Consider the following 53,804-nt stretch of genomic DNA (forward strand, 5'->3'; position numbering starts at 1 on the left):
GATTCTTAAAAGAAGCATATGAAGTATGTAAAGAAAATAATGTACTTTATATTGCTGATGAAATCCAAGCAGGTCTAGCTCGTACTGGTAAGATGTTTGCCAACGTCTGGGAGGGTGTTGAACCTGACATGTTGATTCTTGGTAAAGCACTAGGTGGAGGTGTAATGCCAATCTCCTGTGTTGTTGCTAACAAAGACATTTTAGGTGTATTTAACCCAGGATCTCACGGTTCCACATTTGGTGGTAATCCACTAGCATGTGCCGTATCCATCGCATCACTAGAAGTATTAGAAGATGAAAAGTTAGCTGATCGATCCCTGGAACTCGGAAACTATATGATGCAAGAACTTAGAAGTATTGATAATCCAAAGATTAAAGAAGTTCGTGGAAAAGGTTTATTTATCGGTGTTGAACTCACCGAGTCAGCTCGTCCTTATTGTGAAGCATTGAAAGAAAAAGGGTTACTATGTAAAGAAACACATGAAAATGTAATCCGCTTTGCACCACCACTTATTATCAGTAAAGAAGATTTAGATTGGGCTTTAGGCCATATTAAAGAAGTATTAAAGGGTTAATGAAAGGAATGTCGCACCAAGTGTGCGGCATTTTTATTTTGGTTTGATTTTATGCTTGAGGAGACTCGGGGGGCCTGGATTTCTCTTCGGGCAGATGATGACGGTTCTCGGGTGCATCCTCTATCAAATTGGTTACATATTGGTTACATGGTTATAGAGCATGGGCTCATCCTCTCTCATATCAGGCTCAAGGTAATAGGGATTGGGCATATCTTTTCACAGATAAGGCTCATGCTATCAAGTATCGGTTGCATGCCTTACCACTTCAAACCCATACTCCAAACACTCAGGGGTCCATCCTCCCACACACCATCCACTAGTTTATTTTCCACCTGGTTCAGCCCCCAAATTTCCCCCGCCATCCTTTCAACAAATCCACTACCAAACATAAACTAACAAAAAGGAGGGATCTTATGCCAGCAAAAGTAGGAGCTGTAAAAATAAATACCGTATCATCTTCCAGTATTTTTAATATTGGGGATGTGTATTCCATGAATCCACAGAGTAGTGCAAAGACTTATGCTGGTGGAGGATCTTTTAATACTGGGGACGGAAATCGGATTAATCTTAACCAATCACATACGTATGTGTATGACAAAGACTTTATCGATCAACCGACAACCTAATGAGGTGAAAAATCATGAATATTACGGTTCATCAATCCATTCATATTAATCTATTGAAAGTTGGGGTAATATCCAACTCTTCTGTCTTACAAATTGGGAGTACTGGAGCAATACAAGCCCAATCGGATTTATATAATACGGGAGGATATACTGAGCCCGCTGAGGAAGCGGATCCCTCTAGCCAGACACTGCCTATTGTTCCACTTTCTCCGTAGGGCATAAAGCACAAAACTCTGTAGGTTGCATACGATACTATAGGTATTTGCCTAGGTCCAAACTGGCACTATAAATCCATAGTATTCAAGTGAGGTGGAGTCAACCATGTACGAGTGGAACAACTTTATGTATCAACAACAGCAATATCAACTTCAGCAAAGCGAAAAGATGAAAGAGCTAGAAGAAAGAATATCTAACCTTGAAAAACAACTACAAGAAAATAATAGCCTGCGTGTTGATAAAATAGAATATCATTTTGATCAACTTAAAATTGAACGATTAGATGGTACACTTCATATTGGATTATCCCCTAATGATTTAGCAAATATTGATGACTTGGGAATCCCTACAGCCAAACAATCTACAGTAGTCAATCCCGTTACTCGAAAGCTCGTACCACAATTAAATCAATTTATTAATGAGCGCGGCCCCAAAATGATACATGAATTATCAGAGAAACACAATAAGCCTATTAACCATAAATTAGAGGGTGATATCATTCACGATATTTTAGGTCAAATACCAGACCGGATCCAGTTTTACGAAAATGAAGCAAAAGAAAAACACCAAATCACTCATCCTCAGCAATTAGAAAGTTTTATTTCAGACCATATTAAAAAGGAAGTCTATCATTCTTTACAGCGCTTTATTGAAAATACTGAAGATCAAAAAGGGGAATCTGAATGAATATAGAAGTTCATAATTGGGGGTTATGTGTCGGAAACGTTGCAATTGAAACAGTGGCTTCCTCTTCGGTATTTTTAATTGGAGATAACGAGGAAATTAAACTATCTTCCTTTTTCGATACTCCACCTGAATCCTATATTGTTGGTAACCTTGTACCATTAAGCCCTCAGACTTAAGTAGAGGTGACATAATTGAATCATCGTCTAGTTCATCTTCAAATGAGTGCAATAAATTCTATTGCAGGTAGCTCTATCTTTAATATAGGTGATACCGTCCATTTTAACCCTAGATTCAAAGCCATTGCAGTACAACGGGAGTCAAATGTTTGGAATGAAGCTTATGATTATGATTTCGAAGACTTTTCTATATTCAAAAGAGAAGCAAATTGGATTAAGAATACGATACCGATTGAAACCTATTTTGTTCAGCATAAAAGTGATATAAGAGTAAATAATGTATCGATAACTGGGGTTAGTCAAGCTTCTACGGTACAGTTTGGTGGCCTTAAGAAAATAAATACTGAATCACGAATCAAGCATATACGTATTTTGCAGGATTAATAAAATAGGAAAAGCTAGGAAACACAGATTTATACATCCCATCATATTTTATAATAAATTCATTATTAGTAGGTGTACTCTATGCCATCAATTGTCGGACCAATAAAAATAAATAGCGTAGGCGGAGGAGTAGTGAATTTCGGTGATTCATTTTATCTTTCTCCCAAAAGCACATCAAAGACAAGTGCTGGATCCGGCTCTTTCAATACCGGAGACTTTATTAATACTAATACTGGTGTAAGCTCTACCAACCCAATTGATCCAGATGTCAACGATCAAAATCAAACAGCAAACACTTAAAAGAGCGAGAAGCTAGATACCATTAATGTAGCCACATTAAAAATCCGTCTCCAACTTAGAGTAAGGAGACGGATTTATTTACTTTCAATCTTTCGGAACTTTTACTAATAATTGTTTGTTGAAGAAGTAAAGATAGGTTTCCTCGACAGGTGATTTCCATATCGTCTCAAGTGCATGTCGGTATAAAGTTAGTTGGACTTTATATCGGTTGATAAGTTTTTGAATAATGGTATCCGTAACTTCATCTTGTTGAATAAAGTCTGTCTTATAGTCTAGTATTATCCAACCGTTTCCTGAAGGGATTACCGCATCGAATACCCCTTGGACAAGTACTTGTTCATTCGTATCACTTTGCCAATTAGCATATACTTCACTAGCTGGCAGCGTGATACTAAATGGAACCTCTCGATATAGTTTTTCTGCCTGTAGCATTTTCAAGGCGATTTCAGTATCAAAGAACTTCTCAATTGCCTTTACATCAATGGAATCGGCTTCCTGTCTTCGTAAAATTTCACGCTCTACTAAACTCTCTATAAATTCAAGAATTTCATCTCGTTGCATCTTTTGCCGGAATGGAATATGTTGCATCACGGTGTGCATGGCTGTCCCTTTTTCAGCCGCAGAGAGTGTCTTTTCCTTCTGCATGAACAAAGGCTTTTTTACAATTGGCGTTTTAAATGGCTGTACCAGTTGCGTTGCACTATATTCGTCTTTAATTTCACGTTGTCTTTTAATTTCAGTTACACTTTGTTTAGCACGTGAATGTGCTGCCTCATCAAACGGGTATTGATATGAAAGTCGATTGTCAACAAAGGAATCCAGTTCGGCATCTTCTAATTCAACAGGTTGCCAAGCTTGAATCTTTTCCCTAAGTTGCAAATCTTCTTCTAGAGACTCCTCATCCAAATTCGCAAGCTCACTACCATGCAAAATAGTAATATCCCATTCAGAAGGATCTACACGTATTTCTTCAAGAACTACATCCTTTACATCCTCTGAGCGAAGCACTTCGGTATGCTGATGACGCATCAATGCTGGTCCTATCCAGTCTAAATATGATTTAGACTGAATTCTAAAATGAGCTGGCAGTATCCATTCTGAATGTTCCATAATAGAATGCCACTTTTCCTGTTTCTTGACAAAGGAAGCCACATTACCAACCATGACAAGCTTTTCTCGAGCACGAGTTAGTGCTACATATAGCACTCGCATTTCCTCTGCTAAAAGCTCTCTTCGCTTTTCTTCTCGAATAGCATGGAAAAATAACGTTGGATAGGTAATCCTTTTTATTGGATCAATATATTTCGATGCAAAGCCTAAATCCTTGTGCAATAAGTATCTCTGATTTAAATCCATCATGTTAAATTGCTTGTCCACAGCGCCCACAATCACTACAGGAAATTCAAGCCCTTTACTTTTATGAATCGTTATTATTCTAACGACATCTTCCTGTTCACTAAGTGCTCTAGCAGCTCCTAAATCATCCCCTTTTTCCTCCATTCGTTCAATGAAGCGAAGAAAGCGGAATAATCCCCGGAATGACGTAGTTTCATAGCCTCTAGCACGATCATATAAAGCCCGTAAATTTGCCTGGCGTTGTCTCCCTCCTGGCATACCACCAACAAAATCAAAGTAGCCAGTTTCTCGGTATATCTGCCAAATAAGTTCTGAGAGTGCACCTTGTCTTGATGCCAACCGGAATTGTTCTAGCTTTTGGATAAATCGGTCTATTTTGGTTGTTAAATCATCTATATGTTCTTTGCGATATTTTTCTAATGCTTCATAATACGTACCACGCTTATCAGCTAGTCGGACTTTAGCGAGTTCATTTTCATTCAAGCCAACAATCGGTGATTTCAAAACCGAAGCTAGTGGTATATCCTGCCTAGGATTATCAATAACTTTCAGCAGATTTAACATTATCTTTACTTCAATTGCATCAAAATAGCCCGTAGAAAGTTCGGCATATACTGGAATACCTTGCTTCTTTAATTCCTCTACAATGGTCGGTGCCCAGGTCATCGAACGAAGTAAAATGACAATATCCCGATACTGTACATCTCGTAACGTCTCACTTGCTTTATCCACTACTTGAAGTGGAGAATTATCCTCGGTTCCAATCCATTGTTTGATTTTCATTGCATATGCTCTAGCTTCTAATTGTGCATTCTCGAGATCCTGGTAATTTTCCTCATCCGTACTCTCCTCATCCTCAGACTTCTCTTTTTCCTCCGGCATTTCACGATCAATAATAATCAGTTCAGGATTTGGCTCCTGTAATGGTAGAGAATCATACATTTTATTACCGTAGATTAATTCAGCATCCTGATCATAATTAATCTCGCCAAGATTTTCATCGAGAATTTGTCTAAAGATATAGTTAGCACCCACAAGTACGAGCTCGCGGCTTCTGAAATTACTAGCTAAATCGATTCGAGTAGCTGGATTATCACTTAATGCAAAACGCTTGTATTTCTCAATAAAAAGTGATGGTTCGGCATGTCTAAATCGGTAGATACTTTGTTTCACGTCCCCAACCATAAACATATTTCCTGGGCCAACCTGATCACTAATTAGGGTAATGATCGTTTCTTGTACAAGATTCGTGTCCTGATACTCATCAACAAGTAGCTCACTAAATTGCTTTTGTAAATTATTAGCAACAGTTGACGGTCTTGGGTCATCAGTTGTTGAGGTTTCATCCAATAATATTTGTAGACATAAATGCTCTAAATCTGAAAAATCAACTACTGACTTTTCCCTTTTTGCTACAGTAAAGCGATCAATAAACTCTTTTACAATCTCGGTTAATGTTTTAACAACTGGAGCCAATTCCCGCATATCCTCCACATGTGTAGCTAGCTTTCTTTCAAACCAGTTGCTCTTCATTTTAATCCACTTACTCTTATAGCCATCACGTAACTTCTTCGCTTTTTCCCTTTTATCCTTATTTACTTTTGGTCTCTTCGTAGAAAGCGGGACAAACGTACTGCTATTCATAAATGTTTGGATATCATCCCAGCTTCCTAAATGATTAAGTGCATCTTGTAGCATAGCTAAGTCAGCCTCAATGGCTTCTACATAATGAAATGGTCCATCACTTTCCATGGCAATTCTTAGGGCGTGGTTCATTTCTTGTTCAATTCCACTAAATTTATCCTGAACTTCCCTTTTGATAATATCCAACCATGTTAAATCTTCTTCAGACCAATTCTCTGGTATTCGATATACTTCCGCTAGTTCATCTAACCAAACCTTTGGCCATGGATTTTGAACTGCAAAATTATATAAAGCGAGTACTAGCTTTTCTACATCTACATCATTACGGTCACCAGAAAAACGTTCCACTACTTCAAAGAACTCTTCTTGTTCCCCGCCTTCCTTACCATACCAGTCCTCAAATAAATCTTGTAAGACATCCTGTTGCATCAAATCTGCTTCCATATCATTTGCAATGCGAAAGCTTGGATCAATATCTATTAAATAAGCATATTGCTTCACAATATCTAAACAGAACGAATGTAAGGTTGATATAGAAGCACGCTGTAATAAAGATAATTGCTTTTTCAAATGGACAGAAGTAGGATCTTGTTCCAATGCTTTCTCAAGTGCTAATCCAACTCGGTTACGCATCTCCTGGGCGGCTGCGTTCGTAAACGTAACAACAAGAAGGGAGTCAATATCAACTGGATTATCTTTCTTTAATAGTTTTTGAATAATACGTTCTACAAGTACAGCAGTCTTACCCGAACCAGCTGCTGCAGCTACTAGTACATCGTTTCCCTCAGTATAAATAGCCGCTTCTTGTTCTTTTGTCCATTTAACCAATGATATCGTCCTCCTTCTTCGTTATTTTTTCCAACACTTCATCTTCTTTCATTTCTGACAATCTTCTAAAGTTATTGGTTTCAAGTGTAGTATCAAATTGACATACAGACAGAAATGGACAATACGTACAGGCAATCTTTTGTTTTCGTTGATATGGGTTCAAATGGACAGCTCCACTTGTAATATCAATCCCAGCATGGAACATGAGACTATGGATATGTTCTTGTAGTGTTGAAAAGGTTTCTCGACTGGCTATTTTTGACCTAGATGCTAGACTTCCATCCTTTTTCAACTCTGCAGGAATAATTTGACTATGGCCAGTCTCAAAAGATGTATCCATCATCTGAACGATACGTTCATTATTAATGAGGAGACCTTTCATCTTATAGCTTTTAAAAATATCTTCTTCCAGTATTTCATCAGAAACACGAGATTCCTTTGAAATCATAGGATTATGGACATGGAAATATAGTACTCCAGCGGGTGTAGCTTTTTTACCTAACCAATGCTCTGATTGTGATAACACAACATCTAAGTACGTTAGCATTTGTAAGGCAATACCATAATAAACATCGACCATATCTAGACCACGTGCACTGGATTTATAATCAATGATCCGTAAATATAAATCTTCTTGATCTAATGCTTTATCAACCCGGTCAATACGACCACGAAGCTTAATTTCATAGCCATTCGGTAATTGTAAGCTCACCGGATTTAGTTTATCTCCACTAGTACCAAAACCAAGTTCTAATCCAACTGGTGAAAACTTACTCACTCTTGCTTGTTCACTTAAGACAAAAGCAGCCCGAGCAATAACATCCTGTAGTTTCTTTTGAATGTACTTATACCTGTTGGTACTGTGAAGAATTTGGTGTTGTAAAATTGGTGCCAAACTCGAAACAGCACGTTCGGCATATTGATCTGTATCTTTTTTGGTTAAGTGAGCAAAGTCTTTACCTTCTTCTTGTATCCATTCTGTGATTATTTTTAATGCTTCATGAAAGAGATTACCAATATCTGGCGCATCTAATTTATAGGTTTTTCTTTCATTCAGTCCAAGGCTATATTTTGCAAAGTGCTGATATGAACAACTATAGAACGTTTCTAAGCGGGATACACTTGTCGACAATTGTTTTGGATATAGCTGTTCTACCGTCTCTTCCTCCATATTAGAAGGAGTATTTTCGTAGAATAGACTTTGTAAAATATTATAGGTTGTATCATATTTTGGTTGGTTAATCATGTACCAATTTAAAACATGCCACCAGACAGACTTGACCGGATAACCTTTTCTGCTTCGTGCTAGCTGAGCAGTTAAGGCTGACCTTGTTTTTACAGGTGACGTAATAAATCGATCAGCTTCCAATAATTCATCTGGATCTTGCAATAAAATATGTTCTTTACATGCTGGGAACATATCCTCTATCCGTTTGACTAACTGGGAAGGCATTTTTGATTTTCCTTCCTCATCACTTAGCGGGTAACTAATCCACAAATAATCAGCCGCTGATGAAAAAGCTAGATACATATAAAACCAATCATCTAAAAGCTGACGTTTACTCGTATCAGCAAGCTTCATCCCATGCAAGGCTAGAAGCTCACGTTCTGTTTCATTTATCATTCCATCGGCTGGAGGCTTTAATGGCCATACCCCATCATTCACACCGACTAGGAATGAGCATTTAATACCACTAATCCGTGACCGGTCAATAGTCCCAACTATTACATGGTCAATACTTGGTGGTACATGGGAAAACTTAAGTGTTTCTAAGCCCGCATCCAACGTAACCCGATAAGTTGCGAGGCTCATTTCCTCGTCTCCAGCCATTTCCACCATTTCATCAAATAAATGGATAATCGCATTCCACACTTGCTCCTGTTCACGGCCTTTGGAGAGTTGTCCTTTTTCATCAAAGAGATTTCGCATCTCTTCTAGTTTCTCTGGTGCCCTTAACTTCTCTAGAAGCATAAACGTATTCATACAAAGATCCCGAATAGTTGATGCCGCACGAATCTGCTCATCAAATTCTCCAAGAGCTTCAACAATCTGCCTGCGACAATGGTTAATTCTTGTCTGCATTTCCTTTTCTGCATCGGTTTGAGCACCCCGTTCAAACCCACGAAACCGTTGGAATATCCATTCTTCCTTGGACATCCATTGTTTTCTCGAACGAATTCCATACTCAATGCAATAATTCTCCAACTCATCAATCGCATCGTTAGTTAATGGATATGTTGCATCTGAAGGAGGTATAAATCCTGTTTTCAACATTCGAAAAACTGCGTCGTAACGCCAATTTCCATCAACAACCTCCAAGGCTGAACGAATAAACTCAATAAGAGAATGGTTCAGCATCGATCTTTTCTCATCAATAAAGACTGGGATATTATAATCCTCAAAAATAGTTCCTATAATATCTTGATACGTTTCAGTCTGACGAATTAATACTGCAATATCGCGATACCGGTAATTTTCTTCCCGGACTAAACGTAAAATCTCTTGGGCTACACCCTCTATTTCGGCGCGGGGATGAACAGCTTCTGCAATTTGTATTGGAGCAATTCCATTAAAACGTGGTGCCGGTCGAACATCAAAATTCCTTTCAAGATGAGCGAAATAGGGTTTATCATGAAATATACCATCAATTGGGTCTAGCACAATATTGCTTTCTACTTCGATTGCATTAGCCTCAGCAATTTGTCTAAGAACTTGATAGGTCTCCTTTGTTTGGTGAAACAGGTCCATATCTGTGAGTTCAGTATTGTCAGCATCATCTACAGTTATCGTTACTGTAACTCGTTCACATTTCTTTAGTAGAGTCTCTACCACAACCAATTCTTTAGGAGTAAATCGGTGAAAACCATCAAAATAGATTTCCGCTCCTTCTAAAGATTCTGCCTCCGTAATTTTTTCAGCAAGAAGACTTAATTGATCTTCACTATCAATATATTGGCCGGCTAGTGCTTGTCCCAATTTATCATAGATGTAGTGTAAATCATTTAATTTATTAATTAGGGCCAGTTCTCCTGGTTCCTTATGTGCATATTGGTTGATTTGGTATTTCTGCATTAATAGTGTTTCTGGTGTAACTTCATATCGTTTAAATTCGGTAATAATTTTTTCCAATTGACTTAAAAAGCCTTGTTTTTCCACGGCTTTCTGGAATACATGCCATTCTCCTTCTTTTTCCTCAATAATCTTCCGGAGCATCATCTGAATTCCAACCGAACTAATGAATTGTTTTGTAGCTCCACCAGTTTCTTGCAAGATGAGCCAAGCCAAACGAGAAAAGCTTGTCACTTGCGTACGAATACTCCCTTGAAATGCCTCATCTCGAAATAATGCATATTCTTGTTCAAAGGTCATTTGGTCTGGAACAATATAAAAAATGGGTGGTCCTTGCGGGTTCCTAATCGAGTTTTCTTTTATTTCTTCAAATGCTACAGTACTTTTTTCCGTACCTGCTCTACCTAAAATAAATCGGAGTCCCATCGTATAACCTCCTAATTTTCACTATAAGACTCTCTCCCATTCGAAAGCCTCATAAAAATAGTCTAATAAAAAAACTTCTGACTAATACTTGCACAAGACAGAAGTTTTGACTTGATTATTTAACTTCTTCCGAATCGGATACTTTTTTGTTTGACTTCTGATGAAGTTTATTTTCAATAAATTTACCCACTATCCAAAAGAGAACGATACAAACCCCTACCACTATTGTTCTGGTAGGATTCTGTGCGAATGACACAATACTAGATCCAACATATGAGATTGAAAATATCATGACTGACTTTCCAAGTAAAACAGCTAAAATAAATTGATACATATTTATTTTAGATAATCCCGCAACAACATTAATGACAGCTGATGGTGAAAACGGGAAACACATGAGTAAGAACAATGGCCCGAATCCATGCTTTTCCAACCAACTAGTTACCTTTTTTACTTGTTTATTTTTTCGTACCGCAACAAATATTCGTTTATCTCCTAGGTTTCTTACAATCAAGAAAACTAATATGGCCCCTAAACTTGAACCTGCCCAGGATAATAAAAATCCCTCAAGCAAACCATATGCCGCCGCATTAGCCATAACAAAAACAACTAATGGTAAGAAAGGGAGAAATGCTTCGATAAACGGTAACAAAATCCCCGGTAACGGACCTAATTTTTCATAATCCTGTAATAAATCCATAATGTATTGATCTAATTCATCATTTTGAAGTGCAGTTTTCCAATCTGTTATGATACTATGTACAATCATTTACGAAAATCTCCCCATCCAAGGCCTATATATACTTTCATTTTAATGGAATTTTCCCATTATGAAAAGTTTAAACCAAAGTTAAGATTAAACTTACACTACCTATAAGCATAGTATAGCCTCTACCCTTTCCATTTTTTCCATTATTTATTTAAAATTTATTAGTGTATTTTTTATTAACTTTGGCGTATAATAAGAACAAATGTTCTTAACCGGAGGGGTAACTAATGCGCTATCTCACAGATGAAGAATTAGGTATTGCTTCTCGCTTCCTTTTTCTTTCCATGGCTATTGTCGTGATTCAGCAAGATATTCAAAACATCCAAAAAGGCGCTTTTAAGATCAAAGAACCATATATACAACTCTTAGAAAAAATGAATGCAAATGCACTAGCAGAACGTAGACAATTACGAACAAAAATGGAAAATAAAAAGCTCCGTGTGATGCTAATCAATAAAAATGATTCTTTTTCTTCCTATCTTTTTTACTGTAAAGGAAAGGAAGAAAAGCGAAATTACTTTAACCCTGCTATTCGAAAAAAAGTGGAAGAAATAGTCCAGGAAATTATGTGGAAGGCTCTTTCCCAGGATCAGGATCAGGCTTATGTTTTTGCGAATGCTTAATTCGATTGTCTAATTGGTACCGGAACTGGGCTGTACGATGTATTTGATTCATAACAGACCCATAAGATGCTTCAAGAATAATCTTCGTTCCATTCTTGAAGACAATCTCCGTTGATTTTTCTGATACGAGATTTACATGGTCAATATGGGAATGTGCAATCCAGGAGCATCTTGCATTGGTGGGTGATGTCGTAGGGAAGAAATACATGCCACTAGATGGGTCAACAGAAATTGGTGCTTTATGTGTGATCCCACTAATATTGCGAGTGCCTTCTTGCCTGCCTTTTAAACTTGAGCCGAAGAACCTACACGCATAATCCATAAGCTTGCTAGGTGAATAACTAACCGTATAGCTGGCTTCTCGTTCAAGAATACGTGTATGAATTTTTCCAGTCTTATCTTCCTTTGGGATAATAGCTAGTGTTAATGGGGTAATTTCGTGAAGTGGTGAATACAACTCTTCATTAATCAATTTAAATTTCATCCTTTCAATAAATTTGAAAGGGTAGGGCTATATGTATTAATCTAGCAAATATATCGCCAAATTAATACATATAATCGGCTTTTTTCAACAAAACCGAAATATTAACCTTTATTACTCTTCACTTCCTGTATTATTAGAAATATTTCCTTCTGATAATGGTTTTTCTGTATTTTCTAATGCAGGATGTCCTTTTTTTGGAAGTTCAAAGTTCGGATTTAAGATTGTAAAAGTATTTAATTCCGGATTTTCTTTACTTTTGACCAATGGAATCTCCTCCTTTATTATAGTATGGAGTTTTTCCATTTTTTTCATACTATAAAAAAACAGTCCACTATATGTGAACTGTTTCAATTCTCCTATACACATTCAAAATGCCTCTAATACAACAAATTAACAAAATCTTCTTTTGTGATTCTACCAAGATAATGTGCTACATTCACATCTTCAAGGGCATTTTCAATTGCTTGTTTTTCGTGTCGAACTCCGATTAGTTTTTCTTCTAAGTCTTTAATCTCCCCAAGACCAAAGAAGTCACCATAAATCTTACAGTTTTCAATAATACCTTTTTTGACATCAAAGCGAACATCTAGTAACCCTGTTGGGAATTTATGCGATGCTTGTACGTTAAATGCTGGAGATTTACCATAATTCCATTCCCATTTTTGATAGCGCTCTTCAGAGATCTTATGGATGTTTTTCCAGTCTTCTTCTGTTAACTCATAACGAGGAACATCCTTCACATCATCTACATTAAAGACATGTTTTAAGATACGTTCTTTAAAATCTTCCATCGTAATTTTTTCTTCAAGGAATTCAGAGATATTTGCTACACGACTGCGAATGGACTTAATACCTTTCGATTCGATTTTCTCTTTCTTAACCTTTAGTGCTTTAACAACATTATCAATTTCAGAATCAAGCATTAAGGTACCATGACTAAACATGCGACCCTTTGTAGAGAACATTGCATTTCCGGATATTTTACGTCCTTTTACAACAACGTCATTTCTACCTTGAAGTTCAGCAGGAACACCTAAATCATTCAATACAGCAATAACTGGCTCTAAGAATTTTGCAAAGTTGTGGAAGCTTTCCCCATCATCTTTTGTAATAAAGCTGAAGTTCAAATTTTGCTCGTCATGATACACTGCTCCGCCACCTGAAAGACGACGTACCACTTTGATATTATTTTCTTCTACATAATCTGTATTAATCTCTTCAATTGTATTTTGGTTTCTACCGATAATAATGGAAGGCTTGTTGATATAAAAGAGTAAGTATGTATCCTTCTCACCGAAATTTTGTAAGATATATTCTTCTATTGCTAAGTTAATCATTGGATCTGTAATGCCATGGTTGTCAATAAACTTCATCGTTTGCTCCTCCTTGAATATTTAGTAAGTTAGCTCTATTTATTAGTTTATAGGAATTTAATTACCTAGGCAAAGAATATTGTTCTTCTCTCAGTAAAAAAACAGTACTCGATTAGACAAATTCCTAGGTGATCATATCTACGATTAATTGAAAATCGGTTACTTTCTTCCCCGCCAAGTTTGCCCTTCCTGAGCAAGATGGATTTTGCCATTAAAAATAGTACTTGCCTGGGTGACTAAATCTTGTGTATTACCATACTGAGGCAAGTGGCTGAGTAATAGCTCTTTTACATTTGCCTCCTTAGCAATCGTTGCTCCATCGATACTAGTCATATGTCCTGCCTTTGACCCATCCTGTTCGGCATAAAAATTGCAATCGGTTATAAGTAAATCTGCCTCTTTACTAAACTTAATCCACTCCTCTTGGAAACTCGTATCTGCAGTATAAACAAGTACATTCTCTCCATCTGTAATACGCATACCATAACAAGGTACTGGATGCTTAGTTCGCAAAAAAGTTATGGAAAATGGTCCAATTTCTAGCACTCCGTCAGAATCATAGGGTACCCCTTCCGTATATTCATGGGTTAATCTTTCAAACCCTTCTCTATCTTCTGTATGAGCATAGATAGGCACAATATCCTTCCTTCCGACAACATAGGATTGAACCAATAATGCGTACTGCAGCACTCCAATATCAGCGACATGATCATGATGGTAATGGGAAAGTATTAATGCATCAATATCTAACACATTTTTATACTTTTGTAATCTAGATAACGCTCCACTCCCCGCATCAATCATCAATGTAAAATCATCTTTTTCTAGTAAATAGCATGAAGTAGCACTTTCAGGAGCAGGAAAACCACCCCAATACCCAATAACAGTAAGTTTCATAATTATCACCTCAAAATTCAAATTTGTTGTAACACAGTATTGACCATATGCATACTGTTATAATACAATATAATTACCAAGTAAAAGGAGGAACCATCCAATGATGATGAATGTGCTTGAGTTTTTCCAAAACCTTCCTAAGAGAAAATGTCAGAATTGTGGTCAAGACATTAAGGAACAAGCAGATTGTTACATTAATATCTGTGAAGAATGTGATCATCCTGCAAGATAAGTATTCCTCCCAATTGTAAGCTTTACTATAACAGGAAACAACTTCGGCGCAGCTATGAACTATAGCTGTATTTTTTTGTTTTAATGGGATTGTATAGCATGAGCTTTTGAGACTGCGGCAGGTAACTGGTAGATGATTGACTTGCATGTGACCGGTTATACAAACCTTGTTACCTTTCCCACCTGGCTTGTGACCGATTAACTGATCCTTGTTACCTTTCCCACCTGGCTTGTGACCGATTAACTGATCCTTGTTACCTTTCCAACCTGGTATGTGACCGATTAACTGATCCTTGTTACCTTTCCCACCTGGCATGCGACCGATTAACTGATCCTTGTTACCTTCCCCACCTGGCATGCGACCGATTAACTGAACCTTGTTACCTCCCCCACCTGGTATGTGACCGGTTAAACAAACCTTATTACCTTTCCCACCTGGCTTGTGACCGATTAAACGCAACTTGTTCCCCTTCCAACCACGCCTACAACAAGATCCTAGCATTTACTTCCACATAAAAAATAATTGATTGCTTATATTTAACCTCCCAAATAATCAAATAAATTCCACTAAAAAAATATTCAAAATCATATCCATCTTTCAAAATTTATATTATAATATTTAGACTACCGAAATAATTTTTGGGAAAGGGGAATTTTAAATGACAACAACAAAAGCTAAAAGACTAACCCGTTCTGAGGTACCAGAGGAACAAAAATGGGATTTAACTGATTTATTTCCTACATTTGAGGATTGGGAAAATGAACTAATAGCTGTGCAAGAAGATATTACAGAGATAACCCAGTACAAAGGTAAGTTAGGTAATGATGCAAAGACATTATTAAACTGTCTTACAACACTAGAAAACTATCGTGAGCGTTTAGTTCGTGTATTTACATATGCTAGTCTTAAGTCTAGTGCTGATGGAAGTGACCCAGATAACCAACGTGATTCTGCCAGAGTTTCTTCTGCAGGGGCAAGTATTGGGGCAAAGTTATCCTTTGTTCAATCCGAACTATTAGCATTACCAGAAGGAAAAATTGAACAATTCCTAGATGAAGAGAATGCACTGCAGTCTTATAAAAAAGTGCTAGATGATATTTTAGAAGAAAAGCCTCACACCCTTTCACCGGAAATTGAGGAAACATTGGCAGCACTTAGTGAAGTACATGGTGCACCTTATATGATTTATTCTCGTAGTAAAGCTTCCGATATGGTCTTTGACTCCATTACAGACGAGGATGGAAATGAGCTACCAATGTCTGCAGCATTATACGAAGACCGCTTTGAGCTAGAAACTGATACGAAACTTCGCCGTGATGCTTATGATTCATTTACAAAGACATTAAACCAATATAAAAATACATTTGCTGCCAACTATGCGACAGAAGTGAGTCGCCAAGTAACAATGGCTCGCCTACGTAACTATGACTCTGTTACAGACATGCTACTAGCTCCTCAACAGGTAACAAAAGAAATGTATGAAAATCAACTGAATGTTATCCAAGAAGAACTAGCACCTATTATGCGTCGTTACGCTAAACTTAAGAAAGAAAAGCTTGGTCTGGACGAAATGCGTTACTGTGATTTAAAAGCACCACTTGATCCAGAATTTAATCCAAAGACTACTTACGAAGAAGCAAAAGCTGTGATTCTTGATTCCCTTAAAGTAATGGGGCCAGAATACACAGAAATCATGGAAAAAGGTTTAAATGAGAGATGGGTTGACCTAGCTGATAATGTTGGGAAAGCAACAGGAGCATTCTGTTCCAGTCCATATGGTGTTCATCCTTATATTCTCATTACTTGGACAGACACCATGCGAGGTGCTTTTGTATTAGCACATGAACTCGGTCACGCAGGTCATTTCTATCTAGCAGGTAAAAATCAATCCTTATTGAACACAAGACCATCAACCTACTTTGTTGAAGCTCCTTCAACAATAAATGAGTTACTATTAGCGAATCATTTAATGAGCAAAACCGACGATAAGCGCATGAAGCGTTGGATCATCACTCAACTATTAGGTACGTATTATCATAACTTTGTCACTCACTTACTGGAGGGTGAATACCAACGTCGTGTGTACGAGTTAGCAGAAGCTGGCACTCCATTAACGGCATCTGTATTAACTCAGCAAAAACAAGAAGCCCTTGAAAACTTCTGGGGTGATGCGGTTACATTTGACCAGGGTGCAGGACTTACTTGGATGCGTCAACCCCACTATTATATGGGATTATATCCTTATACGTATTCTGCAGGATTAACCGTATCAACCGCAGTGGCGAAACGCATTCAAGAAGAAGGAAAACCTGTTGTTGATAGTTGGTTAGATGTTCTTAGAGCTGGTGGAACATTAAAACCACTTGACTTGATTAAACAAGCTGGTGTAGATATGTCTAAGCCAGATGCCATTCGTGAAGCTGTTGCTTTTGTTGGCTCATTAGTAGATGAATTGGAAAAGAGTTATAAGTAGAAACTTATAAAACAATGAATCGCCTCAGAAGTCTTTATTGACTCTAGGCGATTTTTTGTTTTGGATAGATGAACTGTGAAGTATTCTTTTGGGATTGGTTCTATTAGACAAAAGTGAGAGGAAAAGCAGTGAATTTGTCTTTTAGAGAAGTTTTATTAGACAGAACTTATGAATAAGGAGTTATTCTGTCCTTTAGACACGTTCTATTAGACAAACTTTCTGAATAAGTTACCATTCTGTCCTTTAGACACGTTCTATTAGACAGACTTCCTGGATAAGTTACTATTCTGTCCTTTAGACACGTTCTATTAGACAAATTAAATGAAAATACAATAAGTCTGTCTATTATATTTCCTACAGTGTACCTCAAAAACTTCTCATAAATAAAAACAACGACATTTGCAATTTAACAAATGCCGTTCAGGTAAGGATTACTTATTCTGAAGATATTCTATAACTTGATGCACTGCCTGCTCCCCTTGCTCAATACAATCTGGGATACCTACACCCTCAAATGAACTACCTGCAAAATATACACCTGGAAGTTGTTCATTAGCCTCTTTACGTAGCTTCTGAATTCTTTCTATGTGGCCAACAGTATATTGTGGCATCACATTTTTCCACCTGGAAATTATACTAAACTCAGGTTTTGCGGTAATGTTCATTGTTTTGTTTAAATCTTTTAACACAATATCTACCAATTCATCATCTGGTAAATCTACAATTTCTTGATCACTAGGTCTGCCAACATAACAGCGAATTAATGCTTTACCTTCTGGTGTAGAAGATGGCCATTTTTTATGTGTCCATGTACATGCAGTAATCCTAAAATCACTGTTGCGAGATACAACAAATCCAGTACCATCAATATCCTGTTTTATTGCAGATTGGTCAAATGCTAGGGCAACATTCGCTACTGAACTTGATGGAACATCTGCTAATACATTGAGAAAATCAAACTGTCCAAACATCTTTGGTAATGTTTGATGTGAAGTTGTAGCAATAACTGCTGATGCTTTTACTACATCTCCATTACCCAACACTACTTGGTAACCTGTTTCATTTTTCTCTACATGTTCAACTGTAGTATTTAGAATAATCGAATCCTGGTCAAGCTTTTCTGTTAATTTATCAACCATTACTTCTAACCCATCTTTAAACGAGAAAAAGACCCCTGTTGCTTTCCCTTTCGTTTTGGGTGGTTTAGGCATTGTCTCTTGTAACCCTTTGATCAAACTACCGTATTTTTGTTCCAATTGATAGAAATTAGGGAATGTCGCCATTAGACTCATTTCATCAATATCACCAGAATAGATACCGGATAATAAAGGTTCAATTTCGTTGTCAACTAGCTCATCACCGAAACGGCGTCGCATAAAAGAACCTAATGATTGGTCAACCATTTCTTCCCCTTTACCCATTTCCAAATCCAGTAATGCACGTTCTTTACCAGAGGAGGAAACAAGTTCAGAATCTAGAAAAGGGTCAATCTCCATTGGTATTCCCATAAACGCCCCTTTAGGCATCTTATGAAGCTTCCCTTGAACTAAAATATAGGACTGACCTGTACCATTCCGAACCATCTGATCTTTTAATCCTAATTCTTCTACCAGTTTTACTCCTGGTTTCTTTCTAGCAATGATTGAATCAGGACCACGCTCAATAATGAATCCATCACGTTTATAGGTGTTTATTTTACCACCTAATCGATTACTCGCTTCTACAAGTTTAATTTGGTATGGTAAATTATTTTCTTTGATGTTTTTTTGTAAATAATAGGCAGCGGATAACCCTGTTATCCCGCCGCCTACTATAATAATTGTTTGTTTTTCCATTACGCATCACGCTTTGCTCTATTTTGTACAACCTTAGCCAATGTTTCGATGAATAAAGGATGTGTGTTTGGCATTGGAGGTCTATAGTAGCTAACTCCTAATTCATCACATACCACTTTACATTCGTAGTCATTATCATAAAGAACCTCTAAATGGTCTGCAATAAAGCCGACTGGTGCATATACAAATGCACGATAGCCTTTCTCTTCATATACAGAACGAGTTAAATCTTGTACATCTGGTCCTAACCATGGATCTGGAGTGTTTCCTTCACTTTGCCAACCAAGCTCATAGTTTGTGATACCAGCTTTTTCAGCTATTAGACGTGCAGTTTCAGCTAATTGGTCTGGATATGGGTCACCATTTTGTAGAATTTTTTCAGGTAAACTATGTGCCGAAACGATAAGAACTGCATTTTCACGTTCTTCTGGAGTCATTTTGTCGTATTCTGCATTAATATGGTCTGCCCAATATTGGATAAATCCTGGTGCCTCATACCAGCTTTCTACTGCTTTAATGTTAATACCGTGTTTAGCTGCTTCTTCCCCAGCACGTGTATTATAAGATTTCACACTAAATGTTGAATAATGAGGTGCTAGCACTAGGGAAACAGCTTCTTTAATATCATCTTTCCCCATTTCCGCAACAGCATCTTCAATAAATGGAGTGATATGTTTTAGACCAATATACGCTTTATACTCATATTCATCTTGCATTTCATTTAATTTTGATTCAATAGCTTTAGCTTGTTCTTCGGTGATACGAGCTAATGGAGAAATACCCCCGATTGCCTTATAACGGTCTTTTAGATCCTGGAGTTGTTCATCAGAAGGCTTTCTTCCATGACGAATATGTGTGTAATACGGTTCAATGTCTTCCTCTTTATATGGTGTACCGTATGCCATAATGAGTAGTCCTAATTTCTTTCTTTCCATGTTCCTACACCTCTTCATGTAAGTTTTATATCAAGTTAACGTTTAGAATAAGTATGAATTAATTCAGTAAGTTTCTTCAGAGTTTCTGGTTTTACATCTGGTGTTACCCCGTGTCCTAAGTTGAATACATGTCTGCCATCTTCTTTCGATTGGTCGAGAATAGCTTTCGTTCTAGTTTCAATTATTTCCCAATCAGAAAGTAAAAGTGCTGGGTCTAAATTACCTTGTAATACCTTAGTCACTCCTAAATCTCTTGCCTCTTTAATAGAAGTTCTCCAGTCAAGACCAATAACATCAACTGGCAAGTCATTCCACTCTAATAATAAATGACTAGCACCAACACCAAACATAGTAAGGGGCACACCTTCGTTTTTTAATTCGCTGAAGATACGGTTCATAACCGGTTTAATATATGTTCTATAATCAGATGCATTTAGAGCTCCAACCCAAGAATCAAAGATCTGGATCGCCTTAACACCTGCTTTAATTTGTGATTTCACATACGTAATAGTCATATCTGCTAATTTTTCCATTAAAGCAAACCATGCTTCCGAGTTTGCATACATAAATGCTTTCGTTTTTCCATATGTCTTAGATGGTCCACCTTCTATCATATAACTTGCTAGTGTAAATGGAGCACCACTAAAACCGATTAATGGAACAGATAATTGTTCTTCTGTTAACAATTTAATTGTATCTAACACATAGGGAACATCAACTTCTGGATTTATTGTTCCCAACTTTTCAACATCCTCAATACTCTTAATGGGATTATCAATAACCGGGCCAATTCCTGATTTAATTTCAACATCAACACCAATTGCTGGAAGTGGTGACATGATGTCTTTGTATAGTATTGCTGCATCGACATTATACTGTTCTACAGGAAGTCTTGTAACATAGGCACAAACTTCTGGACGATGAGTAATGTCAAATAAAGAATACTTTTCTTTTAGTTTTCTGTATTCAGGTTGCGACCTACCCGCCTGTCTCATAAACCATGCAGGTGTATAGTCAACCGCTTCACCTTTGTACGCACGAATGATCGTATCATTAAAATTCATGTTCTCACCCTTTTTGGATTATCTGTCAAACTATATCCATACCTTTTTATGTACTGTATTATGACAAGTACTTTTATAAACTTTCCTATTCTACTATACCTATTTCGACTTGTGATGTATAGAAAGAAGCTATTTTGTCATTAATTTGTCTAATTTACTTTACACAAAATAGACACTATTATCTTTTAATTATTACCTGGGAAATATTTTGTCGAAAAAAGTCAGTTTCGAATGAAAATAAGTAGGAGGTTGGTTATAATTCTAATTAGTTTACGATACAATGGATACTATAAACATCTCATCTATCATACGATGATTATTATACGACTAAATCAAGCAAACTTAAAGTAATAGCTATTATTTATTAATAATAATTATTGATATTCTGCTCGTAATTTAGAAAGGAGATACCTGATGAATGCATATATGACAAATGGAACCATTGATTTTCTAATGAAGTTATCCGATAAGTACCCCGCTATTACATTTCACTTTATGAGCGGCCCTTCTAATGATGTCGCCTATTATGAAGGTACTAATCAAAAGGTTTTCCAATCTGGTAGAGACTATGAAGTTCTTATTCAGGCTGGAGAAATACAAGAGGAAGGTTATGTTGTCATGAACAATATACCTGTAACAGATGAAGGCAGACCAATATTTGAAGATAACTTTAAAAAAAGAAAAGGAGACGTAGATGGTCAAACGGGATTCCAAGCATTTCGATTATTAAAGCCTTTAAAAGGTAATACATATGTTGTCTTTACCCAATGGGATTCGGTAAATAGCTATGAACAATGGAAAACCTCCGAATCGTTCCAAAAAGCACACACCGGAACAAAACCACCAGCATACTTTGCAGATAGACCGTTTGTCAATACATATAACATGATTGAATCAGAATAACTTAACCAAACAAATAGGTCCCCAAATTGTATTTCCAAGACAATTGGGGACCTATTATTTATTAATTTAGAACATACTCCTCAAAGAATGCAGCATATACATCCTCTTCTTGCTGTCCTTCTAAGCGAGCAACTTCTTTACCATCCTCATAATATACAAGAGTTGGTGTTGATTGGATAGCAAATTGTTGAACATCATATGCAAATTCTAGTAGGTTCAACTTTTTCATATCAACATCCATTTCCTCTGCTAATGGTACTAGGTATGGTGTAGTTGCCTTACAAAATGAACAAGTTGGGCTATAGTAATATACTGTTACCCCTTCTCCACCTTCTACTTGATTAATTAGTTCATCTGGTAAAATTTGATTACCATAGTTGGGATCACTTAATTGATCAATGGTTGCTTGATTAAGATCGTCTGTACCATATGGATTATTTTCCAATGCTTTATCATTCTTATAACTAATAACAAAGAATAAGGCACCGAATAACACTACAATGGCTGCAACGATTGCTATCATTTTCTTTTGCATTTTTATTTCCCCCTAGTTTGTTTTAATAGTACTAGATGTGTTACAAAGATTAAAATAAATGCTGTACCCGCCATAATTGGAATGGTAATAAAACCAAAGAAATTCACATATTCCACATTACAAGGTACAAGTCCACATGCACCGCCCGCTTCCTTTAAAGCAGGTAATTTTTGTATAAAATAATGATATGTAGACAAACACATACCTATACCACTTAAAAACAAACCTGGTAAGGCAGTGGATAAATCCCTTTTGAATAATGCTGTACCATAAATAATGACTAATGGGTACATGAGAATTCGTTGAAACCAACATAATTCACATGGCTCATACCCCATAACTTCTGAGAAAAACAAACTACCTGCTGTAGCTACAACAGCCACTCCCCATATTCCAAGCAGAAAATTCTCTTTTTTCTTCGAATCATCCATTCAGGTATCTCCTCAATTTGATTTTAATTTCCCTAGTATTATACTAGGGATTGATTCAAAAAACAAAAAAGAGGGCTTCACCCTCTTGAATTTAACAAATTATTTTTATGAACATATACAGCAGCCTGTGTCCTATCATGAACATCTAATTTAGCTAGAATATTACTTACATGAGTTTTAACTGTTTTAATACCAATATATAGTTTCTCACTAATTTCCTGGTTGGTCATTCCATTTCCAATACATAACAAGACTTCCATTTCTCGTTCTGTTAATTCATCATGAAGTTTTCGCTTTTCTCCACGGAAACTAGTCATCATTTTGCTGGCTACTTTTGGTTCAATCACATTCTCACCGTTTGCTGCTTTTTTTATAGCAGACACAATTTCATCAGCTGAGGAGGTTTTTAAAATATAGCTAAATGCTCCTGCCTCTAATGCTGGAAATACTTGTTGATCATCATAATAGCTTGTTAGAATGATAATCTTACATGATGGGTATTCCTGCATAACCTGTTTGGTTGCATCGATACCTGTTCCATTGTCCATCATTAAATCCATCAATACAACGTCTGGCTTTTCTTTTAAAATAAGTTTTGCTCCGTCATTCCCACTATTTGCTTGACCAATGACATTAATCTCGGGGTCAGTCTGTAAATAAGCAATGATACCTTTTCTTACAATTTCATGGTCATCTACCACTATAACTCGAATCATCTCTATTCCTCCCCTTCCAATCTCTTTTAACAAGGTATTCGAATATCAATATAAGTGCCTTCATCGATATTGGATCTAATCGTAAACGTACCACCTAGTTCTTCGCTACGTTCCTTCATTGTTTTTAAGCCATACGACGTCTTTTTCTCATTATCAACGGAAAAGTCAAAGCCTTTTCCATTGTCTGCAATATGTATGAAGAGCTCTTTACCACGTTTTATAATTTCTATCTTTACCTCAGATGCATTTGCATGACGAAGTATATTAGATAAAGATTCTTGTATAATTCGAAAGACATGCTCTTCTGTCGCTTCTGACAAGGCCAACTTCTCATCTATTTCTAACTGAAAGTTAATCTGTGATTTTTGCCTTAACTCATCTACTAGTTTCATAATTCCCTTTGGTAATGGATCTCCAGATAAATGGACAGGTCTTAGATGTAGTAGTAGTGCACGCATCTCAGCTTGAGCATGATGTGCCGCACTTGCCACTTCTTCCATCTGTTCTTTTGCTAAAACCGCATTATGATCAATTTGCCTAACAGCTGCTTCAGACATCATAGACAATGCAAATAGCTGCTGACTCACTGCGTCATGTAGGTCCCTTGCAATACGTTGCCTTTCTTCAATTACAGCTGACTTATGTGCTGACTTTGCAAGCTCCGCCTTCTCATCCGCTAACCGTTGCAATGACTTCACTTGATTTTGAAGTTTTTCACCAAGTTCATTTAATTCATTCCCTATTCTGGAGAGCTCGTCTCCTTCATTAAAGTATATTCTAGATTGATAGTTTCCATTTGCAAATTGTGTAATAAGAACAGACAAATAATCCATGCGTTGTTTAATATCTCCACTTGAACGAAAACCCACATATACCGAAATAAAGAATGCAATCACTGCGTATAACCCAATAAATAAAAAGATACTATTGGACGTAAGCCATGTTGGAGATACTAAAACATAGATAGATAATAATATTGCTAGAATTGTAATAAAGGTTAGAAAAAGTCCATTAAAGTGCGAGATGATATAACTGTACCGAATACTGGAAAACCGCTTTTTCATTGTACTCTCTCCTCTATTAAACATAATCTATACGGATGGAACCAGCCTTTAATTTCAAGTTAAAATTAATCTTTCTAGTCGCAGTATCATAGTTTGGAGTCACATAGCTTAGCGAACGATTAATCCCGTCTACAGTCTGCCCAACAACATCGATATCTCCCGCTTTGACAGATGCATAGACCTGAAATTCAAGGTTCTCTGGTACAAGAATATGAACATCGCCTGCGAGTGAACTAATCGTAATTGGAATCTCTTTTTCTGGTATATAAGCTTTGGAGAAGTCATAGTAAAAATCTCCCGCAAGCGTCTTGACCGTTGTTGGCTCGACCTTCCAATTTGGCTTGTTAAACTCATGATTTCCGACCGTAAAAAAAGAGCTATTCTCATCTTTCTCAATCGTGGTTCCACCTTTATGGATAATAACTTTAGGCTTTGAAGATTTCCCTATAAACAGAAATCCAAAATAAACAATTAATAGTGGCCATAGTTTAAAAACATCTCTAAAAGCAAACTCAATGACATCAAACCGGTCTAATAGTAAAAGGGATCCAAAGATGAAGAAGAAGGACCCCCAGACCCAGCTTCCCCCTCGATGTCTCATACGATCAATCATCCATTTCAATCCAAATAGAACAAAAACGGAAGGATAAATATAACTCCATGCATTCTTACTATTAAATTCCAGAATACCAATATTTTCTAACACTAATACGACACCAAACATGATTAATACAGCTGCAATTAGGAATCGGAAAAATCCACTTTTCATTTGTCTCTCTCCCCTATGATAATTTGAATTCTAGTATTTTTTTATTTCTTAGGTTGTAGATTGCAATAAGGGTTACTATCGCTCCACTTACAACAATAATCCATTGGATACTAACGCCAACTGCAATAAGTGATGACGTTGCAACATAGGAAATCGGCGTAAGTCCAGTTGATACAGTCATAAACATACTCATCATTCGACCTAGCATTCGTTTATCTGTTGTTTGCTGAAGCATGGTAATTAATGGGATGTTAACGATTTGTGTTAACACAGCCATAAGGGCAACTAACCCTGCCATCATCCAAATGTTAGACGACATCCCCATCGTACCAAATGCTATTCCTAAGCCTATTAGCCCACTAATAACAGCTTTACCAGGCTTCTTTAGTTTCAAGCTAGCAAGTAGGATTGCCCCTACCAAAGCACCAATTCCCATAGATGTTTGAATGGTTGCAAGACTCACTGCACTACCAGCAAAAACATCTTTAACGATAACCGGCATCCCTATTGCTATCGGGCCCGAGAAGAACAAGTTTAAGAACAATGCCATGATTACAACCGTAATAACTAGTTCATTTTTACGTGCATACAGGAATCCTTCCTTTAGATCTGCTAAAGGTGTGTGACTTTCTGGTTCTTCTTGCTTATCTTCCTTCATTCGAATAAATAATACCGCTAGAGAAGCTAAAAGTAATAGGACACATGCAACAGAGAATACACCGGTGAATCCTAGTAGGGCAATTAACGTACCACCAAGTGCAGGTCCAAGAATAGGACTTATCTGAGCTGTCATTTGTATAAATGAATTTCCTCTTTGTAACTGATCTTTTTCCAATAATGTTGGAATTAAAGATTGCATGGCAGGATAACTAAAGGCATCTGAAATACCAAACAGTCCAGATAAAACTAACAAATGCCATACCGCAACTGAATCCGTAAGAATTAGTATAATTAACACGCCAATTAACGTAGCTCGAGTAAAATCAGACCAAAATAAAACTGTCCGTTTATTTACCCTATCTGCGATTAATCCACCTACAATTAATAAAATCAGTCTAGGTATTGCTGCTACAAAAAACAACATCCCAAAATAAAATCGATTATCCGTTATCGTAAGCATCAGCCACTCTGCACCAATAATATAAACAAAGTAGCCTGGTGATGAAAATAAAGCACTAATTAATAAAAGAACAAAGTTACGATTATGAAAAATTGGTACCTTTACATTATGCTCCGCTACAGCATCCATATAAAATGCTCCCTTCTTCTCTTCTGTTACTTATATCTTAGTCATTTTTGAAGAAAGGGAAAACCATCTCTAGAATGCTTTTGTCTCCGCCTTAAGACCGAGTTCTCAACCTTTTAATCCATTCATATAAGTAAATTAGTAAGAGCAAACATACAAATCCAAAAACAAACCCAGCAAAAATATCCGTTAAATAATGAACATTGATCACATATCTACTTATACCAATAAGAAACACAAGCAGTGCAAAGAATATTTGTATACCTAATACAGCTGCCGTAGATCTAATCTTTTTAGCTAGGAAATACGCAATCAGTCCATAGCACACGATTGGAACCATTGCGTGTCCTGAAGGGAAACTCTCCCCCACTGCATTTGCCTCTTCTAATATAGAAGGACGATCTCTATCTACTAGAAGCTTAATTAGTTTATTAGCTTGATGGGTTGCAAAAATTCCTAAACCAAATACGATTCCAGGTAACCAGTCTCGAAATAAGATAATGAGTATGATGGTTACGACTGCGGTAAATGGGTACATAAAAGATTCTGAACCTAAATTAGTTACTACTCGAAAGAAAGAATAAATATATGTATCTGGGAAGGTATCAACTAAATCCCTGGTCCACTTGTCCACATAAGGGATTTCCCCGCGAACTATCTTAAATATCCAAGTACCAATTACACCTGACATAACAATAAAAAATGAAATAAAAACAATTTGACGCCTTTTCAAATGGTGATACCTCCTGATATTCATTTTCATATTGACTTAATCATAGCTTATCTAATAGTAATTTAAAATTATTTTTCTACAAAAAGATGCTATAATAGTAGAAAAATTTAGGAATGGGGGAATAATCTTGTTACAAGAAATTCATCAAGCCATTGACGCCTTATACCCGGAAACCGTGGAAATCCGTCGCTACTTACATCAACACCCAGAATTATCTTTCAAAGAATACAAAACTGCAGAATACATAGCTGATTTTTATGAGGGATTAGGTATACCATATGAAAAAGGTGTTGGAGGAAATGGTGTTGTTGCTACGTTAAAAGGTGGTAAACCTGGAAAAACCGTTGCTTTACGTGCAGACTTTGATGCCCTGCCAATTCAAGATGCTAAGGATGTCCCATATAAATCAAAAGTGGACGGTGTAATGCATGCCTGTGGACATGATGGCCATACCGCAACACTTCTTACTTTAGCAAAAGTAATGAAATCTTATCAGAAAGAATTATCAGGTACTATCGTGTTCCTTCATCAGCATGCAGAAGAATATGCACCAGGTGGGGCAAAGCCAATGATTGAAGCCGGTGCAATCCGTAATGTTGATGCTGTATTTGGTACTCATCTATGGGCGACAACACCTGTTGGAACGGTTCAGACTTCCAAAAATGTCATGATGGCAGGAGCAGACAGATTCGAATTAATTATCCAAGGTCAAGGTGGACACGGTGCCTATCCACATGAAACAAAAGATTCGATTGTCATCGGATCTCAAATCGTAACTCAGTTACAACAAATTGTAAGTAGAAGACTTGACCCACTAGAAACAGCAGTAATTACTGTTGGTATGTTCGAAGCCGGCAATGCATTTAATATAATTGCTGACACAGCTAAATTAGTAGGTACAGTTCGTTACTTGAATACAGAAATACAAGAACAAGTAATTGAAGAAATGGAAAAGATTATTAAAGGTGTTTGTATTGCGAATGAATGTACATATTCATTTAATTATAAAAAAGGTTATCCACCAGTAGTTAATCATCCCACTGAAGCAGAACTTATAATGGAGGTAAGCAAGAAACTACCTGAAGTTGAAACAGTCGAGGAAATCATACCAGTAATGGGCGGTGAAGATTTTGCATATTATCTTCAAGAAAGACCAGGTGCATTTTTCTTCACGGGGGCTGAAAAAGAAGGCAATCACTACCCACATCATCACCCTCATTTTGATTTTGACGAAAGAGCAATGCCAATAGCAGCAAAAACATTAATTAGTGCATACTTTGCTTATCAGAAAAGCTAACCTTTAACCAAAGACTATCGTTTAATACGGTAGTCTTTTTGACGTCTATTTTTTAACTAGGCTGTAACTAAAAGGTTGTTGTTATTCCAGTTGGTTTAATCTAGCAAATAGTTGATAGAAACTGTGCGGTAACTACTGCAATTTTATCCCATAATTAATAAGCATAGTTTTACGATACCGCTCCGGCAGAATACTCCGCTTTTACTGTCAGCACAGGGGCGACATCTGCTCGAAAAGACCGTCGTAGTGTCTACCTTGCCGCGGGCCCGGCCTCAGCCTCCTCGAGGAAAGTTCTCCTCTCTAGGGGTCTTCGGACACGCGCTATTCCCGCAGGACAATGGTTTTCGATGGGGCGAGTAATCGCAGTCCAAGGAAGGCTTCGGCAGCATATACATCGCACGAAGAAAATTGTTCTTTATTTTCGAGGAGTCTCCCTATTCTGCCTACGCTGGTTTTGGATTTCTGATCAGAGTTAGTAGACTAAATTACGTTTTTGATTTTATGTAATATTTTTCCATTCTATACGAGCGTAGGGAATACACGGAGACTCCTGCGGGAGGATAGGCTTCGGTGAGACCCCGCAGTGCGATAGCGCGAGGAGGCTCACCAGCCGCCCGCGGAAAGCGGAGTGTATTTCCGTAGCGGGTATGATGCGCTATACAAAATACTTAGTTACCGCGCAGTTTCTTATAAATAGCAACAAACTTTTCGAAACCAGCCTTCAAATAAACTGAATCTTTTATCAAACTTATTTCGTAAGAATTACTATAAAGATAAAAGGGGGAAGATTCATGGTTAAACACTATGAAGCAAAACATTTCTTTATGGCTATCGGGATATGTGTGCTTATTGTAACACCAGTGTTATTAGTGTTTATGCCTGCTTTTATAGCTAATAGCATATACCTCACACCTGGAACATGGATAGTCATCGTTCCAGCAAAAAGCTACATTATCTACGCTGTTGGTAGTTTTGTAATTGGTGCATCGTCACTCTTACTTTACTTTGGAAAATTAAGAAAAACTGTTGTTATTATAGGTATTATTCTATTCATTTCTGGTATTATCTTATTATTATTAGGAGCAAGACCACATATAGCTATTGGTGATAAAGGAATTGCCTACAATAATTCCTTATCAGCCCATATCAATCAATATTCCTGGCAGGATGTAGAGGAGATTAATTATTATGATATAGATCGAAGTGAAGGCTTTGACCAATATGAAATATTCTTTACAGATGGCAACAAGGTTCTTCTTAGTGAGAATGGTTTTCTCATGCGCTACCACAAAGCACTCTTTGACAAATTTAGCGAAGAGAATATTACCATTCATTGGAAATAATTATCGGTACTCACTTATAATAAAATGAGGAGTCATGGATACTAGACCATGACTCCTTAGTTTTAAGCCAATTTCTGTTTTACGTACCCATTGGTAAAGAGATAGGTAAAAAGCATTCCGCCTAACAATGTTATGATAAACCCTAAATATGCCTCCGTTACTAAGAACACCGCTGCGTATAATATAGTTTGAACAATTGCTAATTGTACTAACCATTTCAGAAGAGCTTTTTTTCTATTTTCATCTTCAACAGGATACAAATCTAACCACATTATCGTCCTATGATGTTGGTACAAAGTCATCATTTGGAATAAACTCATATACACAAAAAGAATGGCAAAGAGTATTTTCACCCAAACATTAGGTATAAAGTAAATAAATAATCCACCTAATACAATCAATCGAATATACATAGATAAATAATCTCCACCACGTAGGAAGGTTATCCGGAGTAAGTAATCATACGTATATTTTCTTTCGAATGGAATACGTTTCTCTACAAGGGATACTAACCAGTGTCGTGGTTTAATACGATTCTTCAAATGAGGTACATCCGTAAATAAATTCGCGAAACGATAAAAAGATTGCATACGATGCTGATCCTTTTCAAGGAGTAATTCCCAAGCAAGTCCAGCTTGTTTCCGTGATAAGCTTAAGTCATATAAAAAAATAACAACAAATAATATAGTTGTGATTCCAGCTAAAAGCATTTCCCCACGGATAATAAAATAAAACACGGCTATGTTTAAAAAGACTCTTGCCAATTGATCAATCATTCGTATGTTCTTTTCTCGTATCCTTAATATCCACCAATTTGCAATTAAGTTCCAAAGCTTAAATATCAGAACGACAGCAATGGTTAATAAGTATGTATTACCAGGACGTTCTGGATAAGAAGCAAAGTAAAGCGGTCCGAACGCCGCCACAATAATGGCTACCAAATAAAGTTGAATAACAAAACTGTAAATAAGTGCATTCCGAAAATATGCACCCATTTTGTGTTCAGCAGGAATTAAAAATACTAAATCTGGTTCTTTTAATAAGGTGCGGACAGGACTATAACTAACGACAAGCCCTAAAACTATCCCCATAATCCACGCGGTTGGAAAATTTTCAGGAAGCATAGTTAGCCATTGTTGATAATAATAAGCAAGTGCTGCAATAAAAAACAACATAGCAAACGCAATATGACCATTGAATATATACTTTAAGTATCTACTCATATCCTTTAAATGCGTACTGAAACGCTTCATAAAAAGGTCATGTGAATTAAACATGGCTATCTTCCTTTGTCAATTGAACATATAGATCATCCAGAGTCGCACGTGGCATATCAAATTGCTCTCGTAACTCTTCTAATGTCCCAAGTGCTCTAACTTCCCCATCATGTAAAATAACAAATCGATCACAATAACGTTCAGCTGTCGCCAAAATATGAGTAGACATTAATATCCCTGAACCTTGTTGTTTCATATCGTCCATTAATTGCAAGTATGACTGAATTCCTAGTGGGTCTAATCCTACAAATGGCTCGTCCACTATATAAAGTGGTGGTTCAATTAAGAATGCACACATAATCATGACTTTCTGACGCATTCCTTTAGAGAAATGGACAGGAAACCATTTTAATTTCTTTTCTAACCGAAATTCTTTTAATAATACTTCAAGTCTTTTCTCAAAAACATCCTCTGGTATATTATAGGCCATTGCCGTTAATCGAAGATGCTCATATAGTGTTAATTCATCATATAAAATTGGCATTTCAGGAATATATGCCATTTGATTTCTATATTCTGATGGATTGTCTCTAAACGTTTTTCCATTTACCGAGATGGACCCCTTTTTCGGTTGCATCAATCCAATCACATGCTTAATGGTTGTACTTTTACCAGCACCATTAAGTCCAATCAGTCCAACAATCTCTTTAGCGTTCACATCAAATGAAACACCATGGAGAACATTTTTATGGGTATAGCCCCCAACCAGATCTTCAATGTGTAATAACGGCTTCACATGCTTTCCCCCTAGTCTTTTCACTTGGTTAAAATTTTATCATTTAACAGTACAAATTCCAAAGGAAACTCTCATACCTTTTTCGACAAAGTATTTATAAACAAAATAATGATGGATGAGCCGGATTAGCGATTAGTGTATTTAACTATAATTTTTTTTAGTTTTTTTTCAAAGAAGTGTATAGAATTTATGAAATCGCTCAAAATACTAGTGTAGGGTCGAGGTAGCAACAACGTACCAATTTGTTAAACACAAATGAGGTGTTAGTGTTGGAAAATGATGATGCTTCACTAAAAAATGTGTTAAAAAAACAAATGGGGTGTTGACGAAAGATAATCTAATGAAATAAAACCCTTTTGTTAGAAGACATCTCAACGCCAAGGGATACTAACAAAAAGGTTTTGTAAACCAGTTAAATTGCATTAAGCAAGATAACGGTAATTACAAGTCCCCACATTAGTTTATTGACCTCGGCTCTATAACAGGCTCGTCCATTTGGACGATGCCTGTTTTTTTTGTGCTTGGATTTTAGAGGACGATTATTAGAGTCACATGGTTGAGTTGCTTGGGTGTAAGGTATATGGGTACGGACACACGGTTCCTGCTTTTGGGCTCATGTTATAAAACATCAGGGGCATGGTTCCTGCTTTCGGGCTCATGCTATGAAATATCGGGTACATGCTCCGTACCTTCAGGCTCATGCTTTAATATATCGGGCACATAGTCAGTACTTTCGGGCTCATGCTTTAATATATTGGGCACATGAGCCGTACTTTCAGGCTCATGCTTTAATATATCGGGCACATGCTCCGTACTTTCAGGCTCATGCTTTTAAATATCGGGCACATGCTCCATACTTTCAGGCCCATGCTATAAAATATCGGGCACATGGTTCTTACTTTTGGGTTAATGTTATAAAACATCAGGGGCATGGTCCCAACTTACATGCACATGCTCACCACCTACAAACTCCCCTTCCTCCTGCCTAACTTAGCATAAAGCTTTACATCCCCTAGCCCAACTATATACAATAGAGGAAAAAGTTAGGAGCTGTGGTTATGGCACATGAAGATTGTATTTTTTGTAAAATAATTGCTGGAGACATTCCGTCCGCTAAAGTTTATGAAGATGATCAAGTGTATGCCTTCCTAGATATTAGTCAAGTGACGAAAGGACATACATTGGTTATTCCTAAAACGCATGTTAAGAATATCTATGAAACGCCTAGCGAGGTAGCTAGCGAATTATTTGCTCGTGTTCCCCGTATTGCAAATGCTATTAAAGCAGCATATAAACCTGTTGGAATGAACTTACTTAATAACAATGAGGCGCCTGCAGATCAATCTGTCTTCCATATACATATTCATCTGATTCCACGTTACGGAGAAGGCGATGGATATTCTTCTAATTGGAACGTACATACAGAAGATTACACACCAGAAGATTTACAAACAATGGCAGCTGAAATAAATAGTGAAATTAAGTAGTCCAAAAAAACTAATAATTTCCAAATAAGTTCTTTTTATTTCAGATTATCTTTGTTATACTTAAAATAAGTTTCTGCAACTGACAATGAGTGTACAGTTGAGGAACTAAAAATTAGAGCTTAGTAAAGCTTAGCCGAGGAGAGGTACAAATGAATACAAGAATTTTAGTCATTTTATCACTATTAATGGGGATTGGTGCAGTACTGCACTTCATCATGCCACCGATTTATGGTGTAACACCAGATATGATGTTGGCCATGATGTTTATAGGAATAATGTTATTTCCTAAACTAAAGTATGTAGGTGTGTTGGCAATTGCAACTGGAATATTATCAGCACTTACTTCAAATGCACCAGGTGGACAGATTGCTAACTTTATCGAGAAACCAATTACTGCCTTAATCTTTTTTGCACTCTTTTTACTAGTTAAAGACAGAGTGAATATAAAGATAGGCGTACCTGTTTTAACTGCTATCGGTACGATGATTAGTGGATCGATTTTTCTAACTCTTGCATTATACGTTGTTGGTTTAATGGATGGGGTTTTCTTATTATTCTTTACAACAGCTGTTTTACCAGCTGCTGGATTGAATACGGTGTTAATGATTATCATTTACCCGGTAGTTCAACAAATCCTAAAACGATCCAAACCAATTGCAGTCTAATGAGTATTTATTTAATCCTCTGGCATTGTTTGTCAGAGGATTTTTTTACAGAATGAAAAAACTTAAAAAGTATTTTTAATGATAAAGAAATTTGTTTGTCCATGTGGCTAATCTGTGTAAGAAATAACAATATACATAATAAAATAGAGAAAACTAGGAAAAATGATAGTAAGTGGGAAAGGAGCGGGATTAATATGGCAAATGGTAAATCATTCGCTTTAGGAATTTTAATTGGAGGTGTTGTTGGAGCCACCGCAACTTTACTAAGCACTCCAACATCCGGAAAAGAATTAAGAACTAAAGTTAAAGATCAAAGTCTTGAATGGAAAGAATTACTGGAAAATCTAAAAATAGACGGGCTACGACTAAAAGATCAAATTGCAGCTACTTCAAAAGAGGGTGTTTCCTTAATTAAGGACTTGACCTTGGAGATGAAAAGTTCCATTTCAGAGTGGAAAGAATCTGTAGAACCCCATCAAAAGAATATCCATCAATATCTAGAACAAATTGAGTCTAGTTTAAAAGATCTCGAAGAAAAAGTAAATGAGAATAAAAAAGTTGAAGCTTAATTTCAGAACCAGCACTTTTTTAGGTGTTGGTTTTTAATTGGTAAAAGAACATTATTGTAACTATATTTTTATTACAGGAAAGAAGCTTTCTCGAGATCTGAGAAAGCTTCTTTAATATAAAAGTATTATTCTTTTGGTTCTAAGTCTTCAATAGATTCAATATCCATATATTCCGGAACAACTAAGCCGATTTTTGCGCCTGTTAGGTTTGCACCAAGGTCTACAAAATCTTCTTGATAGCTTTCATAGAAATCTTTATGGGTAATTGGCATCCATGGTGCTAACGAAGCATCACCATCACCATTAGCAATGGATTCGAAAACTACAGCAACATCTACTGGTGTTACTTTTACTTCAAAGCCTTTTTGCTCCAATGCATATTTCATAACATTTGCTGAAGCACGTTCAGAATCCCAAGGTGTAGAAACAAGTTCTATTTCGACACCATCTACATCGTTAACGCCTGCTAACCATTCGTCAACTTTGTCTTGATTATCATCTACCCACTGTTTCGCCACTGCAGCAATGTCGTCACCGGTTTCTTTTGATTCGTACATGATCCATTCCATGTCTTCTACTTCCCAATTAAATTGGTCTAATGCTTTATAAGCCTCTGGCTTCTCTTCTTCAAGACCTTTACGAGCTATTGTTTTAATTTCTTCTACTCCACCATAGATTCCTTTTGGATCTTCTAAATATTTCATATCAGGATACTTAGCAAATGTCCAATGCGGGTTCCAACCAGTAATGATGATAGGTTCTTCATTATCCATTGCTTTATCAAGTTCTGCAGCCATTGCTGCAGTAGAAGATAGTTCGACATTCCACCCGCTTAATGAATCATATTCTTCAATTGCCTTTTCCGTCGTAACACTAATACCTGCACCTGGCTCAATACCAGTAATGGTGTAATCTACAACCTCGCTATAACTTTTCTCTTCACTTGAATCATTTGACGAAGTATCATCACCACATCCAGCTAAGACAAGTGCACTAACTAAACCTAACCCTACTAATAATTTCTTCATTAAATAACAAAACTCCCTTATTCCATTAATATTGACCTAATATTCAAATAAATTACCCAATAAATAAAAGCAGACTGACTTCTGTCTGCTTTTATTTACTTTTATTATTTTGCTTCTAAATCTTCAATAGAATCAATTTCCATATAAGCTGGTACAACTAGGCCAATTTTAGCACCTTCAAGATTTGCACCTAGGTCAACTAATTGATCTTTGTACTCTTCGTATAAATCACCGTGAGTACCAGGTAACCACGCTGCTACCATTCCATCTGCTTCACCACTAGCAATTGCTTGCCACATAACTCCATTATCAAGAGGTGTAACAGTCACATTAAAACCAAGATCCTCTAATACTTTAGCAACAACGTTAGTAGATGCTACTTCCGTGTCCCATTCCACATATACTAATTCTATTTCTTTGCCATCAACTTCTTCGGCACCTTCAGTCCATTCGGCAACTTTTTCTGCATTATCTTCAACCCATGCAGCTGCAACTTCAGCAGGCTCCCCACCATTTGCAATTTCTAACATAACTGTGTTCATGTCATCTTCAGTCCAGAAGAATTGATCTAGAACTGTATATGCGTTAGGCATGTCTTCTTCTAATCCTTGACGTACCATTGTACCAATAATCTCTGCATCACCGAAAGTTCCTTTTGGATCTTCTAAATATTTCAAGTCATATTTAGCGAATTTCCAGTGTGGAGACCAACCTGTTACGACAATAGGTTCTTCATTTTCGATAGCTTCACCTAATGCAGTTGCCATTGCACCACTTGATGATGCTGCAACTTCCCAGCCATCAAGACCATATTCCTCTACTGCACGTTCTGAAGCCTGAAATACTCCAGCTCCAGCTTCGATACCAGTAATCGTATAATTTAATTCTTCACTATAATTTACTTCACCGTTATCTGATGATTCTCCGTTAGATGTATCTTTATCATCCGATCCACATCCTGCTGCAATTAATGTTAGCGAAAGTCCTAATGCTACACCAAGACCTTTTAATTTACCTTTTAACAAATTATTTCTCCCCTTTTTTTGTAATATCTATATGGAACTTCTCATCTAAGAAAAGGTACCAACTTCATTATTGGAGCGATTAGCCCCGTTATACTCTTATTGCTCTTTAGAATTAGCACTTTGTGTAAAGCGATCAATTATGATTGCAAGAATAACAATTCCAATACCAGCAACAAAACCTGTTCCTACTTGAGCACGTTGTAAGGAAGATAATACTTCTCTTCCAAGTCCAGGTGCTCCAATCATGGATGCAATAACAACCATTGATAAAGCTAACATGACAGTTTGGTTAATTCCTGCCATAATCGTTGCTTTTGCCATAGGTAATTCTACTTTTAGTAATTTTTGAGTACCAGTACTTCCAAATGCTTCAGATGCTTCAACAAGTTCTTTGGAAACTTGACGAATACCTAGGTTTGTAAAACGTACTGTAGGTGGAGTTGCAAAAATTAATGATGCAAATATACCTGGTACCATTCCAATCCCAAAAAACGCTACTGCCGGAATTAGATATACGAATGCAGGCATTGTCTGCATAAAGTCTAAAATCGGCTTTATAATTGCTTCAGCGGTTTTACTTTTAGCCATCAGAATACCTATTGGAACACCAATAATGACAGATAATAAACTAGCTATTAAAACTAAAGTAAATGTACTAATTAGATGTTCCCAATACCCCTGATTATCAATTAACCATAAACCTACAACAGAGAACGCTGCTAAACCAAATTTTTTCCCACTTATAAAGAATGCAATTAATGCAACAATAATCATAACAACAACAGGTGGTACTAACATTAGTGTTTCTGATGCGAAATCCATGAAATTACCAAAATGCTCTTTTATAGGATCGAATAAGAAAGCAAATATATCCGTTATTTGATCGGTAACCCATTCCGTACCTTCCGCAATTGGAATACCTTCCGTAAACCATTCTTTAAGCATGTTCTAAGTTCACCTCACTATCTCCTGCAAGTGCAGCAATGACAGCACCACGTACAATAATCCCTACTAATCTTTCATTTTCGACTACTGCAACTGGAACTGGTGAACCATTGATTACATTAAATATTTCTTGCATGGATGTTTCTTTGTTTACCTGCTTAATGTCAGTTTGTAATATCTCTTTTAGGTCGCGGACCTCTTTCTTTCTAGCCTCAGAAGCATCATCAGCAGTAACATATCCTTTTAAATTACGTTTACTGTCTACCACTAAAATACTTGAAATACCAGCTTCTTTCATACGCTCTAATGCAACACGTGGGCCATGTTTTTCTATATTGATAGTTTCAGGACGTTTCATGATATGTCCTGCAGTTAGAACCTTCGAACGATCAACATCCTCAACAAAGCGTTCTACATAGTCATTGGCTGGATTCATTAATATTTCCTCAGGTGTACCAATTTGCACAATCGAACCGTCTTTCATTAGGGCAATTCGGTCACCAAGACGTAATGCTTCATCCAAGTCATGTGTGATAAAGATAATTGTTTTTTTCATTGTGGATTGCAGATCAATTAACTCATCCTGCATATCCTTACGAATAAGCGGGTCTAAAGCTGAAAATGCTTCATCCATTAAAAGAACCTCCGGATCATTAGCTAACGCCCTCGCTAGTCCAACACGTTGCTGCATACCACCTGATAATTGTTCAGGTTTTTGTTCTGCGTATCCTTCTAAGCCCACTAATTTTAGTGCTTCATGTGCTTTTTTGGTTCTTTTTTCTGGATCTACTTTCTGAATCTCCAAACCATACTCAACATTTTTTAATACGGTTCTATTTGGGAAAAGCGCAAAACGTTGGAACACCATACCGAGCTTTTCACGACGAACTTGACGAAGATCTTTTTTGTCCATTTTTGCTAAATCCTGTCCATCAATAAGGATGGAACCTTGTGTTGGTTCGATTAATCTGTTAATCAATCGTACCAGTGTGGATTTACCACTACCAGACAATCCCATAATTACGAAGATTTCACCTGGTTCAACTGTAAAAGATGCTCTATTTACACCAACCGTACTTCCCGTTTTCTTTAATATTTCTTCTTTGGATAAACCTTGACCCAAATGGTCTAATGCTTGTTTTGGATTCTTACCGAAAACCTTTGTTAGGTTTTTCGCTTCAATAATTGGCAAAGCCTTCACCTCTTTCGACATACATTTATCATTGTATGCATTAAAATATAGAATAATAGATTATAAAAACGAACCGTGCCGCAACGCTTACTCATAATACTATACACCTTTTTATATGAACTGGACAAACTTTATATTCCTTTATTTTCGATTATATTTTTCATACAGTTTAAACTGTACGAATAAAATATTGGTTTTCCTTTTAAATACTCCATATTACTCCAAAATACCTACCAACTATCCATTTCTCAATCTTGGTTGACTATTGTAACCTTATAGTAGAGCAAGTTTAGGAGGTTTGCATGTTGAATAACAGCAACGAAAAGATAAAGAACGGTATTTTACTAGAGTTTGCTAAAACCGTAGAATTATTTGATTTATCTCCCATTGAAGCAAGAGTCTTTGCTTATTTATATGTCGAGGGAACACCATTAACATTAGATGATATGAGTGAAGCATTAGGGAAGAGTAAAACTTCAATGAGTACGAGCGTACGGAGCCTAGTTGATTTAAATCTAGTAAAAAGAGTTTGGAAAAAAGGTGTACGAAAAGATTTATTCCAAGTAAATAATCATCTATTCAGACAGTTTTTAAGCTTTTATATGAAGAAATGGATTGATGCTACAGAGGTCAGGAAAGATGCACTGATTGAATTGAAGAACGAATTTGATCATATACAGAATGCTGAGAAAGATGACGAGCTTCAGGACAAACTCAATAATTTACTGGAATTTCATGAGAGATTATTTCACTTCTTTAAAGAAGTATCAGAAATAAAAAAAGATGGCTAGTAGGTACATTAACCCCTACAAGCCATCTTTTTTTATTAACCGAATAAATTCCCCTAACAAATCAGGATAATAACCTTCTTTATGTAAAGCAAAGATAGTTTCTGTTGGATTTAGCTTCTCATTTAGCATGCCTGCAAATTTCACCAAGTGAGATGAATAGTCAAGTAATCCTTCTTCCTTTTGCTGTCTGTATTCTCGATCCATTCCTTCTAACAAGGTAAATAATTCGTTATATTCGTCTTCCGTTAACTTATGTACCATTACAAGCTTGGTAAAAGGGTATTTTTTGATGTCGATAATCTTAGATAATAACTGTAATTGAAATGTTGCTAAATTGTTATCCCAAGGCATGTTCAAGCATCCTCCTGACCCCAAACGATTAATAATTATCTGAATACAATTTAATATTAGCAGAATTTGAAACTATATTTTTTTCGTAAAAGGTATTGCATTTTTCCTGGCTAAATACTAGAATCAACTAGGATTTCGAAAAAGGTAACTGATTTTGTACTGAATAATATACTATTTGATATTCCATGTAATACAATTAAACAATATAACTGATTTAATAAAAAAACTAAAAATGCAAAGGAGGGTTAATAAGATGAACTGCTGGAAATCTGTTAACTTAAATAAACAATACGGAATAAAATGGATTAATTTAATATCTATCTTTTTAGCATTATTATCATTTATTATTTTAAATGTACCGTTTTCCATATTGCATCAAACAAATCAATTGAATGAATCAGGAATCATCCTATTTTTGGTGGCACTCATTTTATTACCCACCCTTCATTCTTTTATGCATATTTTACCATTATTACTATTAAAAAGACGAATTAATTTAATAATAGTTAGAAAAAAAGCTTTACCTGTCTTTACATTCTATACTAATTCTCATATTAGCAAGAACAGTTTTATCTTTTCTGCATTAGCACCAACATTACTAATTACGATACCTGGAATAATTGCAACACTTCTATTCCCGAGTATCTATATATACTCTCTACTACTAACATCATTAAATATTGGGATATCCTTTCTAGATTTTTTAACTATCCGCATTTCCTTCAAAGCACCTAAGCATGCATTTGTAGAAAACGGTGATGAAGGCTTCGATATCCTATTAAAGGCAAACTAAGAAGGGGTGTCCAACATACCCCTTCTTTTTTATACTACCCATATAATGAATTTTTTGTTACAGTATTTTATAGATGACTAGTTTACAAGATTTACTTAATGCATGTTAGATAACCCAAAAGCATAATTATCTTTGTTAGAGTATATTTAGGTTTCCTGAGGAGGTTGTAAGATATGATAATTATTTTTTTATTCTATGCATTCATCATTTTATTCATTTTCAATACATTAGCTGATAAATTCTGTACAAAACTAGAGATGAATGCGGCTAAACAAGCAAGGGTTTTTCGTGTGATCAACATAATGATGCTTATCTTACTCGTTTCCTCTTATATAAAAGTATTAAATGTAATGATATAAGTCTAAATTAAAATGTGTAAATTCTAAGTAATTCTGCTTTTAACTATTATTTTACTGTAAAACTGTGGTATATTAATCAATAGCCAAGAAGTAACAATAAGATTAGGAGTGTGGCTTATATGAAAAAACTAACAATCGCAGCAACCATTACTGCTGGCGCTTTACTACTTTCTGCATGTACTGCTGATAAAGATGAATCAAAAGCTGATTCAGAAGTAGTTGTAGAAACAAAAGTAGGAGACGTTACAAAAGAGGATTTCTACGCTGAAATGAAAGACTATATTGGAGAAAGTGCACTTTACAATATGGTTGTTATTAAAGTATTAGAAGATAAATATGAGGTTTCAGATGAAGAAGTGGATAAAGCTGTTCAAGAAGCAAAAGATCAGCAAGGTGAAATGTTCTCCATGTGGTTAATGCAACAAGGTTATCCTAATGAGGATGCATTCCGTGAGCAAACATACCAAAGACTACTTCAAGAAAAACTTGTTTTCGAAGATATTGATGTTCCAGATGAAGATGTTGAAAAGAAATTCAATGAAATGAAGGAAAATCAAGAACTACAAATTCGTGCAAGCCACATCTTAGTTGAAGATGAGTCATTAGCTAATGACTTAAAGAAACAACTTGATGAAGGTGCAGACTTTGCTGAGTTAGCGAAAGAACACTCTACTGATGGTTCTGCTTCACAAGGTGGAGATTTAAATTACTTTGGTAAAGGTAAAATGGTTAAGGAATTTGAAGAAGCGGCATTTGGATTAGAAGAAGGAGAAATTAGTGATCCTGTAAAATCCGAATTTGGCTACCATATTATCCAAGTTACGGATATTCCAACTTTTGAAGAAAAGAAAGAAGAACTTCGCAGAGAAATTGCGATGGAGCAAGTTGACTATGCTGCAGTCCAAGAAAAAATGGACAAGCTTTTAGAAGATGCAAAAATTGATGTTAAACTAGAAGAATTCAAGGATTTATTTACCAAGCCTGAAGCTCAAGGGTAAGTAATACTATACGGAAAAGGTTCTGTCTCATATTAGGGACAGAACCTTTTTTTACTTCAGAAAGCATAAGAGCTAACATTCTTATTAATTTGTTGCTTCTTTCTTATGACGTTCTTCACGCTCTTCTTGCATTCTCTCTATATACACTTGGCCTTCTCGCTCAATATAGTGATTTTCGAGTTCCTTCTCAGCACGCATTGCACGAAAAGCCATATAACCACTAAAGAAAATGAATAAGATCATCATAAAAACCCACCATGGCATTCCTATAATCATGTATTTATCCCCCTTGTCCATAACTACTTAATTCATATATATGTACAAGGATTAGAAACATTACAGTAAATTTTACTACTGTTCGAATGTAGGTTTGTAGAATGCACGGTTGTCCATTGCAAATATTCGCTCTGTAAATTCTCCGGGTTTCACTTTATCAAGAGAACGATTTAACATATTCATTTTTGCATCGATCAAATCAATAAAATGTAATAACTCCGCTTCCCTCACTAGTGGTGGTGTTGGGCTCCCCCATTCTGCCTTTCCATGGTGGCTTAACACTAAATGCTGCAGAATTAATACTTCTTCACCTTCAAGCTTTAATTCCCTTGCCATATGTCCAATTTCTTCAACCATAATTGGGATATGTCCTAGTAATTTTCCTTCTAATGTATATGAAGTTGATATCACACCAGATAACTCTTTTAGTTTTCCAATGTCATGAAGTATAATTCCCGCATATAATAAATCTTTATTAACTTGAGGGTACAATTGACAAAGTTCACGAGCAATTTTTAACATGCTTACAATATGATGTGCAAGGCCGGAAACATACTCATGATGATTTCTAGTTGCAGCTGGATACAACAGTAATGGTTCTTGATATTTCTTCATAATCGCTCTCACCAGTCGTTGTATCGTAGGGTTCTTCATTTCAAAGATTGCTTCTGTTAATTTCTCCATTAACTCTTCCCGTTCAACTGGAGCTTTCTCAATAAGATCTGACACATGTACACCATCTGTTGGTTGTGCTAAACGAATAGAACTAATTTTCATTTGTGCTTTACCACGAAACTGATTGATTTCTCCAGTTATACGGATAATTTGTTCTTGTATAAATGTTGTCTCATCTTCCCCTGTAATATCCCAAAGTTTTGCTTCAATCTCTCCTGTAGCATCTCGTAATATTAACGTTAAAAATGGCTTCCCACTACTAGTCGTTCCTTTAATTGATTCTTTAATGAGTACAAAACCCTCGAATTGATCTCCTATCTGATAATTCCCAATGCCTCTTTTCATAAACTATTCCTCCCCTTTAATAGAAATAAGATTGACATGTTCTTAGAAAGATAAGCATTTGCTCTTCTTAAGCAAATGGATAAGTTTCTCTCTTTTGCAGGTAACACTAACACAAGTAAACATTCCTATCTGCAAAAAGGTGACCAGTCAATCTCAAACTCTATATTCTTATTTATTTTTTGGTATATATTCGAATATTTTCCCCGTTTCAATAACGTGAATAAATTTCATCAACCAATCATAATAGTTTTTCGCATATTCCAACCTGTCTATATCACGCTCAATTCGCTCTTTTAACGCTTCATCTTCTGTAGTTGATAAGATCTTCTCTAATTCTTCCATTGCCTCATCCGCTTCTTCGATGTTTGACTCTGTTAGTCTCCTCCACCGTCCTCCGAACAAAGATGTAAAGGACTTATACCAATCCTCTTCGGACGTATAAAGGTCTTTACGTATCCCTTTTCTAAATGTGGATTCAACCATCTTCATATCAGAAAGCGTTCTTACTCCAGTAGACATACTCGTCTTGCTCATTTCAAGTGCGTCTCGCATATCATCTAGCGTCATTGGTTCGTCGGCGAAATAAAGTACACCATATAGTCTACCAATTGATGATGTAACACCATATAAATTCATATTTTTAGCAATGGTTTGGATAAACTTTTCAATGGTTTCATCGTGTTTTTCCCAGTCTCTGCTTTTCTTATCTTCCATTAAAGGATGCCTCCCATTAGCTAGATGTACAAATCCTAAAAGATGCATATATTCGAAATATCACTTTAAGTATTTTCGTACAATCCAGTTCACTACTGAAAAATTTCTTTTCCATTTACCATTTAATTTACCACTAATTTTCCACTAATGGTAGTCTATTTGTCAACTGGAGTATGTTTTTGTCGTGAATTTCTGAAATTACCTCACGCTTACAAGTAAAAAGAAGAATTTGGTGTCGACTAGCAATCTCTTTTAAAATAGAAATCATCCGCTTCTTTCGGATATCATCAAAATGCACAAATGCATCATCAATCATAAATGGTAAGTGCATGGAGTCACTCATTATTTCACTAATGGCTAGTCGAAGCGATACATACAATTGATTGATGGTTCCTTGTGATAGTTCCTGAACTGTAAAGCGAAGTTGATCGACTCGTTCAACAGAGAAAGGTTTGCTATCGTCTGGTGGACTAACATGAGTATATAAACCATCTGTTAACTGTTCAAAGAAATAATTCGTTCTCACGATCACTTTTGAGAGGTATTTATCACGGTAGTTCTCCTTGGTCCCCGCAAGTAATTCCTTGGCTGTTTTATAAACTGCCCATTGCTTTGAAAGCTTTATGAATTTTTCTTTTTCCAATTGAAATCTATGTAATGTTTTAGAATAGGTTTCAGATGATTCTAGTTTTTGATACTCTACGATAATATTCGCAAGCTGTTGTCGATTTACTTCTTGTTCTTCTTCCAACCCATGTATTTTTATTTCTAATTCATTGATTTCAAGTTCTATAGTTCTTTTCTTTGGAGAATTTGTGACCAAGTTCTCCCACTCTTCCTTAGAAAATATACTAGAATAATAGCTTGAAATCTTATCAGAAGCCTTACATAAATCGTTCCGTTCCCTAAGTTCTTTATTCCTCTGGTAAAATTCTTCTTCGTTCTGAGCATTAGCAAAATCAAACAAAGTATTTATTTCTTGTTCTATTGTTTCACAACTCATATTCAATTCTTCAATTTGATTCGCGTTATCATCCAGCATTTTTGAAGTTTGAACTATTTGTTTTTCCCGGTCGTGGTACGTATTAATTTCATAGTCAATAAAATCTATCTTACTTAATAACGACTTTGCATTTATTTCAAAGCCATGGTCTTGCAAAAACTTATCCACTTTTAGTTGATAATACGATAATGATTCTGTAAGTTCTTTCTCTTTCATTCTTAGTTCATCCAAAATCTTAACGACTTGCAGCAAATCCTTTAATGTACAATACAACTCTGGCCAGTATACCACTTCTACACGTTCTAAGAATGGGTAATTCGCAATATGATCCGAAATAGTTTCACTTAATCTGGTATCACGTTCCTCTAATAATAATTTCTGATCAAGAAGTTTTCTCAGATGGATAGAAGATTCTTTTAACTTCTCTTCTAAGAATTCTAATTCTCGATAATTCTGTTGGTCTAGATGGAGAAGGCTTTCTGCTCTCTGAACTTCATCCTGAGTTACAGAAGAAATCTTATTTGGAATAGTAGATTCTTTCATCAGTATGTCTAATTGTTTAATCGATTTCTTCCCTAGTAACCACTGCACAATTCCTAGTACAATACTAATCCCCGCTAAATTAAACAGAAATGGCATATCGGCTAAAAGGGCGATTAAACCGAATATCAGTCCAATGATGATACTTACACCTAGCCATAATCCAATATTTTTCATTGTTTTCATCTGGATATTGGACCAGTTTTTATGTTTCTGTTCATTTTCTTGTTGAAGTGCATCAAGTAATTTATTTTCTTTATGGGTATTAATAATTTCTTCTAGTTCATTTCTCAACTCATTTGATAATAATGATTTTTCCAGATTTTTGTATTCATTTTCAATCCGTTCATATGCTGATTCTTGGAGATGAATGTTTTCCTTATTCATTTCCTGTTCACGTATAACGGCTTCTATATCCCTCTTAATATCTTCCCATTGTTTTTCCAAATGAAAAGGGAGATATAAATCCTCCATGATTTGTTCATCTAAACTAATATTTAATACCATTAGTTCCGATTTCAGGTCTTTATTCCGTTCTTCTATCTGTTTCTGAATACGTAGTAGTTCCCGTTCATTCTCCTGATAGTTCATATACTGGGAGTATATTGAGCTAGCTTCCTCTATTGGAAATTGTTGATTTTCATTCTCTAAGTTCTCTTTTTCTTCCATAAGCTTTAACTTATTATTCAGCCTAACCTTCAGATCGCTCTTTAATGGTAAAAGCTTCCCTTTTAAGGTTTCATAACGTTCCATTCCACCTTCTGGAAATGAAATAACTTCAGGATAATCTTTAAGCATAGTTTGGTATTGAATATACGCTTCCACGTCTGGTAAAGCTTGAATCATTTTTTCTAATTGATACTTTCTTTCTTTTTTGTGCCTAATCGTTTTAGTATTTTCTTCAATCGTTGCTTGTAATTCTAAGATAGCATTCTTTTTCACTCGATAACTGGCCTCTTCCTCCTTAAGCTCATTCAATTCCTGTTGCAGTACTTCTAGTTTTGCAAGTTGCTGATTTATGATAGGATTTTTCCCGTTTGGTTTGAAATATTCCCCAAGCTTTTGTTCGAGTCTTCTTTCTATCGAATGAATTCGAGCAGAACCAGTTAAGCCAATTCCTAATAACACTTCACTTAATTCTTCCTCTTTTACATCTTGTAATTTACTTAAGTCAAGAGCGGAAAAAGAGAAAATAGAACGGTATGTTTTTTCATCAACGCCAGAAAGTCTTAAGCTTAGCCAAGATTCCCCATGCTCTTCTCCATCTGGGGTATAACATATTGCGGCTCCATTTCGAGAATCCCCTAGTCTTTCGATGGTATATTCACCTATACTCTCATCCAAAATTGTTAAACGTCCACCCATTTTACTACTCGTTTTAGGTTGATAAAATTTTCGTTGTTTTGGTGGCATTCCAAATAACATAAATAATAGAAACCGTTGAATAGTTGTTTTACCTGACTCATTCTCCCCGTATAAAGCAATCAAAGATTGATTTGAAAAGTCCAATTCATAATCAACCCATTTTCCAAATCCATAGATAGTAGCGCGAAGTAGTTTCATATTCTCACCTCATTCCTTTAATAGTTCGTGTACGATTAACTGATGTGCTTCTTGCTTTATTTGTTCTTCCTCTTCAATCGAAAGGGAATCATGATAAACTCTTGCTTGTTTATGGTGAAATAAATCACTAACATGTTCTTGTATAGGAAACTCCTCCACATTATCTAGTAACTCTTTGATAAAATGTTCCCCCATTAAAGTACTATCCTCTAATGTCCGAGTCTCTTGAATGGAGGTTCTAAAAATGTGTATCCAGTTATTCTGAGTTTGGAATCTCTCATTAATAATTTCAATGATGTCTTCAAGTAGGTGATCACTTTTCCATGCGATAATATTGGTTTTCTTACTTTGCAGCGTAACATCTAATAATTGAGGAACCATTGGATTTAGATTTCTAATTTCTTCAGTAATAGCTTGTTCCACTTGATGGATTGTTTCACAGTTTGAAATATTTACTGTCATTTGGTTGTATTCAATTGCTTGTAAGGCAATAAACTCAACAGAGTGATTACCCTCTGACAATTCCACATAATAGCAACCTTTTTCTCCAGTTTCTTTCCGATTTCTTCCTTGTGTATTGCCAGGATAGATAATAAATGGATGTTCTTTTAGTATTTCACGTTTATGTATATGGCCTAAAGCCCAATAGTCGAAATCCTTATTGATTAACTCCGTCAATTGAAAAGGTGCATATGTATCGTGCTCAGTATTACTTTCTAAGCTCCCATGAAGCGTTCCAATGTGAAAAGGGATATCTCTATCAATTTTCTTATATTCATATACTTTTTTCGAAGTCACAGCACGGTTTTCATAACTGAAACCATAAATTGCTGCTAGCGGGGTATCCTCTTTATTAAAAATAAGGGAATGAACTTGTTCATCATTAAATATATGAACATTTTCGGGATAGGTAATTGGGTATATATTGCCCTTTATATAATCATGGTTACCATATGATAGGTAGACTTCTATATGATGTCGTTGCAGCTCTTCAAAAGCATTTCGTAAACTAATTTGTGCTTTTAAGCTTTGTTTTTCATTATCGAATAAATCTCCTACAAGCAGTACAAAGTCTACTTCTTTCCTGATGGCTGTTTTCACAAGATTATCAAGAGCTTTAAATGTACTTTTTCTTACTTCTTGAAAAAGTGTATCATTTATATCTGATAAGCCTTTAAATGGGCTGTCTAAGTGTAGGTCTGCTGCATGAATAAAGGATATCTTCTTTTCCAATATAACCCCTCCTCTTTGATACTTATTTTACCAGAAATAAAACACGAATGCACGTTCGCTGCTAATTGTTTTAACTTTTCTTACTGCAATTTAAAAAACCGCTTCTATAAAAGCGGTTTTTAAATCATTCCTATCATAGTTTCTTAGCCAAAATAATCCAAGATGTCCAGATTGCTATAATTGTAATCGATATTAATGTTCGTAAAATATTCAATGTACTTATATTGACCGTGGTGAATTGAATCAAAGCTAACAAAACAACAAGAACCGATATAACGATGAAAATGGAAAAATACATACCTTTTTGTCTAATTAATTTTGTTCGTTCATCGTTATCCTTAAAGTGAGGATAAAGATAGAATAATGCAAATGCCATATATACTAGCGATCCCCAATTTAATAATTCTATAAAGGATACACTGTTAGTATTAAATGAAAGTACTAGTCTGGTTGTAAATATGAATGACAAAAGGATACCAACTATTAAGTAGTTTCGTTGTGATGCCATTTTTTACACCCTCTTTCCTTAAATACTTTTCATGGTGGTCCTATGCAAACCTACTCCTTTTTAGTAAGTTGGATAGCCTTTTTAATATCTTTAAAAGAATTTGATTTTCCATATAATAAGACAGCGCCTTTATAGACTTTCGCCCCGATAATGGCAAGTAAAATGATAGTTCCAATTAGTATTCCGACAGAGAGTAACACTTCCCATATTGGGACCTCAACTAGCCCAACTCGAAGGAACATGATGAGTGGTGCAAAGAACGGAATATAGGATGTAATGATTACTATTTGCGACTCTGGTGCATTCATCCCAAATATGGAGATAAAAAATCCTATCATAATCAGTAGAACAATTGGTGTAACAATTTGGTTTGCTTCTTCTACTCGACTGACCAGAGACCCTAACATCGCCGCTAATGTAGCATATAGGAAGAACCCTAATAAGAAGAATAAGATTGCATATAGAATGATTGATATGGATGCATTGTGTAATCCAAATGATTCGATTAACCCACCAATTTCATCTGTTTTAGATTGAAGCATGATAAGACCAACCAAAACAAATATACCGATCTGCGTCAATCCTAGTAAGGCGATTCCTATTATTTTTGCGAACATATGAGTAATTGGAGAAACACTGGAAACGATAATCTCCATCACTCTAGATGACTTTTCTGTTGCTACATCAGTCGCAATAAGTGAACCATACATAATCACAAATGTATACAGTAAAATCAACATCATATATACAATACCTTGAGCTTGATTAAATTCTTCCTCTGTCTTTACATTTTCAGATAGGGAAACTTTCTGTAAAGTTATTGGTGTTAGAATCTCAGCAATCTCTCCTTGGTCAATTCCTAATTGAGAAGTTGCAAGGGTTATTTTTAGTTGTTGTAATTGCTGTTGAATGGTTGTTTGTAGCCCGGAATCCGCAATGTTCTCTGCATAGAATGTAACCTCTGGTAATCCTTTATCATTTAAGTCAATGGTAACTAACGCTGCATAGTCCCCATCCACTACTAACGATTGACCTTTCTCTAAAGACCCTGTATAGACTTCCATTTCCACATCCTGATTAGTTGGTTGTTCTACTAAATACTCTGATAGTTCTCCGGATTCATCCATAACCGCGACTTTTTGCTCTTCATCACCTGTAAACACACCAATGATAGATTCAAAGTTTACCATAATCATCAGGAAGGCAAGTATTAGAAAAGTACTGATGAAGAATACCTTAGTTTTTAACTTTGATAGATATGTTTGGGTCACAATAATCCAGAACTTATTCATAACTTGCACCTACTTTCTCAATGAATATATCATTTAATGAAGGTTCTTCTAGTTCAAACTTACGAACAAATCCTTTTCCCTGTAATTCTTGAAAGATCTCTTGGGAGACATCTTCACTTGTAATTTGCAATATAGCCCCATTCCGTGTCTGTTTATGCTTTACAACTCCACGGTAATTAGCTAGAAAGTCTAACGGAAATTCAGCATGTATTATTAAGTTTTTCTTTCCAAATGAGCGTTTAATATCACGCAAGGAACCTTGAACAACCGGATTACCTTTTTGCAGAATACACAGATGCTCACATAATTCCTCAACATGCTCCATTCGGTGGGAAGAAAACACAATAGATGTACCGGCATTCTTCAAATCGATAACCGCTTCTTTTAGCATCTCTACATTAATTGGGTCTAACCCTGAAAATGGTTCATCTAAAATTAAAAGTTTTGGTTTATGGATTATGGCTGAAATGAATTGGATTTTTTGTTGGTTTCCCTTGGACAGTTCCTCCACTTTTTTGTCCACATATTCCGGAACTTTAAAGCGTTCTAGCCACTTTTCTAATTCGTTTACTGCGTCTTTCTTCCCCATTCCCCTTAAACGGGCTAAATAGATAATCTGTTCCTGCACCTTTAACTTCGGATAAAGACCTCGTTCTTCTGGCAAATAACCGATAATACTACTTGTTTGATAATCAATTTTTTCACCATTCCAAGTAATCTCTCCTGCTGATTTCTCCAATAACCCTAGTATCATTCTGAAGGTTGTTGTCTTACCTGCACCATTTCCCCCTAAAAAGCCGAACATTTCGTTATTCGGTATTTCTAGTGACAGGTTATTTACTGCAACATTCTTCCCAAATCTCTTAGTTACGTTCTTCAATTGTAATGTCATATCGAAACTCCTTTCTATTCTTTGCGATTATAGTAAGCTATTGAAAATCCAAAAATTGTGCAGTGCAACATATATAGGATTGTTAAAAAGAAAAATGTAAATGAGATTCCATCAAATATGATAACAATAGGCCATGCAATAAGCATAACTACTAACATAATGTCCCAAGTGCGACCTTTTGCACGATTATTCACCTGATAATATCGTTCATCATAACGATGGTTTTTCTTCCCAACTCTCCTCTGCACGAAAAAGATTGTTAGCATAAATAAGTAGTTTGCAATTAAGATTAGAACTACCCATGGAACTTCTAGAAATTCTTCACTAAACATTATATTCCCCCACTACCTGTAAATTTTGTTACCTAAATCGATTACTGTTTGTTTAGTCACTTAATATTTTCATCCCCCTCAAAGATAAAAAGATCCTCAATACTACATTCAAATATTTGTGCAAGTTTATGTGCGAGTACTAGTGATGGCTTATATTTACCTTTTTCCAACGAAATGATGGTTTGCCGTGATACTTGCAAAGCTTGAGATAATTCTTCTTGTGTCATACTTTTCTCAGTTCGTTTTTCACGTATTAATGTTTTCATATTATCTCCTACTTTTTTGTAAAGTTAACTTTACGTAAAGCTTACTATACATTTATCCTCCATGTCAAGGGCGCTTTACATATTTTTTAATTTTATTTGGAGAAGGATTTTATCTGATTGGAGTCGAATATAAAACAATAAGTCATTAAAATTACTTCTGGAGGTTCTTTATATGAAGACATATGTTTTAACTGTATTTGAAAAAACTGGGGAAAAATTATTGGATGAATCATTCCAAGCAGAAAATGATCAAGAGGCTAAAAAGCTTGGAGAAGAACGTTTATCTAAAGAAGGGTATCTAGAACATACACATCGTTGTGTATCGCCTGAGGCTAAGTTGGTTCTATTCCATCGATAATATATAGGAAATCTCCGTAATATGAGTAAGGCTGTCTTTAGGTTGAGTTCTAAAGACAGCCTTTTTAATATTATTTGTTTAATCTAACAAGTAGTTGATAGGAACTAAGCGGTAAATAAGCATTTTGGATAGCGCAACATACCCGCTTCGGAAATTCACTCCGCTTTCCGCGGGCGGCTGGTGAGCCTCCTCGTGCTATCGCACTGCGGGGTCTCACCGATGCCTATCCTCCCGCAGGAGTCTCCGTGTATTTCCTACGCTAGTAATGATTGAAAATTAAAAGCACTTAAAAACAACATAAAAATTATTAGCTATCTTAAATTAGAATACTTAAACTAGCGCAGGCAGAATACGGAGACTCCTCGAAAATAAAGAACAATTTTCTTCGTGCGATGATTACGCTGACGAAGCATTCCTTGTCCTACGGGAATAGCACGTGTCCGAAGACCCCGCAGAGGTGGTTTTTCCTCGAGGAGGCTGAGGCCGGGCCCGCGGAAAGCGGAGTATTCTGCCGGAGCGGTGTCGTACATCTATACCCAATACTAATTCTATTGTAGGAACCCGTTTACCGCACACTTTCTATCAATAGTTTTTTATAGAATGGATTACTTCCCTTTAAAACTAGGCTTTCTTTTTTCTAGAAATGCACGAACTCCTTCCTGATGATCATCAGAAGATCTTAGTTCCCATTGATTTTGCTTCTCTTTTTCAAGATAATAATTTAATCGCTCCAATTGTTCCTCATGATAGGTCATTTTAGTTTTTAACATGGCAACTAATGGTGAGGCTAGTAGCATTTGCCCTAGCTTTTCTGCTTCATGGACTACATCTCCATCTGTCAACACATCTGCTAATCCCATCCCCTTAGCTTCTTCACCTTTAACCTGTCTTGGATTTCCCCAGATAAATTGTTTTGCTTTTTGAATACCAAGACGTTGTTCGGCCCAAAAATGCCCGCCACCATCCGGTGCAAGACCCACACCAATAAATAGCATCCCGAATTTCGCTTCCTGGTGTGCCACCACATAATCCGCTGTAAGTGCTAAGCTTAGTCCGAGTCCTGCTGCTGATCCTTGTACAGCTGAAATTACAATCTTTGGCATCATATAAAGTTTAGAAACTATACCAGCTATGGAATCCATTACATTATCAAAAAACTCTCTATTTCCAAAGTCCTTCATCATGGCGATATCGCCACCAGCGCAAAATGCATTGCCTTCACCTGATAAGACAACAACACGGTCCTCGTTTTGGTTAACTGTATCAACAACCTTTAATAATTCTTCTAACATCTCTTTGTTAAGAGCATTATAGCGATCAGGACGATTCAGGCATATGTAAGATATACCATCTTTACTCTCATAATTTACAAAATTCAACTTAAGTCCCCCTTACTAATATCAATATTCAACATATTCTATAAGAAAGCGCTTAATTCCTTCTTTAATATAAAAAAAGAGGCTGGGACATAACTAAAAGTATAAGTTGAGAACCTGAACGAAACACCACATCAGCTCCGGAAATATACGGAGACTCCTACGGGAGGATAGGCATCGGTGAGACCCCGGAAGAGCTTTAGCT

At 36.2% G+C, this 53,804-nt stretch carries 57 protein-coding genes (1 of these 57 running past the window's edge); 20 read left to right on the forward strand and 37 right to left on the reverse strand.

Annotated features, from left to right (window positions below; translation table 11 throughout):
• From BN999_RS05220 to BN999_RS05250, 7 genes are all read left to right on the forward strand, one after another.
• Nucleotides 1–575, forward strand: partial view of an ornithine--oxo-acid transaminase gene (locus BN999_RS05220; RefSeq protein ID WP_096270321.1) — the end only. The gene continues 622 nt to the left of window position 1, outside the view; only the last 575 of its 1,197 coding nucleotides appear in the window; its start codon lies beyond the left edge, outside the window; the stop codon is at nt 573–575.
• Between the two features lie 413 nt (nt 576–988).
• Nucleotides 989–1,201 carry a spore germination protein gene (locus BN999_RS05225; RefSeq protein WP_042149084.1) on the forward strand — a complete coding sequence of 71 codons (213 nt, stop codon included), beginning with the start codon at nt 989–991 and terminating at the stop codon, nt 1,199–1,201.
• Nucleotides 1,202–1,215: 14 nt separating this feature from the next.
• Complete coding sequence (locus tag BN999_RS05230) at nt 1,216–1,416, forward strand: spore germination protein GerPB (RefSeq protein WP_096270322.1); 201 nt, start codon at nt 1,216–1,218, stop codon at nt 1,414–1,416.
• A gap of 106 nt (nt 1,417–1,522) precedes the next feature.
• The gene (gene gerPC / locus BN999_RS05235) at nt 1,523–2,104 is read left to right on the forward strand and encodes a spore germination protein GerPC (RefSeq protein WP_096270323.1); all 582 of its coding nucleotides are present in this window, start codon (nt 1,523–1,525) and stop codon (nt 2,102–2,104) included.
• Nucleotides 2,101–2,280, forward strand: coding sequence for a spore gernimation protein GerPD (locus BN999_RS05240; RefSeq protein WP_096270324.1), 180 nt, complete (start codon nt 2,101–2,103; stop codon nt 2,278–2,280). Before gerPC ends, BN999_RS05240 begins: the two co-directional genes overlap by 4 nt.
• Before the next feature lie 42 nt (nt 2,281–2,322).
• Nucleotides 2,323–2,664, forward strand: a complete 342-nt coding sequence (locus BN999_RS05245; RefSeq protein ID WP_176481879.1) for a spore germination protein GerPE — start codon at nt 2,323–2,325, stop codon at nt 2,662–2,664.
• A gap of 81 nt (nt 2,665–2,745) precedes the next feature.
• Entirely contained in the window at nt 2,746–2,964 is a 219-nt protein-coding gene (locus BN999_RS05250) for a spore germination protein (RefSeq protein WP_096270326.1), read from the forward strand.
• A gap of 84 nt (nt 2,965–3,048) precedes the next feature.
• Here BN999_RS05250 and addA read toward each other — a convergent pair whose 3' ends face one another.
• The 3 genes from addA to BN999_RS05265 form a co-directional block, all read right to left on the reverse strand.
• Nucleotides 3,049–6,792, reverse strand: coding sequence for a helicase-exonuclease AddAB subunit AddA (addA, locus tag BN999_RS05255; protein WP_096270327.1), 3,744 nt, complete (start codon nt 6,790–6,792; stop codon nt 3,049–3,051).
• Nucleotides 6,785–10,288 (reverse strand): helicase-exonuclease AddAB subunit AddB, encoded by a 3,504-nt coding sequence (gene addB, locus BN999_RS05260; RefSeq protein ID WP_096270328.1) that lies wholly within the window; start codon nt 10,286–10,288, stop codon nt 6,785–6,787. The genes addA and addB overlap by 8 nt, the downstream gene beginning before the upstream one ends.
• A gap of 115 nt (nt 10,289–10,403) precedes the next feature.
• Nucleotides 10,404–11,057, reverse strand: a complete 654-nt coding sequence (locus BN999_RS05265; protein WP_096270329.1) for a TVP38/TMEM64 family protein — start codon at nt 11,055–11,057, stop codon at nt 10,404–10,406.
• Nucleotides 11,058–11,284: 227 nt separating this feature from the next.
• Here BN999_RS05265 and BN999_RS05270 point away from each other — a divergent pair, with 227 nt between their 5' ends.
• On the forward strand, nt 11,285–11,680 hold the full coding sequence (locus BN999_RS05270) for a hypothetical protein (RefSeq protein WP_096270330.1): 396 nt from the start codon (nt 11,285–11,287) through the stop codon (nt 11,678–11,680).
• Here the strand turns inward: BN999_RS05270 and BN999_RS05275 are convergent.
• The 5 genes from BN999_RS05275 to BN999_RS21300 all read right to left on the reverse strand — a co-directional run bounded on the left by BN999_RS05275 (nt 11,622) and on the right by BN999_RS21300 (nt 15,125).
• Nucleotides 11,622–12,152: a competence protein ComK gene (locus tag BN999_RS05275; RefSeq protein WP_306418994.1), complete on the reverse strand. Its 531-nt coding sequence runs from the start codon at nt 12,150–12,152 to the stop codon at nt 11,622–11,624. The two genes, BN999_RS05270 and BN999_RS05275, sit on opposite strands and share 59 nt — an antisense overlap.
• A gap of 123 nt (nt 12,153–12,275) precedes the next feature.
• A complete protein-coding gene (locus BN999_RS20530) occupies nt 12,276–12,428 on the reverse strand; it encodes a hypothetical protein (protein ID WP_176481880.1) in 153 nt (50 codons plus the stop codon).
• Nucleotides 12,429–12,541: 113 nt separating this feature from the next.
• Nucleotides 12,542–13,537 carry a lipoate--protein ligase gene (locus tag BN999_RS05285; protein ID WP_096270333.1) on the reverse strand — a complete coding sequence of 332 codons (996 nt, stop codon included), beginning with the start codon at nt 13,535–13,537 and terminating at the stop codon, nt 12,542–12,544.
• Between the two features lie 159 nt (nt 13,538–13,696).
• Nucleotides 13,697–14,434 carry an MBL fold metallo-hydrolase gene (locus BN999_RS05290; protein ID WP_096270334.1) on the reverse strand — a complete coding sequence of 246 codons (738 nt, stop codon included), beginning with the start codon at nt 14,432–14,434 and terminating at the stop codon, nt 13,697–13,699.
• Nucleotides 14,435–14,507: 73 nt separating this feature from the next.
• Nucleotides 14,508–15,125: a hypothetical protein gene (locus BN999_RS21300; RefSeq protein WP_441339061.1), complete on the reverse strand. Its 618-nt coding sequence runs from the start codon at nt 15,123–15,125 to the stop codon at nt 14,508–14,510.
• Between the two features lie 199 nt (nt 15,126–15,324).
• Here BN999_RS21300 and pepF point away from each other — a divergent pair, with 199 nt between their 5' ends.
• Nucleotides 15,325–17,139, forward strand: a complete 1,815-nt coding sequence (gene pepF / locus BN999_RS05300) for an oligoendopeptidase F (protein WP_096270335.1) — start codon at nt 15,325–15,327, stop codon at nt 17,137–17,139.
• A gap of 431 nt (nt 17,140–17,570) precedes the next feature.
• Here the strand turns inward: pepF and hemY are convergent, their stop codons facing one another.
• From hemY to hemE, 3 genes are read right to left on the reverse strand one after another with little or no spacing between them, the layout of a single operon-like run.
• A complete protein-coding gene (gene hemY / locus BN999_RS05305) occupies nt 17,571–18,974 on the reverse strand; it encodes a protoporphyrinogen oxidase (protein WP_096270336.1) in 1,404 nt (467 codons plus the stop codon).
• Nucleotides 18,974–19,909 carry a ferrochelatase gene (hemH, locus tag BN999_RS05310; RefSeq protein WP_096270337.1) on the reverse strand — a complete coding sequence of 312 codons (936 nt, stop codon included), beginning with the start codon at nt 19,907–19,909 and terminating at the stop codon, nt 18,974–18,976. The genes hemY and hemH overlap by 1 nt, the downstream gene beginning before the upstream one ends.
• Before the next feature lie 35 nt (nt 19,910–19,944).
• The gene (hemE, locus tag BN999_RS05315; RefSeq protein WP_096270338.1) at nt 19,945–20,973 is read right to left on the reverse strand and encodes a uroporphyrinogen decarboxylase; all 1,029 of its coding nucleotides are present in this window, start codon (nt 20,971–20,973) and stop codon (nt 19,945–19,947) included.
• 414 nt (nt 20,974–21,387) lie between these two features.
• Here hemE and BN999_RS05320 point away from each other — a divergent pair, with 414 nt between their 5' ends.
• A complete protein-coding gene (locus BN999_RS05320) occupies nt 21,388–21,876 on the forward strand; it encodes an antibiotic biosynthesis monooxygenase family protein (RefSeq protein ID WP_096270339.1) in 489 nt (162 codons plus the stop codon).
• A 61-nt stretch (nt 21,877–21,937) separates the two neighbouring features.
• Here BN999_RS05320 and BN999_RS05325 read toward each other — a convergent pair whose 3' ends face one another.
• From BN999_RS05325 to BN999_RS05355, 7 genes are all read right to left on the reverse strand, one after another.
• Complete coding sequence (locus tag BN999_RS05325) at nt 21,938–22,411, reverse strand: thioredoxin family protein (RefSeq protein WP_096270340.1); 474 nt, start codon at nt 22,409–22,411, stop codon at nt 21,938–21,940.
• A 2-nt stretch (nt 22,412–22,413) separates the two neighbouring features.
• Entirely contained in the window at nt 22,414–22,842 is a 429-nt protein-coding gene (locus BN999_RS05330) for a disulfide oxidoreductase (RefSeq protein WP_096270341.1), read from the reverse strand.
• A gap of 77 nt (nt 22,843–22,919) precedes the next feature.
• Nucleotides 22,920–23,558 (reverse strand): response regulator transcription factor, encoded by a 639-nt coding sequence (locus tag BN999_RS05335; RefSeq protein WP_096270342.1) that lies wholly within the window; start codon nt 23,556–23,558, stop codon nt 22,920–22,922.
• Nucleotides 23,559–23,584: 26 nt separating this feature from the next.
• Nucleotides 23,585–24,622, reverse strand: coding sequence for a sensor histidine kinase (locus tag BN999_RS05340; protein ID WP_096270343.1), 1,038 nt, complete (start codon nt 24,620–24,622; stop codon nt 23,585–23,587).
• Between the two features lie 16 nt (nt 24,623–24,638).
• Nucleotides 24,639–25,391, reverse strand: coding sequence for a cell wall-active antibiotics response protein LiaF (liaF, locus tag BN999_RS05345; RefSeq protein ID WP_096270344.1), 753 nt, complete (start codon nt 25,389–25,391; stop codon nt 24,639–24,641).
• Nucleotides 25,392–25,404: 13 nt separating this feature from the next.
• Nucleotides 25,405–26,640 carry an MFS transporter gene (locus BN999_RS05350; RefSeq protein ID WP_096270345.1) on the reverse strand — a complete coding sequence of 412 codons (1,236 nt, stop codon included), beginning with the start codon at nt 26,638–26,640 and terminating at the stop codon, nt 25,405–25,407.
• A 91-nt stretch (nt 26,641–26,731) separates the two neighbouring features.
• Nucleotides 26,732–27,370 carry a phosphatase PAP2 family protein gene (locus tag BN999_RS05355; protein ID WP_255247402.1) on the reverse strand — a complete coding sequence of 213 codons (639 nt, stop codon included), beginning with the start codon at nt 27,368–27,370 and terminating at the stop codon, nt 26,732–26,734.
• Nucleotides 27,371–27,497: 127 nt separating this feature from the next.
• On the opposite strand from BN999_RS05355, the gene BN999_RS05360 reads away from it, so the two are divergent.
• Together BN999_RS05360 and BN999_RS05365 are read left to right on the forward strand one after the other, a co-directional pair.
• Complete coding sequence (locus BN999_RS05360) at nt 27,498–28,667, forward strand: M20 metallopeptidase family protein (RefSeq protein WP_096270346.1); 1,170 nt, start codon at nt 27,498–27,500, stop codon at nt 28,665–28,667.
• A 791-nt stretch (nt 28,668–29,458) separates the two neighbouring features.
• Nucleotides 29,459–30,010, forward strand: a complete 552-nt coding sequence (locus tag BN999_RS05365) for a hypothetical protein (protein WP_096270347.1) — start codon at nt 29,459–29,461, stop codon at nt 30,008–30,010.
• Between the two features lie 62 nt (nt 30,011–30,072).
• Here the strand turns inward: BN999_RS05365 and BN999_RS05370 are convergent, their stop codons facing one another.
• The 3 genes from BN999_RS05370 to BN999_RS20535 all read right to left on the reverse strand — a co-directional run bounded on the left by BN999_RS05370 (nt 30,073) and on the right by BN999_RS20535 (nt 32,827).
• Nucleotides 30,073–31,287, reverse strand: coding sequence for an ABC transporter permease (locus BN999_RS05370; RefSeq protein ID WP_096270348.1), 1,215 nt, complete (start codon nt 31,285–31,287; stop codon nt 30,073–30,075).
• A complete protein-coding gene (locus BN999_RS05375) occupies nt 31,280–32,023 on the reverse strand; it encodes an ABC transporter ATP-binding protein (RefSeq protein WP_096270349.1) in 744 nt (247 codons plus the stop codon). Before BN999_RS05375 ends, BN999_RS05370 begins: the two co-directional genes overlap by 8 nt.
• A 660-nt stretch (nt 32,024–32,683) precedes the next feature.
• Nucleotides 32,684–32,827: a hypothetical protein gene (locus tag BN999_RS20535; protein WP_176481881.1), complete on the reverse strand. Its 144-nt coding sequence runs from the start codon at nt 32,825–32,827 to the stop codon at nt 32,684–32,686.
• Between the two features lie 254 nt (nt 32,828–33,081).
• Between BN999_RS20535 and BN999_RS05385 the strand changes: the two genes are divergently transcribed.
• The 3 genes from BN999_RS05385 (at nt 33,082) to BN999_RS05395 (ending at nt 34,744) form a co-directional block, all read left to right on the forward strand.
• Nucleotides 33,082–33,510, forward strand: coding sequence for an HIT family protein (locus BN999_RS05385; RefSeq protein WP_096270351.1), 429 nt, complete (start codon nt 33,082–33,084; stop codon nt 33,508–33,510).
• Nucleotides 33,511–33,659: 149 nt separating this feature from the next.
• Nucleotides 33,660–34,175, forward strand: a complete 516-nt coding sequence (locus BN999_RS05390; RefSeq protein WP_096270352.1) for a tryptophan transporter — start codon at nt 33,660–33,662, stop codon at nt 34,173–34,175.
• 194 nt (nt 34,176–34,369) lie between these two features.
• The gene (locus tag BN999_RS05395) at nt 34,370–34,744 is read left to right on the forward strand and encodes a YtxH domain-containing protein (protein ID WP_096270353.1); all 375 of its coding nucleotides are present in this window, start codon (nt 34,370–34,372) and stop codon (nt 34,742–34,744) included.
• Between the two features lie 125 nt (nt 34,745–34,869).
• Here BN999_RS05395 and BN999_RS05400 read toward each other — a convergent pair whose 3' ends face one another.
• The 4 genes from BN999_RS05400 to BN999_RS05415 all read right to left on the reverse strand — a co-directional run bounded on the left by BN999_RS05400 (nt 34,870) and on the right by BN999_RS05415 (nt 38,934).
• Nucleotides 34,870–35,772 (reverse strand): glycine betaine ABC transporter substrate-binding protein, encoded by a 903-nt coding sequence (locus BN999_RS05400; protein ID WP_096270354.1) that lies wholly within the window; start codon nt 35,770–35,772, stop codon nt 34,870–34,872.
• Nucleotides 35,773–35,876: 104 nt separating this feature from the next.
• On the reverse strand, nt 35,877–36,797 hold the full coding sequence (locus BN999_RS05405) for a glycine betaine ABC transporter substrate-binding protein (RefSeq protein ID WP_096270355.1): 921 nt from the start codon (nt 36,795–36,797) through the stop codon (nt 35,877–35,879).
• A gap of 96 nt (nt 36,798–36,893) precedes the next feature.
• Nucleotides 36,894–37,742: an ABC transporter permease gene (locus tag BN999_RS05410; RefSeq protein ID WP_096270356.1), complete on the reverse strand. Its 849-nt coding sequence runs from the start codon at nt 37,740–37,742 to the stop codon at nt 36,894–36,896.
• The gene (locus BN999_RS05415; RefSeq protein ID WP_096270357.1) at nt 37,735–38,934 is read right to left on the reverse strand and encodes a quaternary amine ABC transporter ATP-binding protein; all 1,200 of its coding nucleotides are present in this window, start codon (nt 38,932–38,934) and stop codon (nt 37,735–37,737) included. Before BN999_RS05415 ends, BN999_RS05410 begins: the two co-directional genes overlap by 8 nt.
• 302 nt (nt 38,935–39,236) lie before the next feature.
• On the opposite strand from BN999_RS05415, the gene BN999_RS05420 reads away from it, so the two are divergent.
• Nucleotides 39,237–39,725 carry a GbsR/MarR family transcriptional regulator gene (locus tag BN999_RS05420; RefSeq protein WP_255247403.1) on the forward strand — a complete coding sequence of 163 codons (489 nt, stop codon included), beginning with the start codon at nt 39,237–39,239 and terminating at the stop codon, nt 39,723–39,725.
• Between the two features lie 15 nt (nt 39,726–39,740).
• On the opposite strand, the gene BN999_RS05425 is transcribed toward BN999_RS05420, so the two are convergent.
• Entirely contained in the window at nt 39,741–40,076 is a 336-nt protein-coding gene (locus BN999_RS05425) for a DUF1878 family protein (protein WP_096270358.1), read from the reverse strand.
• Nucleotides 40,077–40,329: 253 nt separating this feature from the next.
• Here BN999_RS05425 and BN999_RS05430 point away from each other — a divergent pair, with 253 nt between their 5' ends.
• The 3 genes from BN999_RS05430 (at nt 40,330) to BN999_RS05440 (ending at nt 42,226) form a co-directional block, all read left to right on the forward strand.
• Nucleotides 40,330–40,869, forward strand: a complete 540-nt coding sequence (locus tag BN999_RS05430) for a DUF3267 domain-containing protein (RefSeq protein ID WP_096270359.1) — start codon at nt 40,330–40,332, stop codon at nt 40,867–40,869.
• Nucleotides 40,870–41,042: 173 nt separating this feature from the next.
• Nucleotides 41,043–41,228: a hypothetical protein gene (locus tag BN999_RS05435; protein ID WP_096270360.1), complete on the forward strand. Its 186-nt coding sequence runs from the start codon at nt 41,043–41,045 to the stop codon at nt 41,226–41,228.
• A 119-nt stretch (nt 41,229–41,347) separates the two neighbouring features.
• Entirely contained in the window at nt 41,348–42,226 is an 879-nt protein-coding gene (locus BN999_RS05440; RefSeq protein WP_096270361.1) for a peptidylprolyl isomerase, read from the forward strand.
• 84 nt (nt 42,227–42,310) lie between these two features.
• Here the strand turns inward: BN999_RS05440 and BN999_RS05445 are convergent, their stop codons facing one another.
• From BN999_RS05445 to BN999_RS05490, 10 genes are all read right to left on the reverse strand, one after another.
• Complete coding sequence (locus BN999_RS05445; protein ID WP_096270362.1) at nt 42,311–42,502, reverse strand: sporulation YhaL family protein; 192 nt, start codon at nt 42,500–42,502, stop codon at nt 42,311–42,313.
• A gap of 75 nt (nt 42,503–42,577) precedes the next feature.
• Nucleotides 42,578–43,522 (reverse strand): 3'-5' exoribonuclease YhaM, encoded by a 945-nt coding sequence (gene yhaM / locus BN999_RS05450; protein WP_096270363.1) that lies wholly within the window; start codon nt 43,520–43,522, stop codon nt 42,578–42,580.
• A gap of 168 nt (nt 43,523–43,690) precedes the next feature.
• Nucleotides 43,691–44,236: a GbsR/MarR family transcriptional regulator gene (locus tag BN999_RS05455; protein WP_096270364.1), complete on the reverse strand. Its 546-nt coding sequence runs from the start codon at nt 44,234–44,236 to the stop codon at nt 43,691–43,693.
• Between the two features lie 133 nt (nt 44,237–44,369).
• The gene (locus BN999_RS05460; protein WP_096270365.1) at nt 44,370–47,342 is read right to left on the reverse strand and encodes an ATP-binding protein; all 2,973 of its coding nucleotides are present in this window, start codon (nt 47,340–47,342) and stop codon (nt 44,370–44,372) included.
• 9 nt (nt 47,343–47,351) lie between these two features.
• Nucleotides 47,352–48,575 carry a metallophosphoesterase family protein gene (locus tag BN999_RS05465; protein WP_096270366.1) on the reverse strand — a complete coding sequence of 408 codons (1,224 nt, stop codon included), beginning with the start codon at nt 48,573–48,575 and terminating at the stop codon, nt 47,352–47,354.
• A gap of 133 nt (nt 48,576–48,708) precedes the next feature.
• Entirely contained in the window at nt 48,709–49,083 is a 375-nt protein-coding gene (locus BN999_RS05470; RefSeq protein WP_096270367.1) for a hypothetical protein, read from the reverse strand.
• A 50-nt stretch (nt 49,084–49,133) separates the two neighbouring features.
• Nucleotides 49,134–50,375 carry an ABC transporter permease gene (locus BN999_RS05475; protein WP_096270368.1) on the reverse strand — a complete coding sequence of 414 codons (1,242 nt, stop codon included), beginning with the start codon at nt 50,373–50,375 and terminating at the stop codon, nt 49,134–49,136.
• Complete coding sequence (locus tag BN999_RS05480) at nt 50,368–51,267, reverse strand: ABC transporter ATP-binding protein (protein ID WP_096270369.1); 900 nt, start codon at nt 51,265–51,267, stop codon at nt 50,368–50,370. Before BN999_RS05480 ends, BN999_RS05475 begins: the two co-directional genes overlap by 8 nt.
• 14 nt (nt 51,268–51,281) lie before the next feature.
• On the reverse strand, nt 51,282–51,599 hold the full coding sequence (locus tag BN999_RS05485; RefSeq protein ID WP_096270370.1) for a DUF3796 domain-containing protein: 318 nt from the start codon (nt 51,597–51,599) through the stop codon (nt 51,282–51,284).
• A 56-nt stretch (nt 51,600–51,655) separates the two neighbouring features.
• The gene (locus BN999_RS05490) at nt 51,656–51,865 is read right to left on the reverse strand and encodes a helix-turn-helix transcriptional regulator (protein WP_096270371.1); all 210 of its coding nucleotides are present in this window, start codon (nt 51,863–51,865) and stop codon (nt 51,656–51,658) included.
• Nucleotides 51,866–52,037: 172 nt separating this feature from the next.
• On the opposite strand from BN999_RS05490, the gene BN999_RS05495 reads away from it, so the two are divergent.
• Nucleotides 52,038–52,223, forward strand: coding sequence for a YhzD family protein (locus BN999_RS05495; RefSeq protein ID WP_096270372.1), 186 nt, complete (start codon nt 52,038–52,040; stop codon nt 52,221–52,223).
• Between the two features lie 605 nt (nt 52,224–52,828).
• Here BN999_RS05495 and BN999_RS05500 read toward each other — a convergent pair.
• A complete protein-coding gene (locus BN999_RS05500) occupies nt 52,829–53,602 on the reverse strand; it encodes an enoyl-CoA hydratase-related protein (protein WP_096270373.1) in 774 nt (257 codons plus the stop codon).
• Between the last annotated feature and the right edge of the window lie 202 nt (nt 53,603–53,804).

Source organism: Paucisalibacillus globulus, from assembly GCF_900184735.1.
In the GTDB taxonomy this organism is placed as follows: Bacteria; Bacillota; Bacilli; order Bacillales; family Amphibacillaceae; genus Ornithinibacillus; species Ornithinibacillus globulus_B.

Bases quoted from the DNA above. Each gene is read 5' to 3' on its own strand.
- addB (WP_096270328.1), bottom strand. From the start codon at position 10,288: ATGGGACTCCGATTTATTTTAGGTAGAGCAGGTACGGAAAAAAGTACT.
- BN999_RS05265 (WP_096270329.1), bottom strand. From the start codon at position 11,057: ATGATTGTACATAGTATCATAACAGATTGGAAAACTGCACTTCAAAAT.
- hemE (WP_096270338.1), bottom strand. From the start codon at position 20,973: ATGAATTTTAATGATACGATCATTCGTGCGTACAAAGGTGAAGCGGTT.
- BN999_RS05410 (WP_096270356.1), bottom strand. From the start codon at position 37,742: ATGCTTAAAGAATGGTTTACGGAAGGTATTCCAATTGCGGAAGGTACG.
- BN999_RS05385 (WP_096270351.1), top strand. From the start codon at position 33,082: ATGGCACATGAAGATTGTATTTTTTGTAAAATAATTGCTGGAGACATT.
- BN999_RS05445 (WP_096270362.1), bottom strand. From the start codon at position 42,502: ATGATTATAGGAATGCCATGGTGGGTTTTTATGATGATCTTATTCATT.
- BN999_RS05390 (WP_096270352.1), top strand. From the start codon at position 33,660: ATGAATACAAGAATTTTAGTCATTTTATCACTATTAATGGGGATTGGT.
- BN999_RS05455 (WP_096270364.1), bottom strand. From the start codon at position 44,236: ATGGAAGATAAGAAAAGCAGAGACTGGGAAAAACACGATGAAACCATT.
- BN999_RS05340 (WP_096270343.1), bottom strand. From the start codon at position 24,622: ATGAAAAAGCGGTTTTCCAGTATTCGGTACAGTTATATCATCTCGCAC.
- gerPC (WP_096270323.1), top strand. From the start codon at position 1,523: ATGTACGAGTGGAACAACTTTATGTATCAACAACAGCAATATCAACTT.
- BN999_RS05485 (WP_096270370.1), bottom strand. From the start codon at position 51,599: ATGTTTAGTGAAGAATTTCTAGAAGTTCCATGGGTAGTTCTAATCTTA.
- BN999_RS05250 (WP_096270326.1), top strand. From the start codon at position 2,746: ATGCCATCAATTGTCGGACCAATAAAAATAAATAGCGTAGGCGGAGGA.
- BN999_RS05245 (WP_176481879.1), top strand. From the start codon at position 2,323: ATGAGTGCAATAAATTCTATTGCAGGTAGCTCTATCTTTAATATAGGT.
- pepF (WP_096270335.1), top strand. From the start codon at position 15,325: ATGACAACAACAAAAGCTAAAAGACTAACCCGTTCTGAGGTACCAGAG.
- BN999_RS05370 (WP_096270348.1), bottom strand. From the start codon at position 31,287: ATGTTTAATTCACATGACCTTTTTATGAAGCGTTTCAGTACGCATTTA.
- yhaM (WP_096270363.1), bottom strand. From the start codon at position 43,522: ATGAAAAGAGGCATTGGGAATTATCAGATAGGAGATCAATTCGAGGGT.
- BN999_RS05460 (WP_096270365.1), bottom strand. From the start codon at position 47,342: ATGAAACTACTTCGCGCTACTATCTATGGATTTGGAAAATGGGTTGAT.
- liaF (WP_096270344.1), bottom strand. From the start codon at position 25,391: ATGAAAAGTGGATTTTTCCGATTCCTAATTGCAGCTGTATTAATCATG.
- BN999_RS05330 (WP_096270341.1), bottom strand. From the start codon at position 22,842: ATGGATGATTCGAAGAAAAAAGAGAATTTTCTGCTTGGAATATGGGGA.
- BN999_RS05285 (WP_096270333.1), bottom strand. From the start codon at position 13,537: ATGAAGTTTATTGACAACCATGGCATTACAGATCCAATGATTAACTTA.
- BN999_RS05240 (WP_096270324.1), top strand. From the start codon at position 2,101: ATGAATATAGAAGTTCATAATTGGGGGTTATGTGTCGGAAACGTTGCA.
- BN999_RS05350 (WP_096270345.1), bottom strand. From the start codon at position 26,640: ATGGATGCTGTAGCGGAGCATAATGTAAAGGTACCAATTTTTCATAAT.
- BN999_RS05325 (WP_096270340.1), bottom strand. From the start codon at position 22,411: ATGCAAAAGAAAATGATAGCAATCGTTGCAGCCATTGTAGTGTTATTC.
- BN999_RS05400 (WP_096270354.1), bottom strand. From the start codon at position 35,772: ATGAAGAAATTATTAGTAGGGTTAGGTTTAGTTAGTGCACTTGTCTTA.
- BN999_RS05430 (WP_096270359.1), top strand. From the start codon at position 40,330: ATGAACTGCTGGAAATCTGTTAACTTAAATAAACAATACGGAATAAAA.
- BN999_RS05230 (WP_096270322.1), top strand. From the start codon at position 1,216: ATGAATATTACGGTTCATCAATCCATTCATATTAATCTATTGAAAGTT.
- hemY (WP_096270336.1), bottom strand. From the start codon at position 18,974: ATGGAAAAACAAACAATTATTATAGTAGGCGGCGGGATAACAGGGTTA.
- BN999_RS05490 (WP_096270371.1), bottom strand. From the start codon at position 51,865: ATGAAAACATTAATACGTGAAAAACGAACTGAGAAAAGTATGACACAA.
- BN999_RS05425 (WP_096270358.1), bottom strand. From the start codon at position 40,076: ATGCCTTGGGATAACAATTTAGCAACATTTCAATTACAGTTATTATCT.
- BN999_RS05335 (WP_096270342.1), bottom strand. From the start codon at position 23,558: ATGATTCGAGTTATAGTGGTAGATGACCATGAAATTGTAAGAAAAGGT.
- BN999_RS05290 (WP_096270334.1), bottom strand. From the start codon at position 14,434: ATGAAACTTACTGTTATTGGGTATTGGGGTGGTTTTCCTGCTCCTGAA.
- BN999_RS05270 (WP_096270330.1), top strand. From the start codon at position 11,285: ATGCGCTATCTCACAGATGAAGAATTAGGTATTGCTTCTCGCTTCCTT.
- hemH (WP_096270337.1), bottom strand. From the start codon at position 19,909: ATGGAAAGAAAGAAATTAGGACTACTCATTATGGCATACGGTACACCA.
- BN999_RS05420 (WP_255247403.1), top strand. From the start codon at position 39,237: ATGTTGAATAACAGCAACGAAAAGATAAAGAACGGTATTTTACTAGAG.
- BN999_RS05395 (WP_096270353.1), top strand. From the start codon at position 34,370: ATGGCAAATGGTAAATCATTCGCTTTAGGAATTTTAATTGGAGGTGTT.
- BN999_RS05365 (WP_096270347.1), top strand. From the start codon at position 29,459: ATGGTTAAACACTATGAAGCAAAACATTTCTTTATGGCTATCGGGATA.
- BN999_RS05480 (WP_096270369.1), bottom strand. From the start codon at position 51,267: ATGACATTACAATTGAAGAACGTAACTAAGAGATTTGGGAAGAATGTT.
- BN999_RS05470 (WP_096270367.1), bottom strand. From the start codon at position 49,083: ATGGCATCACAACGAAACTACTTAATAGTTGGTATCCTTTTGTCATTC.
- BN999_RS05495 (WP_096270372.1), top strand. From the start codon at position 52,038: ATGAAGACATATGTTTTAACTGTATTTGAAAAAACTGGGGAAAAATTA.
- BN999_RS05320 (WP_096270339.1), top strand. From the start codon at position 21,388: ATGAATGCATATATGACAAATGGAACCATTGATTTTCTAATGAAGTTA.
- BN999_RS05440 (WP_096270361.1), top strand. From the start codon at position 41,348: ATGAAAAAACTAACAATCGCAGCAACCATTACTGCTGGCGCTTTACTA.
- BN999_RS05225 (WP_042149084.1), top strand. From the start codon at position 989: ATGCCAGCAAAAGTAGGAGCTGTAAAAATAAATACCGTATCATCTTCC.
- BN999_RS05435 (WP_096270360.1), top strand. From the start codon at position 41,043: ATGATAATTATTTTTTTATTCTATGCATTCATCATTTTATTCATTTTC.
- BN999_RS05475 (WP_096270368.1), bottom strand. From the start codon at position 50,375: ATGAATAAGTTCTGGATTATTGTGACCCAAACATATCTATCAAAGTTA.